Origin of the sequence: Pseudoxanthomonas sp. LjRoot125 (genome assembly GCF_964252705.1) — a bacterium.
GTDB lineage: Bacteria > Pseudomonadota > Gammaproteobacteria > Xanthomonadales > Xanthomonadaceae > Pseudoxanthomonas_A.
On the sequence record NZ_CAXUOY020000001.1, the window covers coordinates 566,496 to 621,378 of the forward strand.

Genomic DNA, 54,883 nt, shown 5'->3' on the forward strand with positions numbered 1-54,883 from the left:
GATGACGCCGTCGAAGAAAGCCTGCGCCAGGCCAGGCAGCGCCTTGACCGGCAGTTCTTCGGTGCCGAGTTCGATCAACAGCGGTTGCTTGCTCATATCACGTCCTTACGCGTCGCCAGCAGATCGGGGCGACCGGTTGTATCGAGTCGGGAGGTTGCGCATGCCGCTTCGCGTTCAGCCACAGCAGCACCATGCCCGCGACGGGCGGCAGGATCAATCCGAAAAGGAACCACAGCAGCGCGCTGCGTTGGGTCGTCTGCGCCCAGTACGCGGTGAAGATCGCGAAGAGGAAGGGCGCGAACGTCACCGTCACCACGGTATCGGGCGACATGGCTCAGGTCTCGCCGGACGCGCGCTTCAATCCCGGGAAGCCCAGCTTCTCGCGCTGCGCGTGGTACGCCTCGGCCACCGCTTGCGCCAGCTTGCGCACGCGCAGGATGTAGCGCTGGCGCTCGGTGACGGAGATGGCGCGGCGCGCATCCAGCAGGTTGAAACTGTGGCTGGCCTTGGTGACCTGCTCGTATGCGGGCAGCGGCAGGCCGGCCTCCACGAGCTTTAGGGCTTCCTTCTCGCAGGCGTCGAAGCGGTGGAACAGCTCGGCGACGTCGGCATGCTCGAAGTTGTACGTGCTCTGCTCGACTTCGTTCTGGTGGTACACGTCGCCGTAGGTCACCACGCCCTGCGGGCCGGTGGTCCAGACCAGGTCGTAGACGTTGTCGACGTTCTGCAGGTACATGCAGAGGCGTTCCAGGCCATAGGTGATCTCGCCCAGCACCGGGCGGCATTCCAGGCCACCGGCCTGCTGGAAGTAGGTGAACTGGGTGACTTCCATGCCGTTGAGCCACACCTCCCAGCCCAGGCCCCAGGCGCCGAGCGTCGGCGATTCCCAGTTGTCCTCGACGAAGCGCAGGTCGTGCACGCGCGGATCGATGCCCAGCGCCTTCAGCGAGCCCAGGTAGAGCTCCTGCAGGTTGTCGGGGTTGGGCTTCATCACCACCTGGTACTGGTAGTAACGCTGCAGGCGGTTGGGGTTCTCGCCGTAGCGGCCATCGGTGGGGCGGCGGCTGGGCTGCACGTAGGCGGCGTTCCACGGCTCCGGGCCGAGCGCGCGCAGGAAGGTGGCCGGATGGAACGTACCGGCGCCCACTTCCAGGTCCAGCGGCTGGATCAGGACGCAGCCCTGTTCGGCCCAATACTGGTTCAGCGTCTGGATCAGGCCCTGGAAGGTTACCGGTGAAATTGTGTGTCCGGCCATGGCGTTATCGTGCACTGCGGAAAAGCGGGCTAGTATACGGGCAAGCCCTTGTCCTGCCGCTGCTTTGCCGTCGTGGATGCCCCCGTGAAAGCCCCTTTCCTCATCGTCGAAACCGGCCAGCCGGTGCGCTCGATGCGGCGCTATGGCGGCTTCCCGCACTGGATCCGCGTGGCAGCCGGACTGGAAGCCCACGAAACCGTGGTGGCGAACGTCGAGCGCGGTGATGCGCTGCCCGGGCGGGAAGGGTTCGCTGGCGTGATCGTCAGCGGCTCCGCCGCGATGGTCACCGACCGTGCGGACTGGAGCGAGCGCAGCGCCGAATGGCTGCGCGACGCGGCCCATGAAGGCCTGCCGCTGCTGGGCATTTGCTACGGCCACCAGCTGCTGGCGCATGCGCTCGGCGGCGAAGTGGCGTACAACCCGGCCGGGCGCGAATCCGGCACCGTCCACATCGACCTGCACCCGCAGGCGCAGGACGATCCGCTGTTCGGCGCGCTGCCGCTGAAGTTCACCGCCCACGCCACCCACGTGCAGACCGTGGCCCGTCCGCCGGAGGGCGCCACCGTGCTGGCGCGCTCGGCCCAGGACGACTGCCATGCGTTCCGCTGGCGCGATCGCGCCTGGGGCGTCCAGTTCCACCCCGAATTCGCCACCCACCACATGCGCGGCTACGTGCATGCCCGGGCCGAGCACCTGCGCAGCGAGGGCCGCTGCCCCGGCACCATCGCCCGCGGCGTGACGGCAGCGCCGCAAGCCCGCAAACTATTGCGGCGGTTCGTCCGCCATGCGCGCGGACTGCACGCGCGCTGATCCATCGCCGCACCCCCTCCAGAGAACCCTGATGTCGACGATCAACAAGGTGCCGGCCAGTGCCGGCGCAGAATGGCTGCTGGCGGGCTTCGCCCTGCTGAGGCGTGCGCCGGTGCCGCTCTTCGCGATCAGCGTCGTCGGATTGCTCGTCGTCGCGCTTTCGCTGCTGATCGCGGTCGTCGTCGTCGGTCTCATGTCGGCGCTGCCCTTTCCGCTGTCGTTGATCCCGCTGTTGATCTACGCCGCGTTGACCCTCGGGGTGCCCTGCCTGATTTTTGCCGGCGTGGTGTGGGCGGCACGCGAAGTGTCAGAAGGCCGCGATGCGAGCGTGCATCACCTGCAGGTAGGGATTCGTCATGTCGCGCCGTTGTTGTTGACGTCGGTCATTCCGCTGGCGGGCACGATCCTCTCGGCCATCCTGCTGATCGCACTGATCGGAACCGAGGGCGTGCAGCAGGCCAACGACGTCATGCTGAAACTGCAGGCCTTGATGGCGGATGGCGGGCAACCGGATCCCGCACAGGTCAATGCCCTGGTCGCTTCCTTGCCTGTCGTGCGATTTCTGTTCTGGATGCTGGTGACCATCGCATTGGCGCCGATCGTGGTTTGCCTGGTCATGGTGGCGGTGTCGGAGGTGATCTTTTCCGACCGCAGTGGATTCTCGGCGCTCAGGCTCAGCCTGGCGGCGAACGCCAAGAACTTCGGGGCACTGATCGTATTCTCACTGCTGCTCGCAGTGTTGTTGTTCGCACTGAGCCTGGTCCTGCAGATCATCGGCGTGATCGTGCAGTTCGTGCTGGGGCCGGTGATCGCGGTGCTGTTCACCAATCTGGCGTTGATGGGCGTGCTGATGCCGCTGCTGGCCGGCGCGGCTTACACCGCCTGGCGACAGATGCTGGGCAACGGATCAGCTAGCACACCGGGCGTTTCAATCCCCACGGTGTCGCACATCGAAGTGTAGTCAGCGTCGAGGATCGTCTCGAGCACCAGGCGGGCAACGCTGGCTCATCGCATGGGTGCGCTGCGGCGCGTTCAACGTGGTGCAGGCTCAGGGTTCGACGGGGCGCGGCTTCAACCACCCCGCGGCCAAGATGCCCACTTCGTACAGCAGGCACATCGGGATGGCGAGCATCAGCTGCGACACCACGTCTGGCGGCGTGATCAGGGCAGCGATGACGAACACGCCGACGATGGCGTAGCCGCGACCTTCGCGGAGCTGCTGCGGCGTGACCCAGCCCAGCAGCACCATGATCACCAGCGCCACCGGCAGCTCGAAGCTCACGCCGAAGGCCAGGAAAATCACCATGACGAAGTCCAGATACTTCGCCGGGTCCGGCGCCAGCGTCACGATGTCCGGCGTGAACACGGTCAGTGCGTGGAAGACGCTCGGCAGCACCAGGAAGTAAGCGAACGCACAGCCGGCGTAGAACAGCAGGATCGCCGAGACCAGCAACGGCATCGCCAACCGCTTCTCATGCTTGTACAAGCCGGGCGCGACAAAGCTCCACGCCTGGAACAGCAGCCAGGGCGAGGACAGGAACAGCGCCAGGAAGAACGCCAGCTTGATCGGTGCGAAGAAGCCCGAGGTGGGGTCGCTGGCGATCATCTGCGTCGCCTGGCCTGCGGGCAGCTGTGAGATCAGCGGGCGGGCGAGATGGTCGTACAACTGGCGCACGAACGGCAGCAGCGCCAGCAGGATGAGGCCGGTGCCCGCGAGCCCGCGGACCAGCCGCGTGCGCAGCTCCAGCAAGTGTTCCATCAGGCTGCTTTCGGCCTCCTGGCCCGACGATTCGCGGTTCATCGCGCTTCCTTCGGCGGGAACAGGTCGGCCGTGGTACCGACATCCGGCGCCGGTGCATCGTCGGCGGGCACGTCTTCATGCACGTCGGTGGTCGAGGCGAGGCGACCTTCCTCTTCGATCATCGGATCGGGATCGGCCGGCGGCTTGGCGAGCGCGGGGGGCGTGATCGCGGATTCGACGTCGTCACGCAGCGCCTTCGCATCGTCGCGCGCCGCCTGGCGCACTTCCTCGAACTGGCGTTCGGTCTCGCGCGCACCGTCGCGGATGCGCTGCTCGGTATCGCGCAGGGCGTCCTGGGCGTCCTTGAGGTTGCGCTTGAGCTCTTCGGACGCGAGCTCGCGCTCCAGTTCGTCCTTGACCGAGTACCACTGCGCGCGCGCGCGGCGGACCCACAGCCCGGCGAACCGTGCCGCCTTGGGCAGGCGTTCGGGGCCGAGCACGATCAACGCGACGACCGCGATGACCAGCAGTTCACTGAAACCGATGTCGAACATGGTCGCGGCGGAGATTCCGCCGGATCAGCTGGCGTCGCGGTCGCGCTCTTTGGAGGCGCTGGTTTCGTCGCTGCGGGACTGGTCGCCCAGCTGGCCGGCCGGCTTGTCGTCGCGCATGCCTTCCTTGAAGCCCTTCACGGCCTCGCCCAGGTCCTTGCCGGCGCTACGCAGGCGCTTGGTGCCGAAGACCAGCAGCACGACCACCAGCACGATGATCCAATGCCAGATGCTCAAACCGCCCATGGTGTGCTCGCAGAAAAGTAGGGACGCTCAGGATAGCGCAGCCCGGGGGTGCGGATGTTGATCCACACCCCATGACTTCCGTCAGGGCGTGCCGTCCAGCGGCTCGGTGCGGACTTCGCCTTCCTGAACCGGCTGGAAGCCCTGTGTCTGCGTCGGTGCCGGCGCTTCGACCACGACCGGCGCGACCGCGGGGGCCGGCGTCGCGGCGCGTGCCACGGAACCGCTGGTGCCGCGGTTGCTGCGGGCGAGCTCGGTGACTTCTTCGAGCTCATCGCGGAAACCGACCACCGCATCGGACGGCTGCCCGGCGCGGCTCTCGAAGATGGCGCGCGGCGTGGCGGCGCTGCCGTAGACGGCGGTGTTGGCTTCGTCGTCGATCTGCAGCACGGCGCCGTCGAGGGCCACGCCGGCGAACAGGCCGCGCGCGCGCGACCACGACCAGATCTCGGCCTTCAGCTGGCCATCGGTCGAGGCGGAGGCATTGCGGCCGACCGGGCCGGCGGCCACGCCGGCATCGGCGCCGAGGGTGAACTTGCCGTTGACGATGGAGTCCAGTGAACGGTCGTTGCGGAACACCAGCACCACGTCCGACGACTGCACGCCGGCCTGGAAACCGATGCTGCCACCGGTGAGCTTGATGAAGACCGGCTGCGACCAGCTGCCGTCCGGGTTCTTCACCGACATCAGGCCGTGGCCGCGACGGCCGCCGATGACCAAACCGGCTTTCAGGGTGTCCGGGATGACGACGATCGCCTTGCCTTCGTCCAGCAGCTTGTCGGGAATCCCGTTCTCGGGAATGCGCTGGATTTCGTTGAGCACGCGGACCGCATTGGTCGCGCGCTCGTCTTCCTTCGGCCCGGCGATGGCCTGGCCTGCGAACAGGGCGGCGGCCAGCGCGAGGGCGGTGGGCGGCAGCAAGCGGCGGGAGGTGCGGTTCATGGCGGACTCCGGAGAAGGACTCGCAGCAGAATGCTGCAACTGATTGAAAGTAGGCGTGAGCGCATGAATCTGTGCTGACGCGTGCGGGCGCTCTGACACAATAGCGCCCATGACCGACATGCCTTCCACCGCCCTGCTCGTCGTCAACCTCGGCACGCCCGAAGCGCCTACCGCGCCGGCCGTTCGCCGCTACCTGGGGGAATTCCTCAGCGACCGCCGCGTCGTGCAGATCCCGCGTATCGCGTGGCTGCCGCTGCTGTACGGCCTGATCCTGCCGTTGCGCGGTCCCAAGGCCGCGGCCAAGTACGCCAGCATCTGGTTGCCGGAGGGCTCGCCGTTGGCGGTCTACACGCGTCGCCTGAGCGACGTGCTGCAGGCGAGATTGCCGCGCTGGCGGGTGATGGACGCCATGCGTTACGGCGCGCCGTCGCTGGCGGCCCGCCTGCGTGCGCTGCGAGAAGAAGGCGTGCAGCGTGTCGTGGTGCTGCCGCTGTATCCGCAGTACTCCACGACGACCACCGAGTCGGTGCGCGACGTGGTGGTACGCGAGGCCGCCGGGCTCCAGGTGCACTTCATCGAGGACTATGCGGTCGATCCCGGCTGGTTGGGCGCCGTCGTCGCTTCGGTCCGCACCTGGCGCGCCACCCATGGCGCGGGCGAGCACCTGCTGTTCTCGTACCACGGCTTGCCGCAACGCCTGGCGCGTGCGGGCGATCCGTATCCGCAGCAATGCGAAGCGAGCACGCGCGCCATCGTCCAGGCGCTGGGCCTGCGCGACGACGAATGGACGCTGACCTACCAATCGCGCTTCGGCAAGGAGCGCTGGCTGGAGCCGGCCACCGATCTCACCCTGCGCGCACTGGCCGCCCGCGGGGTGCGCAAGGTGGATGTCGTGTGCCCGGGCTTCGCCGTCGATTGCCTTGAGACGCTGGAGGAGGTGGGCATCGGGTTGGCGGAAGAGTTCGCGCATGCCGGAGGCGAACTGCGCTACCTGCCTTGCCTCAACGACGGCGCGGGCCACGCGGATGCACTCGCGGCACTTGCACGCCAGGCGACAGGCGACGTCGCCGCATGACGCTGCGCGACTTCGAGCTGCAGATCCCACTGGGCCGCATTACCGGCTTGCGCAACGACGGCGATGGTGCGCGGGTGATCGCGCTGCATGGCTGGCTGGACAATGCGGCGAGCTTCGTCCCGCTGGCGCCACACCTGTCCGGCACGCACTTGGTCGCGCCCGACCTGCCGGGGCATGGCGGAAGCTCGCATCTCGCGCCGGGGGCCGAGTACACCAGCGGCGTGGCGGTGAACGCGGTGCTGGATATCGCCGATGCGCTGGGCTGGCAGACGTTCTCGCTGCTGGGGCATTCGATGGGTGCCGGCATCGCGAGCCTGGTGGCGGCCTCGGTGCCGGAGCGCGTGCAGCGATTGGTCGTGATCGAAGCGCTGGGTGGGTTGGCCGAGACCGTCGAGCGCACTGCCGACCGCTGGCGCGAAGCCATCGCGGCAGCGCGCGCGCTGCCGGGCAAGAAGCTACGGGTATTCTCGGACCTCACGACGCCGGTGCGCGCGCGCATGCAGGCGAACCAGTTGAGCGAACCGGCGGCGCGCCTGCTGGTCGAGCGGGGCGTGCGGGAGGTGGAAGGCGGGTACGTCTGGAGCAGCGATCAGCGGCTGACGCTGCCCACGCCGCAACGGCTGAGCGAGCCGCAACTTGCGCGCCTGGTCGCCGGCATCGCTTGTCCCACGACGGTGGTCTATGCGGATCCGCCGCAGGCCTACTTCCCTGAGCCCTTGCGGACCCAGCGCGCGCAGTTACTGCCGGACGGCCGGCTTCATGTCATCGCCGGTACGCACCACCTGCACATGGAAGACCCCATGGCGGTGGCCGACGTGATCGGCGATTTCCTGCGCGGCTGATCAACCCAGCTTCGCGCGCCGCAGGTCCAAGGCCAGGCGGATATCGCTCTTGCGGATGGGGGCCTGGTTGCGCCACCAGGCGTTGGTGACGACGTCCAGCTCCGGGTCTTCGCTGGAGAGCCGGCGTAGCAGTGCAATGTCCTCGGCCGTGGCGGGCAGCTCGTCCGGCAAGTAGAACGCATCAAGCGGTGAGCGTGCAGGTGTCCGTGTCACCCGGGCCAGCAGCGCCACCAGTGCGATCGCGAGCAGGCCATAGCCGGCCAACAGCATGGTTTGCGACGACAGTGCGCTACCGCGCCACGCCAGTGCGCCGCCGCAAGTGCTGAGGACGAGGAAAAGCCACGCCGCACGATCCATGCGGCGCATCTTGCCGGCTTCGCGCCGCCGCTCGCGTGCGCGGCGTGCCGCTTCTTCCACGGTGACGCCCTTGCGGCTCATCAGCGCGCGTCGCGCATGGATCGTCGCGCTGGTCTCGGACGCCGGCAGGGCATACAGCGAGAAGCGCGAAAGGGCAGGCAGCTCGTCGCTGCGGCCTGCATCGAGGTCCGCATCGAGAGCGGGCGGGGTGCGCGAAGCGGTGAGGGACATGAAGGTGACCGGACGAAGGAGTTGGCGCCGGGAGCGTGGCTCCATTCCCTGTGAGCCACCGGGCTCCCGGCCCCTTTTCATTCGCGAGGTGCATGCCGCGCAGGACATGGCGACCCGACGCGCCGATCAGTCGCTGGACAGCAGTCGATGCAAGCGGGATTTGAGGCGGCGTCCTTCCGCATGGAAATACGCGCGCTCATCGCGCCATGCCGGGAAACGGGATTCGACTTCCCGCCAGAAGGCAGGCGAGTGGTTGGCCTGCAGCAGATGGCAGAGTTCATGGACCAGGACGTACTCGAACGCCGACGCACGACCCAGCACCAAGGCCACATCCAGTGTCAGCGTCCCGTCAGGTGCGAGCGAACCCCATTGCGAAGACATCACCTTCAAGCGGATCTGGCGGGGCGCGCGTGGCAGGCCAGCCAGGTAGGCCGGCAGCCATCGGCCGATGTCCGCGCGCGCTTCGGCTTCGTAGAACGCGCGCAAGGTCCGTCGGAGGGTGGCATCGCTGGTGCGCGAGGATAGATCGATGTGGATCCCGTCATCCTGCTTCGTGATGCGAGTGAAGCGACCTTCGTGCCAGTGCAGCGGGAGATCCTCATCGCGCAACGGCAGGAAGGCGGTGACGCCGGGCGTCAGCGCGACGTCGTCTTGGTCCGGCGCGTATCGCGAGAGCTGATCGCTCAGCCAGTCCCGATGCTGCTGCAGGAAGCGATCGCCCGATACCAGGCTGGCACGCCACGGCAACGTAAGCCGCGCGCCGCGTTCGTCGACACTCAGCTTCAGGCGCTTGGCGCGCGGATCGCGGACACGCTGCACGTCCAGCGTGCGGCCATCTCCAAGCTCCAGCGTGACGACATCTCGCTCGACGCTGCGGGGCGTATGGGCGATCAGGCGGCGGAGCAGGGATGACATGCGGGCATCATAGCCGCGCTGTCGCGCGGCCGGAACTCACTCCGCCTTGCTGAGCTTCAGTGCGTGCTCGAGCACCAGGAACAGCCGCTTCAGCTCGCCCGCCATCAGCGCGAAGCGCGCATCGAGCTCGGCGCGCAGGTCGTCGTGCTCGGTGTTCTCCAGCTGGTCGACCGCGCCGTCGAGGAACTTCAGCTTGCGCACGATCAGGTCCTCGCCGAGGACGAACGACACGTGGTCGTCCAGCACCAGCGCGAGCTTGGTGACCTGCTTACCCGCTTCCAGGTGCTTGGCGATCTCGTCGCTCTGGAGTTCTTGGTTCTGGCACTTCACCACCGCGCCGCCTTCCATCGCGTCCTTGAGCTCGCATTCCTCGCCCAGCGACAGGCCTTCCGGCAGCGGTTCGCCGGCGATCCAGCCGGTCAGCACGCTGCGCGGGGCGACTTCCGCGTTGAGCGGCAGGGCGGGGAAGCTGCCCAGCGCGCGACGCACTTCGGAGACCACGTTCTCGCCGGTCTTGCGCGAAGACGCGTCGACGGCGATGAAGCCATGCTCCAGGTCGATCAGCGCGTCGGTGCGCGAGGGCTTCACGAACGCGCGCGGCAGCAGTTCATGCAGCAGGTCGTCCTTGAGGCGCTTGCGAGTCTTGCCGCCCGGCTTGCGCCCCTCTTTCTCTTCGATTTCCAGCAGTTTCTTCTGCAGCAGGTCGTTGACCACCGCCCCGGGCAGGATCTTGTCCTCGCCACCGACGCTCAACCATATCGCGTCGTTGATGCGGTGGGACAGCGCTTCTTCGCCACGGCCGAACGGGGAAATGAAGCCGCGCGAAGACAGCTCGAGCGGGCCGACGGGCTTGAGCGCGGCTTCGGGGAGCAGTTCGTCGAGCTGGGAGAAATCGAGGGAGGTCGGGAAGCGGAACAGCGTGAGATTGCGGAAGAACATCGACTATCCAGGATGAAGAAAGGTCACTCCACCCGCAGGCGTGCGGGTGGATCGGAACGGGTGGGGTTACAGCGGCGCTTCGCCGTCGGCGTTCGGTTCGCCGGCCAGCCAGGCATGCGCATCCGGCAGGGCGGCGCCATCGCGATGGCCCAGCGACAGGAAATCGAACAGCTTCGGATCGGAGAGCTGCGAAGGGCGGATATCGCCCAGCGCGCGCGCGATGGTCTCGATGCGGCCGGGCGTCTCGCGCTCCCAGGCGTCCATCATCTTCTTGACCTGCTTGCGCTGCAGGTTCTCCTGGCTGCCGCACAGGTTGCAGGGGATGATCGGGAACGCCTTGGCCTCGGCGTACGCGGCGATGTCGTCCTCACGGACGTAAGCCAACGGACGGATCACCACGTGCTTGCCGTTGTCCGACAGCAGCTTGGGTGGCATGCCCGACAGCTTGGCGTGGAAGAACATGTTGAGGAAGAACGTCGCCACCAGATCGTCGCGGTGGTGGCCCAGTGCGATCTTGGTGAAGCCGTTTTCCTCGGCGTAGCTGTACAGCGAGCCGCGGCGCAGGCGCGAGCACAGCGAGCACATCGTCTTGCCTTCCGGAATCACACGGCTGACGACCGAATAGGTGTCCTGCTCGATGATGTGGAAGGGCACGCCGACGCGTTCCAGGTACTCCGGCAGTACGTGCTCCGGGAACCCGGGCTGTTTCTGGTCCAGGTTCACCGCCACGAGTTCGAAGCGCACCGGCGCCTTCTTCTGGAGCTGCAGCAGGATGTCCAGCATCGTGTAGCTGTCCTTGCCGCCGGACAGGCACACCATCACCTTGTCGCCGTCCTCGATCATGCCGAAGTCGGCGATCGCCTGGCCGACCTGGCGGCGCAGGCGCTTGGCCAACTTGCCCTGCTCGTGCACGGCGCGGCGCGGATCGGCGGCCGGACGGCGCAGGACGGGGTCGGGAAGGGGCAGGACGGTGCTCATGGCGCCATTGTACCGGGGCGCGGTGACGGCCTCGGCGTGGGCGGTGTACGCTCGCCGGGTGGACGCCAGCAACCCCTCCGACATTGCCCAGAAGATCGCCGAACTCCGCGTGGAGCATCGGGACCTCGACGACGCCATCGCACGCCTCGTCGACGATACGGAGTCCGACGAGGTGGCCATCAAGCGGTTGAAGAAGCGCAAGCTCTGGCTCAAGGACTGCATCGCGCGGCTCGAGAGCGCGCTGATCCCGGACGAGCCCGCCTGACCCTGCGAGCGGCCCCATGGCTGGCCGAATCTGACGTGGCGCGTCACCCGAAGACGGTCCGATGCCCACCTCTCCGGCGCCCCCCTCGCGCCAAGTGACTGAAAACCCGGACGCGACCGCCGGTGCGCGGGCGCCGAGGCGCGCTGCCGAATAGTTGGCCCGATGCTTGCTTCAGTCATGGATGTGGGGGTTTTCCCTACGACCACGACCGTATGCCGTCCTGCCGGCGCCACGGTTCCCAACGACGAGCCATGCGCGCCCCACGCGCCGTGGCGAGGGAGCGGCATGGAGCAGGACAAACCTTTCAGTCACCGCATGGATCCGCGCCTGCGCGACACGCTGGCGGTGGCCGGCTCCGCGGAGGAGGCGACGGCGGGGCTGGGCCTGCGGGTGCGGCGTATTCCGCCGGGTGACCCATTGGGCGATGTCCCGCGCCTGCGCCGCGAGGTGTACTTCCACGAACAGGGCCAGGCCGGCGACCGCAGCAAGCGCGTCACCGATGGACTCGACGTGTGCGGTACGACGTTGTCGGTGGAGAAGGGCGCCCATGCCATCGCCACGTTGCGGCTGCACGACTTCTCGCCGCTCGCCGTGCAGGTGGAGTACGGCAGCCTGTTCCAGATCGACGCGTTCGCACGCACCTGGCCGCTGGCGCAGGTCGCCGTGGGCACGCGCTTCGCCGTGCAGGCCGACCAGCGCAGCAAGGCCGTGGTGGACCGTTTGATGGAGGACGCTTACCGGTGGGCGCAGGATGCGCGCATCCAGTTCTGCCTGCTGGCCTGCGAGCCGTTCCTGCACGATGTGTTCGAGCACTATGGCTTCCGCGAATACCTGCCGCCGGCGATCCTGCCGGGCGGTGTGGACCTGCTGCGCATGGTGCTGGTGCTGGACGACGAACCGCACCTGTCCGAGTGCGGTTCGCCGCTGCATCGCCTGGTCCGGGACCCCGCTCGCGCGCTCCCCGCGAAGGCGTGGCTCACGCGCCACTTCAACCTCGGCTACTGACGTCCGTCAGTCCTGCGTCGGCGCCGGTTCGGCCGGGCGCGCGGCTTCGGGGCTGACCTTCTCGATGGTGTGGCGCAATTCGCGGCCGAGGATCGCCTTGGCGTCGCGCGCCCAGGCATCCAGGCGCTCGTCGAACAGCAGCTTGCTGTTCTCGTCCGGCCACACCAGCTTCAGTTCGCGCAGTTTCTGGATGAAGCTGCGGAACAGGCTCTTGTCGAAGAATTCGGGCGCCGCCGGTGCGTACAGCAGGCTGAGGCGTTGCGCCGCCTGCTGGCACAGGCTTTCGAGTTCGGCCGCGCCCAGCGTGCCCGGGCCGTTCTTCACCAGCACCGAAATGGCGATGTAATAGCGCTCGAAGGCCTGCTGCAGCGAATGTCCGATCGCGCGCAGGCGGAACACCTCGTCGGTCTGGCCGGCGCTGCGGGCGAGGATGCCGCCATCGTCCTCGTTGACCTGCTGCAACAGCCCCTCACGGATGAACACTTCGATCGTGCGCTCCATGCGCTCGGCGAATTCGTCCTCGGTCCACGGCAGGAACAACTCCTCCTGCAGGAACGGGTACAGCGTGCGGCCCAGGCGCAGCAGGCCGGTGCGGCTCATGCGACGGTTGTTCTGGAAGCAGCACGCGATCCACGACGATGCCGTGAACAGGTGCAGCACGTTGTTGCGGTAGTAGCTGAGCAGCACGGCGGTATCGCCATCCACGCTCAACACGTCGCCCAGCGGGTGCTTGATCCGCTGCAGCATGTTGATCTCTTCGGCGTGCGCGATGATGCGCTCCGGCGAGTGCGGCGTGACGGTCACGCGGTCCGAGTAGGGCAGTTCGGCCAGCAACGTCTTCGACAGTTCGATCTGCGCGATCAGATCGGTCTCGCCCATCGCATGCTTCGGCGTGGACAGCAGCGCCAGCGCGAGCAGGTTGATGGGGTTCACGTCTGCGGCGCGGTTGATGTTGACGTGGATCTGCTGGGCCAGGGCGTCGACGGTGTCGGACAGCCAGGCCGGCTTCTCTTCTTCTCCGACCGGTTGCCCGTCCCACTCCGGCGCGTGCGTGGCGAGCGCATCGTTGAGCAGGATCGGCTCGCCGAAGTTCACCACCACCTGGCCGTAGTTCTGCCGCAGCACCTTGGGGATGCCCCACAGCACGGCCCAGATGGATTCCTTTTCCTTCGGCCTGCCGCTCAGCTCATCCAGGTAGCTGGTGCCTTCCAGCAGCTTCTCGTAGCCGATGTAGACCGGCTGGAACAGCACCGGCTTGCGCGGCTGGCGCAGGAACGCGCGCACCGTCATCGAGATCATCCCGCCCTTGGGCGCCAGCAGGCGGCCGGTGCGCGAGCGTCCGCCTTCGATGAAGTACTCCAGCGAATAGCCGCCGGAGACCAGCTGCGCGACGTACTCGGTGAATACCGCCGAATACAGCGGGTTGCCGCGGAAGCTCCGGCGCATGAAGAACGCGCCGCCCTTGCGCAGCAGCGTGCCCACCACCGGCAGGTTGAGGTTGATGCCGGCCGCGATGTGCGGCGGCACGATGCCGCGTTCGTACAGCAGGTACGACAGCAGCAGGTAGTCCATGTGGCTGCGGTGGCAGGGCACGTAGACCACTTCATGGCCCGGCGCGGCCTGCTTGAACTTGTCCAGGTGGTGGACCAGCACGCCGTCGTAGATCTGGTTCCACACGTGGCTCAGCAGGAAGCTGGCCGAGCGCACGACCGGATTGGAATAGTCGGCGGCGATTTCCCAGGCGTACGCGTGCGCCTTCTTCCACGCGTCCTCGGGCTTGGACTTGTCGCGCTTGGCCTGTTCGGCGATGGCTTCCTTCACCGGGTCGGCGGCGAGTACCTGGTCCACCAGCAGGCGGCGGGTGGACAGGTCGGGACCGATGATGGCTTCGCGGATGCGGTGGAAGTGCGTGCGCAGGACGCGCGACAGCTTGCGCACCGTGCGTTCGGGTTCCAGGCCTTCATCCACCGTGCCCCGCAGCGACACCGGCGGCGCGAAACGCACGATGGTGCCGCGGCCGTTGAGCAGGATCGCCAGCAGGCGGCGGAAGCGGCCGACGATGGCCCAGTTCTCCGAGAACAGCACCGAGAACCAGCCGCTCTGCTTGTCCGGTGCGCGGCCGACGAAGATCGAGACCGGCACCAGCTGCACGTCCAGTCCCGGATTGGCGCGATGCGCTTGCAGGAGCTTGGCGAGCGAGCCCGAATGGGTCTTGGCGCTGACCTGGTCGGGGATCAACGTACTGGCGTTGCGGCGCGACAGCGCCACGTAGGCGCGCTTGCGACCCAGCGGATTGCCGGGGACCGGCAGCGGCAGCAGCGGCGAGGGCAGGCCGGCGTCGCGGCAGGCCCGGTCGAGGATCAGGGCGTTGGAAAGACCGTAGTCCTCCAGCACGTAGCAGATCGGGCGCGTGTCCAGCAGTTCGCCGGGCGTCGCCGGTTCGATCGACAGCGCCAGCCAGGGATCGGCCAGGCGGCTCAACAGCCGCGCCCACAGCGGGCGCTTGGCCTGGCGCGTCGGCGCTGGCGGTGTCATCGGCGCGCCGGCTGTCAGCGACGCATCGCCATCGGCAGGGGCTCCGGAGGCGGGCGCGACATCGGCCGCCGGCTTCTTGTCCGGGGGCGTCGGCGCCGGGGCGTCCGGGAACGGCAGGGGATTCTGTTCAGGCATCGGCCGCATTATGGCGCACGCCCATGGGCGGCTGGAAAGCGGTTACAGGTGCCAACGGGCGCCGATCATCTGCCGGCGGTCCTCACCAGCACCTCGGACCACCCCCGCAAGTCCTTGATATCCAAGGGGCGGGGGTTCGACTCCCGCCGCGGATGCTCATCTTGTCGATGTCTTGCCGTTCTCGGTGGGCTCGGGCGGGGTCACGGGGGGGACGCCTCGGGGGCTGCATCGGCCTGGACGGCCGACAGTGCTTCTTCGGCATGCCGGAGGTAGTCGGTCAGGTACCAGTTCTTCCCCCGGCGCTCCAGGCTGACCACGGTGTCGATCTCGCGTTCGCCCAGCGGATAGTGGATGCGGACGGTGGCGGTGTCGCCCTGTTGCTGGACCAGGCCGGTGCGCAGGTCGGCAAAGGTGGTGTCCAGCGGCAGCCCGTAGCGGGCGAAGGTTGCCTTGGTCTCGATGAAGAGCGGTGTCAGCCGCCGCAGGCTGCCCTGCATGCCGGCTTTGGAGAGGGCCTCGTTTGACGCCAGGCCACTGCGCCGGGCCGCCGGGGCGAGCTTCGTCAGCGTCGCGCGGGCCAACGCGGGATCGCCCAACGGCGCCTGCTGCGCCCAGTCGCTGAGGGCGGCGATGACCTGCGCGTAGTGATCGCGCTCCTCCTGGGTGTAGTCGCCCTCGTTCTTCACGTACTGGACGCCGAACAGTCCCAGCGTGCGCGCGGCTTCGCGCAGGTCGCGGTCCTGGCGTGCGAACTGACGGTCGAAGCTGCGTTGCAGGGTGCGTTCGGCATCCTTTGCAGACAGCGCGGCCAGCATCGGCACCAGCTTGTCCTCCAGCGGAAGTTCGCTGAGCGGCCAGCGCACTTCGCCCTGGCGCCAGGCCGTCTCCAGCCGGGCATGCAGGTCCGGCGGCACGGCATCGCGGGCGAAAGCGACCAGGTCGTTGCGCTGCAGGTGCGAGGCGAGTTGGCGCACGGCGGCCGCGGGCTCGCTGGCGGCGCCGGCGAGCTCTTCGGGTTCGCGCTTCTTGCAGCCGGCCAGCAGGACGAGCGACAGCCCGAGGGCTGCCAGCACGCGCAGGACGGACGCGGACGGCTTCGGCTTCATGCAGTGACTCCCCAGTCGCCCCGCATCTTCGCGGGCGGCGCCGGGAGCGGCAAGCATGGCCGTCGCAAGTCGGCGGTCGTCGGGCAATAAAAAAGGGGACCCGGTGTCTTGCGACGCCGCGGGTCCCCTGAAATCCGGCCGAAACCGGAGGACGAAGTGTTGTGGCACATCTCCGGCCCGAAGGCCGGATGCGCACAGCCTACCTGCGCCCGAATGCTAAGGCAATACCTGAAATAACTTTGTATAAGTCATTGATTTTACTTGATCGCGCCTGCGATCTCGGCCTGGATCGCCTCGGCCGCCGCCTTGGGATCGGCCGCCTTGCTGATCGGCCGGCCCACCACGATGGCGTCGGCACCCAGCGCGAAGGCCTCGGCCACGCCCACCGTGCGCTTCTGGTCGTCGCCCACCGGGCCGCCCGGGCGGATGCCGGGACAGACGATGGAGAAGCCCGTGCCCGTGGCGGCGCGGATCATGCCTGCCTCCTGGCCGGAACAGATCACGCCGTCGATGCCGGCCGTCTGTGCGGCAAGCGCACGTTGGACGACGATGTCGGCCGGTTCGGCGCCGTTGATGCCCATGGCGCGCAGGTCGTTGCCATCCATCGAGGTCAGCACGGTCACCGCGAGCAGGCGCAGGTCGCCTTCGCGCGCGGTGGCGGCCGCTTCCATCATCCCCGCGTGCCAGCCGTGGATGGTCGCGTAGGTCACCGGCCAGCGGGACAGTCCGCGGATCACCCCCGCCACGGTGGCGGGAATGTCGAAGAACTTCAGGTCGACGAACACCCGCTTGTCGCGGCGGGCGAGCTCGTCCAGCACGGTGAAATAGTCGCCGCTGGCGAGCAGCTCCATGCCGATCTTGTAGAACTGCACGGCGTCGCCCAGTCGGTCGACCCACGCCAGCGCGTCGGCACCGGACGGCGCATCCAGCGCGAAGATCAGGCGCTCGCGCGCTGTCAGGGCGACCGGGCCCCGGCTCACGGCGCGTAGTCCAGCGCGTCGCGCTTGGCCTGGGTGCGTGCGGCGGCCGGCTGGTCCCAGGCGTTGTTGAACAGCGCCGGTTCCCACGAACCGTAGGTCGGATTGGGCAGCATCCACCAGCGCTCGCCGAACCAGTCGTCGTATTCGTCGAACAGCGCCTGGCGTCCGTCACGGGTGTTGGCTTCCACCTGGACGAAGTCGCCGATCTGGTCGCCGAACTGCATCAGCACGCGGTACTGCTGCCCTGCCAGGCGGCGGCGGCAGTTCTTCTCGGAGCCGTTCTGCTCGCAGCCTTCCAGCACCGTACCCAGGCCGAGGAACACGCTCTCGTCCGCCACCGGCAGGCCGGCCTCGCGCAGGTTGGCCAGCGTCGCCTCCTTCAGATGCACGGCGCGGTTGGAGATGTAGAGGATGGTGACGCCCTTCGCGGCGGCGGCCTTGGCGAAATCCACCACGCCCGGCAGCGGCTTGGCCTTCTTCTCGGCCACCCACTGGTCCCAGCTGATTTCGTCGTATTCCTTGCCATCGCGGATCAGGCGCGCCTGGTAGGGCGAGTTGTCCAGCACGGTTTCGTCGACATCCATCACCACCGCGGGCTTCAGGCCCGTGGCGGCATTGCCGCGTTCGGCGGGGACCAGCGCGTCCCAGTTCTTTTCCTTCAGCGCCACGTCGAGGTGGTCGGCGGCGGCACGGAAGGTCTGGGTGGTGATCGCGCGGTACTCGACCGACGTCTGCACCCACGCCACGGCATTGAGGTTGTCGTGCGTGCCGGTCGGCTTGGCGGCGGTCGACGTCGCGGGCGCTGCGGGTGTGGCGGCATCGGCCGGCGCGGCGGCGGGCTCGGTGCGCTTGCACGCGGACAGGGTCAGCAACGAAGCCGCCAGGCCGGCGGCGAGCAGGGAAACGCGCATGGGAGATCCGGTGTTCAAAGTGCAGGAATTCTAGCCGACCGGTGTTACACGCGTCGTTCGGCGGCGTGGCGTGCGCGGGTTATCCTGCCGGCCCCTGCCAGATGCCACCGCTCCCATGGACGACACGACCATCGTGCTGAACGCCGCCGAGGCCCGCCTGCTGGGCTGCCTGATCGAGAAGGAAGCCACCACGCCGGACACCTATCCGCTGACGATCAACGCCGCGCAGTCCGCCGCCAACCAGAAGACGGCGCGCGAGCCGGTGATGGCGCTGGATCCGGGCGCGGTGAACCACGCGCTGCGCCAGTTGGAGCAGAAGGGACTGGCGAAGCAGGTGTTCTCGTCGCGCGCGGAGCGTTACGAGCACCGCACGGCCGCGTTCTTCGGCATTCCGCAACAGCAGGTCGCGCTGCTCGGCCTGCTCGCATTGCGCGGCCCGCAGACCGTGCATGAGCTGCTGGCGCGCTGCGAACGCCTGTGCCGCTTCAATGATGCAGAGGATGTGCGCCATCACCTGGACCGGCTGATCCAGCGCGAAGCGCCCCTCGTTGTGCAGATCCCGCGGGGTCCCGGCCAGCGCGAAGACCGTTACGCGCACTTGCTGGGCGGGCCGGTGGACGTGGCCGCGATCGCCGCGCGTGTGCCGTCTTCATCGGTCGGCGATGCCGCCGATCCCGAGCTGGAAGCACGCGTCGCTGCGCTCGAAGCCGAGGTGGCGGATCTGCGCGCACAGGTGGAGCAACTGCTGGCGGATCGCGCAGGCTGACACTCAGTCCGCGTCGAGCGGCATCGCCAACAGATCGGTGACGCCCACATCCACGCCTGCCTGCGACAGCAGCGTGGTGACCTGCCCGCGATGATGGGTCTGGTGGTTGAACAGATGCGTCACCACCCCGAGCACATCGCGCGTGAAGTGCGCGCCCCGCGTGCTGGTGTAGGTGAGCGATGCCGCGAGCTGCAAGGGTGTCAGCGTGGCGATCCACTGCAGGATCAACGCATCCAGCCACGCGCGGCGCTCGCGCAACAATGGCAGCGTCGCGTAAGGCACGGCGTCCAGTGTGGTCGGCATCGGCGTGTCGTCCAGTGCCGCCAGCACGGCGGGCGCATCCGGTGCGGCAGCGAAGCGTTTGAGCCAGATCGTGTCGGTGACGACCAGGTGGTTCAGCGTCCCCAGGATCGAGCCGAAGAACGCGCCGCGGTCGGCCACGAGCGCGTCATGCCCCAGCGTCGCCGCGGCGTCGTACACGCGGCGGTTCATCCACTGGTTGTAGGACGCCAGCATTGCCAGCCGGGGATCAGCGGTCATGTCGATGCGTCCTCGGCATGTGCTCAGCGCTTCTCTTCCATCAGTCCCACGAGATTGCCGTCCGGATCGCGCAGGAAACCGGTCCACAGGGCATGGTCCGGCATGCGTGCGGCGAGCTGGGGCGCGCGTTCCTCGGTGGCGCCACGCGCGACGAGCGCGGCCTGCGTGGCCTCGATGTCCTGCACGCTGAAGTAGAGGATCGAGTTGGCGCCCACCGCGCCTGCGCCCTGCGGCGTGGTCAGCATCACGCGGATGCCGCCGGCGTCCAGGAATGCCAGCGTCGGCGCGGGTTGGAACAGGAAGGCCAGGCCAAGGGCATCACGGTAGAAGGTCAGCGCCGCGTCGACGTCGCTTACGGTGATGGCGATCTGACGGATGGTGGAGAGCGTCGTGGTCATCGCGGAACCTCTGGGGTCAGTTCGGTCTACGGCTGCTGCGCAGCAGGAGCAGGCTGCCGATCAGGGCGCCGACCAGCGATGCCGCCAGCCCCAGCGCCGATGCGATCAGCAGTTCGCGAGGCCACGACATCGGCGTGCCGGCGGTGTCGCCGACAAACATCCGCAGCAGCACCGCCGCAGGTGCGGCTGCGGCGATCAGCAGCCAGAGCGAAACGAAGCGCCCGGTGCCGAAGGCCCGCAGCATCATCGCGACCACGGCGATCGCGGCAAGCCCGGGTCCATAGAACGCGCCGGGCAGGGCCGTCATCGCGGAGGGCGCCTGCCAGTACGGGAAGCCCACGCCGACCAGGGCGATCAGGAAACCCACCAGCCACCAGATCCGGCTGTTGCGCGTCATCGTCTGTGCTCCCGTGGATGCCGGCCAAGCGTACCGCGTCGCGCGCGGCGTGGGCACGGCTTCAGTCGAACATCGCCTGGATGGCGGCCAGCCCGGCGCTGGCGCGCTCTTTCTTGCGTTCGGCATCGGCGACCGGATCGGCGCCGTCGCGTTGCAGTTCGTCGGCGGGCAGTTCGTCGATGAAGCGGCTGGGTTGAAGCCGCAGGCGCTCGCCGAAGCGACGCGTCTCGCGATTGTGGCTCAGCCAGAGCTGCAGCTTGGCGCGGGTGATGCCCACGTACATCAGGCGACGCTCTTCCTGCAGGTTGCCTTCCTCGACGCTCGTCTCGTGCGGCAACGTGCCATCTTCGCAGCCGACGATGAACACGTAGGGAAATTCCAGGCCCTTGGCGGCATGCAGGCTCATCAGGCGTACCTGGTTGCCGCCGTCGTCCTTGTCGTTGCGCGACAACAACGCGAGCTGCGCGGCGAGATCACCGGCCGAACTACCGCGCGGTCCGCCTTCGAACCAGTCCGCCAGCTCGTCCAGGTTGGCGCGGCGGCGCTGGAACGAGGCTTCGTCCTTGCATTGGGAGCGCAGGTCAGCCAACAGGCCGGAGCGCTCGCTAAGCCGGCGGACGAGATCGGCCGGCGGCAATTCCTCCGCATGCCGGCGCAGGTCGCGCAGGATGTCGACGAAGGCGCTCAATCCATTGGCGGCGCGTGGCGAGAGCGCCTTCAGCGCGCCCATCGATTCGGCGGCGCGCGACAGCGGCAGGTGTGCGTGTTGCGCCATTTCGGCGAGCTTGGCCAGCGAGGTGGCGCCGACCTCGCGCTTGGGCGACTGCACTGCGCGCAGGAACGCCGCATCGTCGTCGGGATTCACCAACAAGCGTAGCCAGGACAGCGCGTCCTTCACTTCCTGGCGCTCCAGGAACGCGGTACCACCGGTCAGGTGGTAGGGGATGCGCAGCAGCTGCAGCGCCTTCTCCAGCGCGCGCGACTGGTGGTTGCCGCGGAACAGGATGCAGAAGTCGCTCCACGCCGCGCTCTTCGATGCGTGCACGAACGAAATCTCGGCGGCGACTTTCTCCGCCTCGTGCTCGTTGTCGCGGCATTCCCATACACGGATGCGCTCGCCGTCGGCCTGGTCGCTCCAGAGCTTCTTGGGGTGCTCGTGCGGATTGTTGGCGATCAGTGCATTGGCTGCGCGCAGTACGCGATTGCTGCAGCGGTAGTTCTGCTCCAGCTTGACGATCTGCAGCGCCGGGTAATCCTTCGCCATCTGCAGCAGATTGTCCGGGTTGGCGCCGCGCCAGGCGTAGATGCTCTGGTCGTCGTCGCCCACGCAGGTGAAATCGCCGCGCTCGCCCGCGATCGCCTTCAACAGGCGGTACTGCGCGTCGTTGGTGTCCTGGCATTCGTCGACCAGCAGGTAGCCGATGCGCTCGCGCCACGCTGCCGTGATTTCCGGGTTGCTCTCGAGCACCTGCACCGGCAGGCGGATGAGGTCGTCGAAGTCCACGGCGTTGAACGTGGTCAACCGGTCCTGGTAGCGCTGGTACAGCAGCGCGGCTTCCTTCTCGCGGTTGGTGCGCGCTTCGGCCAGGGCCTCTTCGGGCGAAAGGCCGGCGTTCTTCGCGCGCGAGATCAGGTTCTTCGCCATCTCGACATCGTCGGGCTTGGCGCCGTACATCAGGTCCTTGACCTGCGCGCTGGCGTCGTCGGCGTCGAAGATGGAGAACCCGCGCTTCAGACCCACGGCAGCATGTTCGATCTGCAGGAACTTCAGGCCCAGCGCGTGGAAGGTGCAGATCGTCAGGCCTTCGGCCGCATCGCCCTTGATCCGCTTGGCCACGCGTTCGCGCATTTCCTTGGCGGACTTGTTGGTGAAGGTGATCGCTGCGATCCGCCGTGCCGGGAAGTGGTTGCCGGCGATCAGGTGCGCGATCTTCTCCACGATCACGCGCGTCTTGCCGCTGCCGGCGCCCGCGAGCACCAGCAAAGGGCCCTTGCTGTGAAGGACGGCGGCGCGTTGGGGGGGGTTGAGACCGTGCATGGGACGTGCGAGTGCGTAGGCCATCAGTTTACAGACAACGGCGCGCGGCTTCTCCTAGCATGGCGTTCATTCCCGCCGCCGAATGCAGGCCCGCGCCATGAATGCCTTCCGATGCCTCGTGCTCGCGGTCACCCTGGGCCTGGCGGCCGTGCCGGCGGTCGCGCAGGAGGCGAGGATCGATCCGGCGGTGCTGACCGAAGGCTTCCTCGCCGCCCATCCGGACCTGCGTTGGCGCGCCGAGGGTGTCAGATCGTACGAGAAGAAGGACTACGCGGTTGCGCTGGCCGAATTCAGGCGGGCCGCGTACTACGGCGACAAGCCGGCGCAGGCGATGATCGCCGAGATGTACTGGAACGGCATCGGGGTCGCGACGGACAGGTCGCTGGCCTATGCCTGGATGGACATCGCGGCGGAACGGCTGTACCACGACTTCCTGGTGCGGCGTGAGGGCATCTGGAGCGCACTCGACGCGGCCGAGCAGCAGGATGCGCTTTCGCGGGGCCAGGCGCTCATGGCCGAGTACGGCGACGATGCCGCCAAGCCCAGGTTGGAGAAGATCCTTCGTCGCGAGCAGCGCCGGGGAACGGGAAGTCGGGTTGGTTTCGTCGGCAATCTCACCATCGTCCCGTTCACGGGTCCGCTGGCGGGCACGGGGATGACGTTGACCGGCGAGGAGTACTACGCGCCCCAGTACTGGCAACCCGAAAAGTACTGGCAGCTGCAGGATACGATCTGGAAAGCGCCGCTCAAGGGGCGGGTCAAGGTGGGTGAGCTCGAGAACGTGCCGGCGGAACCGGCCGACCCGCCGGATGGCAAGGACAAGTGACGCCGCGCGGTAGAATCCGCGCATGGCCAAGCTCTATTTCTACTACTCGGCGATGAATGCCGGGAAGACCACCACGCTGCTGCAATCGGCACACAACTACCGTGAGCGCGGGATGCGGGTGGCGATCCTCACCCCGCGGCTGGACGACCGCGCCGGCGCCGGCGTGGTGGCTTCGCGCATCGGCTTGCGCGCCGATGCGGTGGCATTCGAGCGCGACGACGATCTCGAGCGCTGGATCCGCGACGACATCACGGCCCACGGCAAGCTGGACTGCGTGCTGGTGGACGAGGCGCAGTTCCTCAGCCGCGCGCAGGTCTGGCAGTTGAGCGAGGTGGTGGATGCGTTGCGCATCCCGGTACTGTGCTACGGCCTGCGCACCGACTTCCGCGGTGAATTGTTCGAAGGCAGCCAGTACCTGCTGGCCTGGGCCGATGAAATGAGCGAGATCAAGACCATCTGCCACACGGGCAAGAAGGCGATCATGACGGTACGCGTCAATGAGCAGGGCCTGGCCGTGCAGGATGGTCCGCAGGTCGAGATAGGCGGCAACGAGCGCTATGTGTCGGTGAGCCGTGCCGAGTTCAAGAAGATCGCACGTGGCGAGGGTCGCATCGAGCCCCTGCAGCCGGGGCTGCCGCTGGCGTGAGCCGCGTCAGCGGCAGGCGACACGCAGGTCCGCGATTTCTCGCGGGATGATGCCGCCGTCGGGCAGCGCGGTACGCAGTTCGCCGGCCAGGGCATCGAGCTCGCGCCGTGCGCGTTCCTTTTCGCCTATCTTGCAGCGCGCTTCGGCCAGGTAGGCGCGCGACAGCCAGCGCAGCTTCGGGGCCTCGCTACCGCTGCCGTCGTGGCGCGCGAGCGCTTCGAGCGGCGCGATCGCGTCCTGCGGGCGCCCCAGCCGGGTCAGGTGGCGGGCCATCGAGAGTTCCGCGAACCACGTGCGCGGATGCTCCGGGCCGAAGCCCACACGCGTCAGTCGCACTGCGCGATCGAAACGTTCGGTGGCGCCGACCAGGTCGCCCTTGGAGGCGAGCACCTCGCCGATCATGCGATCCGTCTCGCCGATCAGGGCATGGCTGGCGCCGATCGTGGAGACCCGCATCTCGCGTGATTCCTCGAGCGCGGCCAGCGCGTCGTCGTAAAGTCCCGCGCTGTGCAGCACCATGCCGTAGTTGAACAGGCCGCCCGGCAGGATCTGGAAGCTCTCGTTCGCCCGCCAGATGCCCACCGCCCGCGCCACGTCGCGCACTGCGGTGTCGTAGTCGCCGCGCTCCCACGCGATGATGCCCATCGAGTTCCAGCTGGAGGCGGCATCGCGATGGTTGGGGCCCAGCGACTCCAGGGTCATCGCATGCAGGCGGCGCAGTTCGGCGTCGGCTTCCTCGAGCTGGCCCAGATCGACCTGGACAGCGGCGATATGCCGGCGCAACGCCTGCGTCAGCGGATGGCGCGGCCCGTGGATGTCTTCCGCCAATTCGCGCGCGCGCTGGAACGAGGCCAGCGCCGCGTCGGTCTCGCCGCGGTTGCGGTACAGCAGGGCCAGGCTGCGCTGGATCTCCACCGCCAGCGGATGGCGCGCATGGCCATGCGCCTGCAGGTGCGCCAGCGCCGCACGGTAGCCGCGCACGCCCGCATCGGCATTGCCCAGTTCGACGTCCAGCTGGGCCAGGTCGCGCAGGTTCTCGGCCACGCCGGCCTCGTCCTTCAGGTTGCGGCGGATCGTCAGCGAGCGGTCGAACATCTGTCGCGCCAGCTGCTTCTCGCCGGCATCGGCACGGCAGCGCCCGTTCTGCGACTGGAACTCCGCCACGGCCAGCGGCAGGCGCGACTGCAACGTGGTCAGGCGCGCTTCCATCGTCGCCATCGCCTGCACGCATTGGCGCGATCGACCCAGCAGGCGCAAGACCCGGCCGTGCTGGGTCGCCGCCTGCAGGCGCAAGCTGTCCGGCGCGTCGTCGGCGATGGCGAGCACGCGTGACTGTTTCTCCAGCAGGGCCAGCGATTCGTGGTAGTCGCCCAGGCCCAGGCGCAGGCGGGCGATCACGCCCAGCAGTTCGGCCTGCGCCAGCGGCTGGTTGGCGAGCTCGCGCTCGCCGCGGCGCTCGCCGGCTGCCAGCAGTTCCCGCGCGTCGAACGTGTTGCCCTGCTGCGAGGCGCCCGCGTTGTCGAACAAGCCGATGACGAAGTCCTGCATGGCCTGCGCGCGCGCGGCTTCGCGCATCGCCTGGCGGCCCTGCCACAGGCTCATGCCCAGCGCGGCGACCAGCACGGTGGCAGCCAGCCCGCCACCCGCGAGGGCCCAGCGGTGCCGCACCAGGTACTTCTGCAGGTGGTAGCCCACGCTCTGCGGGCGCGCCTGGATCGGGCGACCCTCCATGTGGCGGCGCAGGTCCTGCGAGAGCGCTTCCACCGACGGATAGCGGTGCTCGGGCAGCTTCTGCAGTGCCTTCAGCGCGATGTTGTCGAGATCGCCTACCAGCTTGCGCGCGTTGCGGCGCGCGTCCGGGCACCGGCTGCGGCTGCCGTCGGTGGTGCGCAGCGTGGCGACCGAGGGCTTGAGTGGTTCCACCGCCAGGATGGCCTGTTCCCATTCGGCGTCGGTCTGCCGGCGCAGGCGATACGGCTTGGTATCGGCGATCAGTTCGTACAGCACGACGCCCAGCGAATAGACGTCGGTCATCGTCGTGACCAGTTCGCCGCGCACCTGTTCCGGCGCGGCGTAGTGCAGCGTGAACGCGCGTACTTCGGTGCGCGGGTGCACGGGCGCGGGCTCGGGATCGTCGAGCAGCTTGGCGATGCCGAAGTCCAGCAGGCGCACGTCGCCGCCCGGCGTCACCAGGATGTTGGACGGTTTCAGGTCGCGGTGGACGATCAGGTTCGCGTGCGCATGGCTGACTGCTTCGCAGATCTGCAGGAACAGCGTGAGTCGCTCTTCCAGGCCGATGTTGTTGGCCTGGCAGTAGTCGGTGATCGATACGCCCTCGACGTACTCCAGTGCGAGATACGGCTGGCCCTCGCTGCCGATGCCGGCGTCGAGCAGGCGCGCGATGTTGGGATGCTCCAGCCGCGCGAGGATTTCGCGCTCGCGGGTAAAGCGCAGGCGCAGGTTGGGGTCGGCCAAGCCGGGACGCAGCAACTTCAGGGCGACGCGGCGCTGGTACAGGCCATCTGCGCGCGAGGCCAGCCAGACCATGCCCATGCCGCCTTCGCCGAGCAACGATTCCAGCTGATAGGGGCCGATGCGGATGCCGGGCTTCAGCTGCCCGGGCTTGTCGACCAGTGGCTGGTCGATGAAATCGTCGCCTTCCTCTTCCAGGGCGAGCAGCTTCTCGAGTTCGCGCGCGGTCTCGGGATCGTCCGCGCGCAGGATCTCCAACTGCTGCGCGCGTGCCTCCGGGTCAAGCTCCAGCAGGACGTCCAGCAGCGGTGACAGGCGTTGCCAGCGTTCGACGTCCATCGGGCGGTGTGCAGCGCGGGCTCAGCTGTCCTGCATGGCCGACAGCAGGAACATGCGTGCCTTCTGCCAGTCGCGACGGATGCTGCGTTCGGAGCGTTGCAACAGCTCGGCGATTTCCAGTTCCGACAGGCCGGCGAAATACCGCATTTCCACCACCTGGGCCAGGCGCTCGTCCGCAGCGGCGAGCTTTTCCAGCGCATCGTTCAGCGCCAGCATGTCCTCGTCGAGGCGCAGGTTGCCTTCCACTTCTTCCGGGATATCGGCCACGCGCTTGAGGTCGCCGCCGCGCTTGCGTGCCAGGCGGCTGCGCGCGTAGTCGACCACCACGCTGCGCATCGATGAGGCGGCATAGGCGAAGAAGTGCGCGCGGTCCTCGAACTTGGCCGTGCCGGTCGAGCCGAGCAACTTCAGGTAGGACTCGTGCACCAGCGCGGTGGCATCGAGGGTGTAGCCGTGCTGGCCCGACAACTGCCGGCGGGCCATGGTGTGCAATTCCTGGTACAGCGTGGCCAGCACGCGGTCCAGCGCGGCGCGATCGCCGCTGCGGGCCGAGTCCAGCCAGAGCGTAATGTCGGGTGCGTCCGCCATCCGTGTTCCCCACGAAGCCAAGGGCGCGAATATAACGTTATTCGACGAAGGTCGGACATCCACCCAACGGCACGGGCGGACGGCTCAGCGCTGGCAATGGCCGCACCAGACCGTGGTCCGCTGGCCGATGTTGGCCTGCTTCATCGGTCGGCCGCAGCGGGGACAGGGTTCGCCGGCCCGGCCGTAGGCGGAGAGCTCCTGTTCGAAGTAGCCGGGTGCACCATCCGGGCTCAGGAAATCCCGCAACGTGGTGCCGCCGCGGGTGATCGCGTAGGCCAGGATCTCCTTCACGGCCCCGGCCAGCGCCACGTAACGCTCGCGCGACACCTTGCCGGCCGCGCGCAGCGGCGAGATGCCTGCACGGAACAGGCTCTCCGCGGCGTAGATGTTGCCCACGCCCACCACGACCGCCTGGTCCATCAGGAAGGTCTTCACCGGGGCCTTCCGCCCGCGGCTCAGGTCGAACAGGTAATCGCCGTCGAAGGCGTCTGAAAGCGGTTCCGGCCCCAGTCCTTGCAGCAACGGGTGGACTTCGCCCGGGGGTTGCCACAGCAGCGAGCCGAAGCGGCGGGGGTCGTTGAAGCGCAAGACGCGGCCTGCGTTGCCGTGCTCGTCGTCCAGGGCGATGTCGACATGGTCGTGCGCCGTCACCGGGGTGGTGGCCGGCAGCACGCGCAGGCTGCCGGACATGCCCAGGTGCAGCAGCGCGCTCCCGGCTTCGGTATCCATCAGCAGGTACTTCGCACGCCGGCGCACGGCCTGGATGCGCTGGCCGGGCAGGTCGCGCGCGACCTCGGGCGGGATCGGCCAGCGCAGGTCGGGCCGGCGCAGCGTCACCACCTGGATGCGTCGGCCTTCCACGTGCGGCGCCAGCCCGCGGCGGGTGGTCTCGACTTCGGGTAGTTCAGGCATGGCCGGGCACGGCTCCGTAGTACTCGCCTTCCTGGCGCACCTGCACCGGACCACCGAAGGCATGGCTCAGCTGCGCCTCGGTCAGCGTGCCCGCACGGTCGCCGTCCGCACAGACCGCGCCATCGCGCAGCAACAGCACGCGGTCTATCTCCGGAATGATCTCTTCGATGTGGTGCGTGACCAGCACCAGGGTGATGCCGCGCTGCGCGAGGCTGCGCATCAGGCCCAGGAAATGCCGCCGCGCCACCAGGTCCAGCCCCGCGGTGGGTTCGTCCAGCAACAGCGCTTCGGGTTCGTGCACCAGCGCGCGTGCGATCAGCACCCGCCGCATCTCGCCGGTGGACAGCTCGGCCACCTGGCGGTCCGCCAACGGCGTTGCGCGCACCTGTTCCAGGGCGTGGCGCGCCTTCGCGCGCATCTCGGCGTCCACTTGCCGGTGCGGCGGCACGACGAAGCTGGAGAAAAAGCCGGTGATCACCGCATCTTCCACGCGCAGGTACGGCATCTGCTGGAGGTCGCGGGTCAGGTCGCTGGTCACCACGCCGAGACGATTGCGCAGCTCGTTCACGTTCCAGCGGCGCAGGCCGAACACCTTCACCGGCGCATCGCCCTCGCGGGCGAGCGGATACAGCTCGCGGCTGATCAGTTTGATGAAGGTGGATTTGCCGCACCCATTCGGCCCGAGGATGGCGGTGTGCTGGCCCAGCGGGATCCGCAGCGACAGGTCGTGCAGCACGCGGGTGGCGCCGCGCACCACGGTGGCGCGGTCCAGTTCGAACAGCGCGACGGGCGTCGTCGCGGCGGGAGAAGCGGTCAGGTTCATCAGGGGCGGTGCGGGGAGGTGCCGGTGCAGCGTACCTGAATCCATCCCGCGGCCGACATGCGCGACATCGCCCTACAATGCCGTCATGCGCTCCCGCCTTCTCCTGCTCGCCATCCTCTGCTCGCCCTGTGCTGCGCAGGCGCAGGTCACCGCCACCGGCGACTACCTCGCGCGGATGGACACCGACCGCGATGGTCGCGTCAGCCTGGCCGAGTACCAGGCCTGGATGAGCTACGCCTTCGAGGGCATGGATCGCAACCGCGATGGCGTGCTCTCGGTGGACGAATTGCCGGGCGGGCGCGGCAAGCCGATCACCCGCGAGGCGCATCTCGCCCAGTTGGCCGAGCGTTTCCGGCGCCAGGACGTGGACCGCGACGGCTTCCTCAGCGCGAAGGAACTCGCGGCACCTCCGCAGTGATCCGCCTCAGGTGTGGATCAGGCGGCCACCGGCGAACGCCCAGTTCTCCCAGGTCGTTTCCTTGAAGCAGACCATGACGTTCTCGGGATTCCGCCCCGCCGCCTGCAGGCGCTGCATCAGGTCGGCCAGCAGCGCCTTCTTCACCTTCACGCTGCGCCCGACCGACCACAGGATCTCGATCAGCACGAAGTCTTCGTCGCGTGCGCCGGCGACATCGGGGTAGGCCGGGTCGTAGCGGAAGTCTTCGTCGGACAGCTCCAGCACGCGCTGGAAACGGTCGGTCGCCGGCACGCCGGAGGCGACCAGCGCGGCATGCACCGCATCGAGCACGGACGATTTGAAGGCCGCGTCCTTCGGCTTGCGGACGGTCACGGTGACCAGGGGCATGGCGCAACTCCGGCGGGATGAAGATCCCAGCTTATCCCGCCGCGCGTCGCACAAAAGAAGACGCCGGCCACGGGGGCCGGCGTCGAGGTGGCCGGTCCTGGGAGGGACCGGCCCGGGGAGGAGCGTTTACTTCGTGATGTCGACGTCCTTCGTCTCGCGCAGGAACAGCGTGCCGATGATCAGCGTCATCACGGCGATGCCGATCGGGTACCACAGGCCGTAGTACAGGTTGCCCGTGGCCGCCACCAGTGCGAAGGAAATCGCCGGCAGGAAGCCACCGAACCAGCCATTGCCGATGTGGTACGGGAGCGACATCGAGGTGTAGCGGATCTGCGTCGGGAACAGCTCGACCAGGTAGGCGGCGATCGGGCCGTACACCATGGTCACGTAGATCACCAGGATCCAGAGCAGGAAGATCGTCATCGGCACATTGATGCGATCCGTCGGCGCCTTCTCCGTGTAACCGGCCGCACCCAGCGCCGTCTTCAGTTCACCACCGAACGCGGCGGTCTTGGCCTTCACGTCGTCGCCGGACAGGCCGGCGGCTTCGAACGACGCCACCGAGGCTTCGCCGACGCGGACCTGCGCCAACGTGCCCGGCGCGGCCGATTCCACGCTGTACGGCACGCCGGCACGGGCGAGGGCGGCGGTGGCCTGGTCGCACGAACTGGTGAACTTGCGCGTACCCGGGATCGGGTCGAACTGGAAGGAGCAGGTGTTCTTGTCCGCGACCACCACGGCCGGCGAGTTGCGGCTGGCTTCTTCCACGCCCGGATTGGCGAAGTGGGTGATGCCCTTGAAGATCGGGAAGTAGGTCACCGCGGCCAGCAGGCAGCCCGCCATGATGATCTTCTTGCGACCGATGCGATCGGACAGCCAGCCGAAGAACAGGAAGAACGGCGTGGCGAGGAACAGCGCGGCGGCGATCAGCAGGTAGGCGACGGTGGAATCCACCTTCAGGATGCTCTGCAGGTAGAACAGCGCGTAGAACTGGCCGGCGTACCAGACGACGGCCTGGCCGGCGGTGGCGCCGAACAGCACCAGCAGCATCAGCTTCAGGTTGCCGCCCTTCAGCGAATCGCGGAACGGTGTCTTCGAGCCCTTGCCTTCGGCCTTCATCTGCTGGAACAGCGGGGATTCGCTCAACTGCAGGCGGATCCACACCGAAATGCCGAGCAGGATGATCGACGCCAGGAACGGAATGCGCCAACCCCAGGCTTCGAACGCCTCGGTGCCCAGTGACAGGCGGCAAGCCAGGATCACCAGCAGCGACAGGAACAGGCCCAGCGTCGCGGTGGTCTGGATGAAGGCCGTGTACAGGCCGCGCTTGCCGTCCGGCGCATGCTCGGCCACGTAGGTCGCCGCGCCGCCGTACTCGCCGCCCATCGCCAGGCCCTGGGCCAGGCGCAGCACGATCAGGATGACGGGTGCCGCCATGCCGATCGATGCGTAGTTGGGCAGCACGCCGACCAGGAAGGTCGAGATGCCCATGATCAGGATGGTGACCAGGAACGTGTACTTGCGGCCGATGCGGTCGCCCAGGCTGCCGAAGAACGCCGCGCCGAACGGACGGACGAAGAAGCCCGCCGCGAACGCCAGCAGCGCGAAGATCATGCCGGTGGTCGGATTGACGCCGCTGAAGAACTGCTTGGCGATGATCGCCGCGAGCGAACCGTAGAGATAGAAGTCGTACCACTCGAACACGGTGCCGAGGCTGGAAGCGAAGATGACCTTCTTGTGGCCCTTCGTCAGCTCGCCCGACGACGAATGCTGCGCAGACGTGGAACTCATGTGCATTCCCCTCAGAATGTGTATTTGACGGACGTGTGCAGACGCTTCAGGTCGCCTTCGCGATCATCCTCGAGCGAACGCTGGCCGTAGATCAGTTCGGCGCCCAGGTCCAGCTTCGGGAACGGCGAATAGATGATGTTGGCGTGCATCGACTGCGTGCGCTCGGTGACGCCGAAGCCGGTGATGCCGGCGTCGTTGTCGAAGTGCGAGGCGGAGTACATCAGGTTGGTGCGCACCTTCGGGCTGAACACATGGCGCCAGGCGACGAAGCCGCCGTAACCGTCCAGCGCGTTGATGTCGCCGTTGGCTTCGGTCACCACGTCGCTGCCCACGCCGAAGGCGAGGTAACGGCCGATGCCCTGGCCGGCGTTCACCGCATAGCGGAGGTCATCGCTCTTGCCGAGGTTGAACTTGCCCGACACGCTGACCGAGCCACCGGTGTCGGTTTCGTCCAGCACCTTGAACTGGCGCACCATGCCGGCGACGGTGAAGTGGCCCCAGTCGCCCTTGGTCAGCCAACGCGCGGTGACGTCCGGCGCGGCGTTGTCGCCGCTGTTGAAGCGCGTGCCGCCAAGATACGGCGTGACGGTGGTCTGCGGGTTCTCGATCGAGAACGACCACGGGCCCTTGGTGTAGCGCAACTGGGCCTGGCGGACGAAGATCGTGCCATCGGTCGGGCCGACGAAGTCGACCGCATCCGGCAGCGCGGCGGCATCCATGAAGTTGGACCAGGTCTGGCCGGCCAGCCAGTTGTTCCAGCTGACGTACGCATGGCGCAGGGTGACGGCGTACGTGTTGGTCGCGGTCTCGTTGCCGGCCAGCGCGTTGCTGCCGCCGCCGAAGAAATCCATCTCGACGAAGCCCTTCAGCTTGTCGCCGCCCTCGGTCACATGGTCAGCACTCAGCCAGAAGCGCGAGAACTGCGCGTGGTAGTCGGCATAAGCGTCGCCGCCGTCGGCGGTCGGGCCACCGACCGGGATGGTGCTGGGCACGTAGAACAGGCGGCCCGACGAGCCATCGGCGATGCGGCCGTCGCTGGTGTCGGTGACCATCGCGTCCATCTTGATGAAACCGCCGTAGGAGAACGTGCTCCCCGGATTGGACGCGGTCAGGATGGTGGTGTTCTGGATCGGTTGCTTGCCGGCGGGCAAGGCGGCCGGTGCCGTGGCCTGCTTGGCCTGCACCTGGGTCACCTGCTCCTGCGTGGTGGTGATCTGCGTCTGCTGCTGTTGCTGCGCGGACAGCAGCAGCTGTACCTGGCGCTCCAGGTCGGCCACGCGTGCTTCCAGCGCCTTCTCCTTGGCGGTCTGTGCGAACGCCATCCCCGGCGCGATCAAGGCGATGAAAAGCGCAGCGGCCAGTGGCCGTCGCGCCATGAGTGCGGAACGTTGGGTCATAACCCCTCCCGAAAGGTTGATGGCCGCGTTACGCGGCTGATGGAGACTTGCGCCTGCATGCCGGCAGCGCCTATTCGCCATTAGTCGTAACCGCACCGTGATGGACTCAAACCCTTGCCAGCAAAGGGGTGCGACGTTCGGCCGCAGTGCGTACAGCCCGTGCTTTAAGACCATCGTCTAAGCCGGATGCTGCGATGCCGCACGGTCGTATGCGTCAAACTCGCTGCGTCGGACATGCCACGCGACGCGCATCACCGCCTCGCCCGGCCGTCGTCCATGCCTCAGAATCGACGCATCACTTGAACGTCCCGGGAGGACCTCATGACTGACCTGTATCCGGTCAAGCCGGAATTCGCGGCCAAGGCCCGCATCACGCGCGAGCAGTACCAGCGCGATTACCAGGCCTCGATCGATGATCCGGACGCTTTCTGGGGCAAGGCCGCCGAACGCCTCGACTGGTTCAAGAAGCCGACCCAGATCAAGGACGTCAATTACGCGCTAGACGATTTCCGCATCCGCTGGTTCGCCGACGGCGAGCTCAACGCGAGCGTCAACTGCCTGGACCGTCAGCTGGCCGAACGCGGCGACAAGGTCGCGTTGTTGTTCGAACCCGATGGTCCGGATTCGCCGTCCTATGGCGTGACCTATCGCGAGTTGTACGAGCGCACCTGCAAGCTGGCCAACGCGCTGCGCGCACTCGGCGTACAGAAGGGCGACCGAGTCACCATCTACTTGCCGATGATCCCTGATGCGGCCGTCGCCATGCTGGCCTGCGCGCGCATAGGCGCCATCCACTCGGTGGTGTTCGGCGGCTTCGCGCCGAACTCGATCGCCGACCGCGTGTCCGACTGCGCCAGCAAGCTGATCATCACCGCCGACGAAGGCCTGCGCGGTGGCAAGAAGGTCCCGCTGAAGGCGAACGTGGATGCCGCGTTGAAGCTGCCGGGCACCCATTCCGTCGAGACCGTGCTCGTGGTTCGCCACACCGGCGGCGCGGTGGACATGCAGATGCCGCGCGACCGCTGGTTCGATGCCGTCGTCGATGCGCAGCCGGCCGAGTGCGAGCCCGAGCGCATGAACGCCGAGGACCCGCTCTTCATCCTCTACACCTCCGGCTCCACCGGCAAGCCGAAAGGCGTGCTGCACACCACCGGCGGCTACCTGCTGTACGCCAGTTACACGCACGAAGCCGTGTTCGACCTGCGCGAAGACGACATCTACTGGTGCACCGCCGACGTGGGCTGGGTCACCGGCCACAGCTACATCGTCTACGGCCCGCTGGCCAACGGCGCCACCGCGGTGATGTTCGAGGGCGTGCCCAACTACCCCAGCGTGTCGCGCTTCTGGGAGGTCATCGACAAGCACAAGGTCACCATCTTCTACACCGCGCCCACCGCGATCCGCGCGCTGATGCGCGAGGGCGAAGCGCCGGTGAAGAAGACCTCGCGCGCGTCGCTGCGCCTGCTCGGCAGCGTCGGTGAGCCGATCAATCCGGAAGCCTGGCGCTGGTACTACGACGTGGTCGGCGATGCTCGCTGCCCCATCGTCGACACGTGGTGGCAGACCGAGACCGGCGGCATCCTCATCACCCCGCTGGCCGGCGCGGTCGACCTCAAGCCCGGATCGGCCACGCTGCCGTTCTTCGGCGTGCGGCCGGCGCTGGTCGACGCCAACGGCGAGCAACTCGACGGCGCCACCGAAGGCAACCTGGTGCTGCTGGATTCCTGGCCGGGCCAGATGCGCACCGTGTACGGCGACCACCAGCGCTTCATCGACACCTACTTCCGCACGTATCCGGGCACCTACTTCACCGGCGACGGCTGCCGTCGCGACGCCGATGGGTACTACTGGATCACCGGCCGCGTCGATGACGTCATCAACGTCTCCGGCCACCGTATCGGTACCGCCGAAGTGGAAAGCGCGCTGGTCGCGCACCCGAAGGTGGCCGAAGCGGCCGTGGTCGGCTTCCCGCACGACATCAAGGGCCAGGGCATCTACGCCTACGTCACCCTGAAGGCCGGCGAAGCGCAGAGCGACGAGCTGCTGAAGGAGCTGGTGGCCTGGGTGCGCAAGGAGATCGGCCCGATCGCCACGCCGGATCACCTGCAGTGGGCGCCGGGCCTGCCGAAGACGCGTTCGGGCAAGATCATGCGCCGTATCCTGCGCAAGATCGCCGAGAACGCGCCGGAGCAGCTCGGCGACACCTCGACGCTGGCCGACCCGTCGGTGGTCGAGTCGCTCGTCGCCGAACGCAAGGTGAAGTAACCCGGCTGCTGGGGAGGGCGGACGGGCTGCACGGGGCGGGACGCGCCGCCCTGTGCAGGCAACGCATCAAGGATTACCCTTTCCCATCACGATGGATCGCACTGCCATGCCCACCCTGTTGATCGCCGACGACCACCCGCTGTTCCGTGAGGCGCTGCGCGGCGCCGTGCAACGGGTGATGCCCGGCGTGAAACTGCACGAGGCCGACAGCGTCGATGCGCTGTACGTGCTGGTCGATGCACACCCGGATGCCGACCTGCTGCTGATGGACCTCAACATGCCCGGTGCGCATGGCTTCAATGCGCTGGTACACCTGCGCGCGCTGCATCCGCAGCTGCCGGTGGTGATCGTGTCGGCGCGCGAAGAGCCGGCGGTCATGCGTCGCGCGCTCGATCACGGTGCGTTGGGCTTCATTCCGAAGTCGGCCGATTCGGACACCATCGGCCAGGCCATCGGTGCCGTGCTGGATGGCGAACGCTGGGTGCCCGATGAAGCGCTCAGCGCTCCGGCGACTTCCCGCGACGAACAGGAAACCGCGCAGCGCTTGCGCGACCTGACGCCGCAGCAGTTCAAGGTGCTGCAGATGCTCGGTGCCGGTCGCCTCAACAAGCAGATCGCCTACGACCTGGGCGTGTCCGAAGCCACCATCAAGGCGCACGTCACTGCCATCCTGCGCAAGCTCCACGTCACCAACCGGACCCAGGCGGTGCTTGCCGCCGGTCGCCTCGCGGTGGATCCGGACGGCCTGGTGCTGCCGCCGGAAGAAGGCGAGTAAGTCCGGTAAGGTTGGGACCGCACTGCAGCCGTCGCGTCAGCGCCCTTCCACACGGATGCCGACGAGCCGCAGCAGCGGACCGGTGAGCAGGGCCCCTAACAGCGCGCACGGCGTCCCCCAGAAAAGGACCGCCACATAGATCATCGACGCGCCGCCGCCGGCATAGGGGCGGACGCAGTCGGTGTAGTACGCGAAGCCGAGCCACGGGCACAAGAGCAGGCAGGCGCCGACCGCACGCAGCGGATTGGCGGTGACTAGCGAAACCAGTGCGGGCAGCAGCGGGATGAGCAGGAAGAACCCCACGGCGCGCAGATACGCCACCCACGCGTGGTCATAGCAGACGACGCTGTTGAACGCCTGCTGCAACAGGATGCCGACGATGGCAACAGCACCGAGGATGCGCGCGGTCTTGCGGGAGACGTTCATGGGGGCGGCAGATGCGAGCGGACCCGCTTCACGGTCTCGACAAGCTGGTCGACCGGAACGCGAACCCGTGCCATCCGCGCCGCATCGTCGCTCCGGTCGTGCGTGGTGCCCCTTTCACGGCCCGCGCCGTCGAAGGTGGCGAGTTGCGGCGGCCCGATGCCCCAGTCACTTCCTTTCTGTCGAGGCACGACATGGAAATGGAAGTGTGGCGTCTCTTGTCCGCTGTAAACGCCATTGTTCTGGAACGTCAGTATTCCCAACGGTTGATACGCACTGACGAGTGCCTCCGCGACCCGCTTGGCCGAGGCCATGATGGCCGAACACTCGGCGTCGGAAAGATCGAGCAGCGTCGTCACATGCCGGCGCGTGATGACGCAGCACTGGCCGGTTTCGAACTGCCACGGATTGATGACGGTCAGCGTATGCTCGCTTTCATCGATGATCTTCCATTGTTCATCGCGTGCCGCCACGCACAGGTCGCAGGGATCCTTCTTGGGAAGCTCGATCATGTGTTCCTTCCTTCAGGCGCGTTCGCCATATCCTGCAATGTTCCGCGAGCTCGCCGACCGACTGGCACGGAGCCGCCTTGCCCTGACTACTCAGCGGGTCCGCGGGGAGCGCCGTCAGGCCCTGCAACTTTGGAGGTGTGGTGAGCGCGAATATTGAACAGGTGTACGGCAGCGAAGACCAGGACGCTGCCCGCCAGGATACCGAGAGCGTAGCAGGCGAAGCGTTGCCAGAAGTCAGCGCGCCCAGGTTGATCGCCAACCACCAGGGCGCCTACCAGGAAGACGGACATCAGCGTGCAGATCAGGATGTTCGGCATTGCGAGGGCGATCCAGACCGCCTCTCTCTTCGCATTCCATGAGTACGTGAAGAGCTTGCGGATGGATTGGAAAGCGAATCCGGAGCCAAGCGAAAGGCCGCAAAGGTAGCCGCCGCCGAACAGGACGAATATTTCGATCAAGTTCATGGGACATCAATTCCCCAACCAAGCCAACTCGCGAAGCGGGTCCGGAATGAGCTGTCAGACCTCAGCGTGCTGGCAGCAAGAGTGGCTGCAATCGCGCCAACAACGGACGCGGCGAGGGCACCGCCCGCATAGGTGAGGCCGGCCAAGACGGCGATCGTTGCGATCACGGCAATGCAGAAGCTGGCGAGTGCAATAAGCGCATTGGCCCGCGCAACGAGCAGTGCTGAAGCGTGGACCATCAGTGCAGGCAGAAAACCGCCAAGGCCGAATACCACGAGAGCGCTCCATAGCGCGACGGACCATCCGGACGGCATGGCTATCGCAGCCGTGGCGCCCATGGCAGGCACGGACAGGCAGCTGGTGACGACTCCGGAAAGGATGCCGGCCAGTGCGCTTCTGAGCTCATCTTTCACGATGCTTCTCCTGCGGTCCAACGCCAGAATCATGCCGACCCGCGAAGCGGGTTCGGCTTGAATGAGTAAAAAGGAGACTTCCCCTCCGACGGCACTGCCGTTCGGCCTCGAGGGCCATGATTGGGTTGCGACTCAATCAACGCAGAGGAGAAGTCTCCCGTGGCCACTATAACCATTGGCATTGACCTGGCAAAACTGGTGTTCTCGGCCTGCGAGCTGGATGCCGCTGGACACGTCCGGCAGCGACGCGACCTGCGACGCGACGCCCTAGGGTCATGGTTAGCGCAGTTGCCCGCGGGTACCGTCGTGGCCATGGAAGCCTGTAGCGGCGCGCACCATTGGGCGCGGTATTGCCTGAGCCTGGGGCTCGTCCCCAAGCTGATCGCTGCACAGTTCGTGACCCCGTTTCGCAAGAGCCGAACAGCCAAGAACGACCGGAACGACGCCGAAGCCATAGCGACCGCCGCCCGGCAAGGCAACATGCGCTTCGTGCCAGTGAAATCCATCGACCAGCAGGCGCGGCTGGCGGTGCATCGGGTGCGGGAAGGCTACAAGGTCGAGGCCTTGGCCACCAGCAATAGACTGCGTGGCCTGCTGGCCGAGTTCGGTGTGGTCGTGGCCCGACAGGATCAGGCGCTGCGGCACGCCGTGGGTGATCTGGCGATCCGCGATCAACTACCGGGTGCGCTACTGCACCTGATCGACGACCTCGCACTGCATTGGAAGACAGTGATTGAGCGCATTGTGGCGTGCGATGCAGCCATCGCGTCGACGGCTTCGAAAGACATCCGGTGCGTTCGTGCGCGCCAGGTCATCGGTGTTGGTGCGCTGACCGCCGACGCCCTGGTGGCGACGGTGGGCGATGCGCGCGAGTTCAAGAACGGTCGCCAGATGGCGGCGTGGTTGGGACTGGCGCCGACACAGCATTCCAGCGGTGGAAAATCGCGACTGGGTACGATCAGCTGTCGAGGCGATAGCTATCTTCGAACCTTGTTGATCCAGGGCGCCCGCAGCAGCCTGCAGCGCGCCAAGGCGGTCGCCATCGAGAAGGCCACGCCAGAACAGCTGTGGATCCGCGATCTGGTCGCGCGATTGCCGTTTGGCAAAGTGCTGGTCGCCATCGCCAACAAACACGCACGCCAGCTGTGGGCGATGCTGGCACGCGAGGAGGACTACGACGCACACGCGTGGCTGAAGCACCCGATGGTGCAGCGACCGCGAAGCACACGGCCGTTCCAAACGGCCTGATTCACAACAGCTTTCACCGCCCGAGCGAGCACGGTAGACAACGGGTCAGACCCACCTGGAGAGAGCCTGACTAACTGTTCGGCGCCACCGCATGCCAAAGCTGATCCCTGGGGCATGGGCGAAACCGATGAATGAAAGAGGCCTCCGGGCGCGGTTTTTACCCTGGTCCGGGCGAGTACCAAAACGCCCAACAAGACCGATTACGGAAATGCAGTCTGGCAACCGTTGAATCCGAATCGCACTGGCAGCACCGCAGCATCAAACGACAACCTGAGAACAGCAACGGCCTTCAAGCTACAGGCAAGAGCGTCATGTACCCGGGCTTGACGGGAAGCTCCTTACGGAACTGTTAGGCAGCATGAACCGCTGCCTCCGAGATGTCGGTCTGGATATCGGCAGGCACGTTGACCCAGCGGGTGCTGGAACCCAACACAAGCGTTACCCCTTGCGCAGATGCGACCGATTGGATTATTTGAAACCAACGGCCGTAGCTCCATTCTCGCGGAATCGGGGAGCCGAGTGTCCGGGTGGCTGAGTCCCATGACACCTCCATTGCCTCGCGGTACGCGAACGGGAACTCGTGGGTTGCTGGCGCAACAAGCAAGCGCCCCTCTTGATCGATCTCAACAACGGCAACCTGATCTATGTCCATGCTGCCTAACGCCTGAATTAAGCCGACCCGCGAAGCGGGTTCGGCTTGAATGAATTGTTAGGCGTGCGGCTAGTCACCCTGGAACCACACATAGGTATGAGACTTGGACGCCCCCTCTACTAGCGAAAGTACCGTCTGAAGATGGCTTTGCCAACGGGGATTGCCAATGGCTGGAAGCAGGCTGCGAATCTCCGATGCCAGCACCGGAATCTGGAGTTGGTTGAAGCAGGCATCCCCCGCTGGATCTATGAACCGCACGCAAGCGCTGCCGGTTTGCCGAAACAGGAGGCTGCTCATTTGAGCAAGTGCATCCGAGTCCTCAACGGTCGCGAGGATATCGCCGCGCTCATCCTTCCAGTAGACGTTTATCCCCATCGCACACCTAACGCCTAGTAGACCCCAAAAGCGGGGAATAACGCAGAGTATTCAGCCGCATGCTCTGGCTCGTCAACGGAGGATATTCCGCACTATCAACCGGTTGGCCGTGATGTCCCCTCTGAAAGAGCATGGTCTGGCCACGGTATATCCGCCAATGACGCGGTGCTAACGGTTTATCACCCCGCTGCCGGGGCGGTATCGGCGTCCTGGTCGGGAGCGGGGTGAGGGGGTGCAACGTGATGGGCTGCCAGGAACGCACGAAGTGACGCCGGCTTCACCGGTTTGGTCAGCAACCGATAGCCGCGCTCGCGGGCTTCGCGCTTCAGCTCGTCGCGGCCGTCGGCGGTGAGCAGGGCGCCGGCGATGGGGCCCGGGCTGGCGGCGCGCAGGGCGTCGAGCGTGGCCAGGCCATCGAGGCGATCGTGCAGGTGGTAGTCGACCAGCATCACGGCGGGATGTTCGGCGATCTTCTCCAGCGCTTCGTCCACGGTGGTGGCCGAGATCACCTCCACTTGCCAGCGGCCCAGCAGCGCACGCATGCCATCGATGATCTCGCGGTCGTTGTCCACGCAAAGCACGCGAAGGCCCGCCAGCGAATCACTTGCCAGGGCCGCGCGGCGTGAAGACGTGCGGCGCTCGCTGACCTGGGTGCCGCGGGGCACGACGATCGAGAACATGCTGCCGCGGTCCACCTTGCTGCGCGCATCCAGCTCGTGCTGCAGCAGGCGCGAGATGCGCTGGCAGATCGACAGGCCCAGGCCGAGGCCGCGTTCACCCCAGTCGAACGGCTGCTGGTAGCGGTGGAACTCGTCGTAAATCTGGCGCATGTGGTTGTCGGGAATGCCCGGCCCGGTATCCCACACCTGTAGCACGACCTGTTCGCCGCGTGCGCGCATGCCGATCACGATGCGACCTTCGCGTGTATAGCGCAGCGCGTTGGCCAGGAAGTTCTGCAGCACCCGGCGCAGCAGGCGGCGGTCGCTACGCACCGGGATGGCGCGCGCGTGAACGCGCAACTTCAAGCCACGGCCGGCGGCGACGGGTGCGTACTGCGCGGCCAGTTCGCGCAGGAGCTCGCCCGCATCGAAATCGGTGATCTGCGTCTGCAGGCCGCCGGCGTCCAGGCGCGAGACGTCCAGCAGGCCGTCGAGCAATTCTTCCGCCGCGCGCAGCGACGCATCCACGCGTTCGGCGAGGTGTTGTCGCTCCTGTGCCTGTGCATCGGCGCCTTGCTCGCTGTCGCGCAAGGCGCTGACGAAAAGTCGTGCCGCGTTGAGCGGCTGCAGCACGTCATGGCTGATCGCGGCCAGGAAACGCGTGCGTGACTGCTGCGCGTGTTCGGCGGCCTGGCTGCGTTCGGCGACGCGCTGCTCCAGCGTCTCGTTGGTTTCAAGCAGCAGCGATTCGGCGAGCTTGAAATCGGTGATGTCGTTGTAGCTGGTCACGTAGCCGCCACCGGGCAGCGGCTGGCCGCGCATCTCGATCACCTGGCCGTCGGCACGTACGCGTTCGAAGATGTGGGGAGAACCCGCGCGCATGTAGCGGATGCGCTTGTTGATCTGCGCATCGATGTCGCCTTCGCCCAACTCGCCGCGCTCGGCGTTGTAGCGGATCAGGTCCGCCACCGGCCGGCCCACGTACAGCATGCCCTCCGGATAACCGAACATCTGCTGGTAACGCCGGTTCCATGCGACCAGGCGCATCTCCGGGTCCACCACGCTGACGCCGGCGCTGATGTTCTCCAGCGTGGTGGAGAGGATCTCGCGGTTGAAGCGCAGTTCCTGCCCGGCCTGGTCGAGCACCGCCACCACTTCGCCTAACTCCATGCCCGAGCCACGCAGCACGCTGGTCAGCACGATGCGGGCCGAAGCGGCACCGATGGCTGCGGCAAGCAGGCGCTCGGTGAACTGCACCCAGGCGCGGTCGGCGGGTGCGTTCGGTTGCAGCTCGCGCTCCAGCAATTGCGCCTGTTCGGCAAAGGCGCGACGGGCATGGCGTTCGCCGACGACGCGTTCGGCCAGCGTGCGAAGGTCGCCCACGCGCACACTGCCGGGCCATTCACCCGCGACCAGCGCAGGACGCTGCGCGTACGGATCGAGGAAAGGCGCGGCGCGCAGGCGTTCATCGACGCCGGGGCGCGAGCGCGCGGACACGATCATCATCGCGCCGGTGTTGACCAGCAGCGACCAGAACGTGCCGTGTGTCAGCGTGTCCCAGCCGCTCAGGCCGAATAGCTGCTGTGGCCGCAGCCACGTGATGCCGAACGGCCCGCTGTGCAGCCAGTGCATGTCGAACCAGCCGGCCTGCGTCATCGTCGGCAGCAGCAGCGTGTAGATCCATGTGGCGAAGCCGAGCACCATGCCGACCTCCACGCCGCGCCGGCTGGCGCCGCGCCAGTACAGGCCGCCGATCAGGCCCGGCGCGAATTGCGCGACGGCCGCGAAGGCCATCAGGCCGTAGGAGGCCAGGGTGCTGTCGTTGCTGCTGCTGCGGTAGTAGGTGTAGGCCGTCAGTGCCAGCAACAGGATCGCCACGCGGCGGATCCACAACACACGCGAGGCGACGTCGGCTTCCGCATGGTGCTCGGCCCAGCCGCGGCGCAGCAGCACCGGCATGATCAGATCGTTGCTGACCATCGTGGCCAGCGCGATGCTCGCCACGATGACCATGCCGGTCGCCGCCGAGAAGCCGCCCACGTAGGCGACGATGGCGAGCGCTGTGCGGCCTTCGGCGAGCGGTAGCGCCAGCACATAGCTGTCGTCGGCCACGCTGCTGCCACCGAACAACGCCACGCCGGCGGCCGCCACCGGCACCACCATCAGCGAAAACAGCGCCAGGTAGCCACCGAACAGCCAGCGCGCCTTGCGGATATCGCCCACGTCGCTGCATTCCACCACCGCGACGTGGAACTGGCGCGGCAGGCAGACGATGGCGAGGAAGCCGAGCAAGGTCTGCGCAATGAAGCCCACCGGTGGCGCGTTCTCGAACAGCGTGCGTGCCGAGTCCGTCACCCGGATCTCATTGCCATCCAGCCACAGGTAGGCGAATACACCGACGGCGATCATCGCCACCAGCTTGACCACCGACTCCAGCGAGATCGCCAGCATCATGCCGTGATGGTGTTCGGTGGCATCGACCTGGCGGGTGCCGAACAGCGCGGCGAACAGCGCCATCAGCAAGGCGACGTACAGCGCCGGATCGGTGAAGAAGCCGTGCGCGCTGTCGCCGCCTTCACCGCTGAGCACACTCAGGCTCATCGCCACGGCCTTGTACTGCAGGGCGAGGTAAGGCACCACGCCGATCAGCGCAATCACCGTGACCAAGGCGGCCAGTCGCCGCGAGCGGCCATAACGCGAGGAAATGAAGTCGGCGATCGAGACGGTATTCTCGCTGCGCGCGATCAGCGCCAGCCGCTCGATGATGCGCCAGCCGAACAGCAGCAACAGGACCGGGCCGAGGTAGATCGGCAGATAGCCCAGGCCGTTGCGGACCGCGCTGCCGACTGCGCCGTAGAACGTCCACGACGAGCAGTACACGGCGAGCGCCAGGCTGTAGACCACCGGGCGCAGCCACGGGCGGTCGGGGTACATCGGGCGGCGGTCGCCCCACCACGCCACGCCGAACAGCAGCGCGGCGTAGCCGATCGACACCAACAGCAGGATCCAGCTGGAAACCAACGCCCTCTCCCCCGGCGCTCACGCCGTCGCCGAGTGTACTGCGTGGCGTGCGCTCAGGTGGCGTCCGGTCCGAGCAGCCCGCGCACCGCGGTTTCGGCCTGGCCGCGCAATTCGGGGATGGCGATGCTCTCCCACACGCAGCCGATGCGCAGGCTGCCGAGGATGAACACCCGTGGCTGCGATGCGCCCTGTGCATCGACCATCCGGCCGTCGCGCGCGGCCTTCAGGCCGATGCCATGCGGTCCGGCTTGCGCATGGCCCTTGCCGAGCAGGTCGTGTAGCAACGGGCTGCGCATGGTCTGCGCGCGCATTTCCACGCCGGTGGCGTTGACCACATAGTCGACGTCGAACTCGTCGATACGGCCGTCGCGTGCGTGCGTACTGACGCGCAAACGAGGTCCTTCGGCCATCACCGTATCCAGCCGACCGCGATGAAGGCGCAGCTGGCCGCGTTCGACCAGCGCCTGCAGACGGGCATGCACCTCGGGCGCGATGCGGTGGCGATGCACGTCCCACTGGCGCACCACGTGGCGCAGGAAACGGCGCTGGTCTGGCACCGAAAGCGATTGCCACAACGCCTGGACGTGCGGGCGGATGCGCTCCATTGCCGATTGCCAGGGCAAACCGTCGGCCACCGCCTGCTTGGCCGCGTTGCGCAGGAAGCGCATGCGCGCGCGCAGATCCATCGCCTGCAGCGGTGCGGGGTCGTAGGTGGCGGCCGGTCCGTGGCAATGCGGCAGCGGCAGCAGGGCGTGCCGCGAGAGCACATGGATCGCGCCCCCGTGGCCGTTGTCGGCCAGGCTGAGCACCGTATCGACCATGCTCAGGCCGGAGCCGACGATGCACAGGTCGGCGTCGGTCGGGATCGCCTTGATCGCATCGAAATCCCATGCGGCCAACGAACGGCCTGCAGGCAACTGCGGCGCGCCCCGCGCCGGCAGCGGCTTGGGCGTATTGCCTACCGCCAGCACGACGCCCTTCGCACGCAAGGCGCCGTGCGTTTCGAGGCGCAGCGTCGCGTCATCGACCTCGGGGTCGAGTTCGGTGACGCGGTCGTGCACCACGTGCAGCGCCGCCGGGCTTGCCGCGATGGCTTCGCCCAACCGGACGCGCAGGTAGTCGCCGTAGCGCCGACGCTCGATGAATGCATGCGCCAGCGTGTCGCGATCAGGGCCGCCGGGCGGCGTGGTGGCCACGACGTAGTCGAGGAAGTCCGCGGGCCGGTCGTCGAACGCGCTCATCCGTGCCGCCGGCACGTTCAACACGTGCTCGCCATGCGTCGTCGCATAGGCCACGCCCTGCGCGAGCGTGCCGCGAGGCTCGATCATCACGATGCGCAGTGGCGTCGTGGCCTGGCGCAAGGCCTGCATCGCGACCAGCACGCCGCCGGCGCCGCCGCCGATGATCGCAAGGTCGCAGGGCGGCAGCGGGGCGGTCGGGGTGTCTTCGCTCATGCGCCCATTGTAGCGAATGGCCCGCGTCGTCCCGGTCCGGATGGCTACATCAGCGAGTCCGCCAGTCGCGCGATGCCTTCGCGGCTGCGCTGCCAGCCTGGCCGCCGCTGCCATGCATCGGCCTCCACGACATCGGCGTGCGCCAGGTAGTCGGCTTCGATGGCACGGATGCGGGCCACCACACCGGCGTCGTAGCAGACCAGCCCGATCTCCGCATTCAGCGCGAACGAACGGATGTCCAGGTTGATCGAGCCGACCAGGGCGATGTCGTCGTCCACGGTCAGGTGCTTGGCGTGCAGAAAGTGCGGGCGATACAGCGCGATCTTCACCCCGCAGGCGAGCAGCTCCGCATAGTAGGACTGCTGCGCCCATGCTGTCAGCGGCTGGTTGTTGGTGGCCGACAGCACCAGCTGCACGTCCACGCCCGACAGCGCTGCGATGCGCAGCGCGCTGAGCGTGGCATCGTCCGGTACGAAATAGGGCGTGGTCAGCACCACCTTGTGGCGTGCCAGGTGGATCAGCGCGTTGACGGTGTCGCGCGCGTTCTCGAACGGATACGCAGGCCCGCTGGGCAGCAGTTGCGCGGGAACATCCTGCGGCTGCACCGACAGGTCCGGCTGCACCTCCAACCGCTCGCCGGTCTCGATGTACCAGTCGCTGGCGAACACGCCTTCAAGATGCGACACCACCGGCCCCTGCACGCGCGCGACGAGTTCGCGATTCGGGTGGCCGGGGACGAACGTCGCATCCGCGAGGTTCTGCGACCCGACGTAGCCGATGCCGTTGTCGATCACCGCGATCTTGCGGTGGTTGCGCAGGTCCATGCGGCCGCTGCGCCGCCAGCGCAGGCCACCGGGGAGCATGTCGTGCACGATGACACCCGCGGTGCGCAGTCGCGAGCGATACGCGCGGAGACCGCGCTTGGCGCCGACGGCATCCAGCAGCACGCGACAGGTGATGCCGCGCGCGGCGGCGGCGCACAGGGCGGAGGTCACCGCTTCGCCGACGGTGTCGTCGAACATCAGGTAGTACAGCAGATGGACCTGCTGCTTCGCGGCGCCGATGTCGTCGAGCAGCGCGCGCAGCGACGCCTCGTAGTCGTCCAGCAGCGCCACCGCATTGCCATGGGTCGGCATGAATGCGCCCTGGCGCTCGATCAGCGGCGCCATTTCGGCCGCGACACCGTCGTGCGGCGTCCAGCGCAGCGCGCTGAGCGGGCGCTGTTCTTCGCGGATGACGTCGGTCGCGCGCGCTTGGCGGGCGACGCGTTCGCGCGATAGCCAGGGGTGTCCCAGCAGCAGGTACAACGGCAGGCCGAGCAGCGGCACGAACCCGACCAGCAGCAGCCAGCTGCGCGCGGCGGCCGGGGTGGTCCGGCTGGGGATCCACCACAGCGCCGCCAGCCGGATCAGCCAGTCGATGATCAGCAGGGCGGTGCCGAAGGACCACTCCATGCGGCGCTACCGTCGGAAGGGGATGTGCCGATTCTGCGCAGGCACGCGAGCAAAAGAAAACCCGCCTTGCGGCGGGTCTTCGGGAAGCGTGGGCCGGGCTTTCGCCCCAGGCTCACTTGATCTTGCCTTCCTTGTAGATCACGTGCTTGCGCACGACCGGGTCGTACTTCTTGATTTCCATCTTGCCCGGGGTGTTCTTCTTGTTCTTGTCCGTCGTGTAGAAGTGGCCGGTGTTGGCCGAGGAGATCAGACGGATCTTGTCGCGCTTGGATGCCATGTGTAGTTACTCCTCAGACCTTTTCGCCGCGGGCGCGCAGCTCGGCCAGAACGGAGTCGATGCCGTTCTTGTCGATGGTGCGCAGGGCGTGCGCGGACACTTTCAGCTTGACCCAGCGGTTTTCGCTGGCGACCCAGAAGCGGCGCTCGTGCAGGTTGGGCAGGAAACGACGACGGGTCTTGTTGTTGGCGTGCGAGACGTTGTTACCGGTCTGCACACGCTTGCCGGTGACTTGGCATACGCGGGACATACGCACCTCGATAGGTAATTGTGTCGCCCATAGCCCGGGAGACGGCGGCCCGGCGGACGGCCTGCAGGGCAGGTCGGACACCACGCGATACGGTCGAAAATCGCTGCAGACACAAGCCGGAATCGCATTTCCGGCCGCAGATCCGGCAGTACCGGACGCAGCGAGCCGCGCATTATGCCGAAGTTTCCCTTGTGCCGCAACCATTTAGAGCGGGCGGCACCGTTGGCCGAAGCCCGCCTGCCAAGCGTAGGTCGGGCCTCGGCCCGACATCGCGGCGTCTCGGCGGCTGGAAGGCCGGATGGCGAGGTGGGCCGGGGCCCACCCTACGGGTTATGGTGCGGCGGCGGCCGGTTTGACGGGCCCCGCCTTGCTGGCGGCGATGAAGGCCCGGATCTGGCTCTCGAGCACCGGCAGGGTTACCGAACCCTGCTTCAGCACGGCGTCGTGGAAGGCCTTGATGTCGAATTTCGGGCCCAGCTCCCGCTCCGCCTCGCCGCGCAGGCGGACGATGGCGATCTCGCCCAGCTTGTAGCTCAGCGCCTGGGCCGGCCAGGAGATGTAGCGGTCCACCTCGGTGGTGACCTCGTGCTCGGACAGGGCGGTGTGGTCGCGCAGGTAGGCCAGGGCCTGGTCGCGGCTCCAGCCCTTGTGGTGCACGCCGGTGTCGATCACCAGGCGGGTGGCGCGCCACATCTCGTAGGTCAGGCGGCCGAAGTCCTCATAGGGCGTCTCGTAGATGCCCATCTCCTTGCCCAGCTTCTCGGTGTACAGCGCCCAGCCCTCGCCGTAGGCGGAGATGTAGTTGTCGCGGCGGAAGGCGGGCTGCTCGCCCTGCTCCTGCGCCAGCGCGGCCTGCAGCGAGTGGCCGGGCGAGGATTCGTGCAGGGTCAGCGCCGGCAGGTTGTACAGCGGGCGCGACGGCAGGTTGTAGGTGTTGAGCCAGTACGTGCCCAGTCCGCCGCGGCCGGCGGTCCAGAACGGCGCGATGTCGGCGGGGACCTCGACGATGGTGAAGCGCCCGCGTGGCAGCGTGCCGATGACCTTGCCGACCTCGCCATCGACGCGCTTGGAGATCCACGCCGCGCGGTCGAGCAGTTGCTGCGGCGTCTTCGCATAGAACTGCGGATCGGTGCGCAGGAAGGTCAGGAATTCGGCAAACGTTCCCTTGAAGCCGGTCTGCTGGATCACTTCCTGCATCTCGGCCTGGATGCGCGCGACTTCCTTCAGGCCGATCGCGTGGATCTGTTCGGCGGTCAGGTCCAGTGTGGTGTATTCGCGAATCTGCTGCGCGTAGAAATCCTTGCCGCCCGGCATCGCTTCCGCCGCCAGCGTGGTGCGTGCTTTCGGGACGTATTCGGTACGGAAGAACGCCAGCAGCGTGCCGAACGCGGGCACGACCTGTTCGCTGATCGCCGCGCGCACTTCCTTGCGCAACGCTTCCTGCTCGGCCGCAGGAATGCTGGCCGGCATCTTCTTGTAAGGCGCGTAGAAGGTGGACTGTTCGGGGTCGCGTTGTTCGGCGACCGCGGCGATCGACACGTCGCGCCCATCCAGCACTGCGCGCGGCACGGTGAAGCCGCGCGCGAGGCCGGCACGCATGTTGGCGATGTGCTGGTCGAAGTAGCGCGGCACATCGCGTAGCCGCGCGGCATAGGCGCGGTAGTCGTCGGCGGTCTTCATCTGCCGGCGCGCCATGAAGGACAGGTTCGACCAGAACGACGAATCGGAATTGAACGGCATCTCGTACGCACGCAGGCGCACTTCGGCTGCCAGGTTCTCCACCTGCGGGCGGTAGATCGCCAGGTTGATGCGGTTCTCGGCCGACAGCTGCGCGGCGTCGATGCCATCGAGGTCCTTCAGGACCTGCTCCCATACCTTGAGGCGCGCCTGGTGTGCGGCAGCACCGACATCGGGCAGGCGGGTGTTGTCGCCGCTGGTGTCGGTGTCTTCGTCGGCCTGGCCGGTCTGTTCCTGCCGCCACTTCCATTCCTTCTCATAGAGCGCCTGGAAGCGCTGGTCGGCATCGGAAGGGGCGAAGGCGAGCGCCTGCAGGGGCGCGAAGGCCAGCAGGAGGGCGGCGGTGCGGAGGTTCAAGGCGGGCATCCGGCTGAAGCAGAAACCGGATGGTAAAGCAGTGGTGCGCCCAGCGCTTTCCTATGAAAGCCTGCGATCAGGCGCGGGCGCGCAACCGCTCCAGCACGCCGTCCAGCGTGTCCAGATCGGTGTACTGGATGACCAGCTTGCCCTTGCCGCCACGCCCATGGGCGATGGTGACGCGGGTGCCCAGGCTCTCGGAGAGTTCGGTTTCCAGCGAGGCGATGTCGGGCTGCGGCGCCGCCTTGGCGGGCTTGGCCTTCTTGCCGTTGACCGGCACCTTGCCCGCGGCGAACTGCTGCGCGCGGTGTTCGACCTCGCGCACCGACCAGCCCTGTTCGGCGGCATCGGAGGCGAGCTTGCTGGCCAGGTCTGGCGAGAGCGTCAGCAGGGCGCGGGCGTGGCCCATTTCCAAGCGACGGGCTTCGAGCAGGGCGCGAATGGCCGGCGGCAGTTCCAGCAGGCGCAGCAGGTTGGAGACCGCGGCGCGCGAACGGCCCACCGCTTCGGCGGCCTCGGCGTGGGTCAGCGAGAATTCGTTGATCAGGCGCTGCAGCGACTGCGCCTCTTCCAGCGGATTGAGGTCTTCGCGCTGGATGTTCTCGATCAGCGCCATCGCGATGACGGTGCGGTCGTCGAGTTCGCGCACCACCACCGGCACTTCGGCCAGCCCGGCTTCCTGCGACGCGCGCCAGCGGCGTTCGCCGGCGACGATCTCGAACTTGCCCGCCGACAGCTCGCGCACGACGATCGGCTGGATGACGCCCTGCGCCTTGATCGATTCGGCCAGCTCGCTGAGCTTGGACGGATCCATCGCCATGCGCGGCTGGTACTTGCCCGGTTGCAGCTGCTGCACGGGCAGCGTGCGCAATGCTTCGCCCGGCTGCGCTTCCGGCGGTGGCGTCTCGGCGGCTTTCGGGCCGAGCAGGGCTTCCAGTCCGCGACCCAGGCCGCGCTTCTTCGGGGCGCTCATCACGCGTGCTCCATGTGCTGCTGTTGCTTCTTGCGGTCGGCCTGGCGGCGCAGGATCTCGCCGGCCAGGCCCAGGTAGGCCACGCCACCGCGCGAGGTGCGGTCGTAGCCGACGATGCTCTGGCCGTGGCTCGGCGCTTCGGCCACGCGCACGTTGCGGGGCACGATGGTGCGGAACACCTTGTCGCCGAAATGCGTGGTCAGCTCGCCGGACACGGCGTTGGCCAGGTTGTTGCGGATGTCGAACATCGTGCGCAGCACGCCTTCGATCTCCAGGCCCGGGTTCAGGCGCGTGCGCAGCGCGTCGATCGTCTCCATCAGCGCGGACAGACCTTCCAACGCGTAGTACTCGCACTGCATCGGCACCAGCACCGAGTCGGCGGCGGTCAGCGCATTGAGCGTGAGCAGCGACAAGGCGGGCGGGCAGTCGACGATGATGAAGTCGTAATCGCCGCGCAGGCTTTCCAGCGCACTCTTCAGGCGCTGCTCGCGGCCATCCGAGTCCATCAGTTGGATCTCGGCGGCCGTCAGGTCGATGTTGCCCGGCATCAGGTCGAAACCTTCTGCCGTGGTGACCACGGCGGCCTTCGCCTCCACCTCGCCCAACAGCACGTCGCAGGTCGAGGCTTCGACCTCGCGCTTGTCCACGCCGCTGCCCATCGTCGCGTTGCCCTGCGCATCCAGATCGACCAGCAGCACCCGTTGCGGCGCGCGTGCGAGCGCGGCGGCCAGGTTCACGGCGGTGGTCGTCTTGCCGACTCCGCCTTTCTGGTTGGCAATGGCAATGATGCGGGCCATGCGAGGGCGCCTTATCGATTACGGGGTGAGTAGGGGATTATGGGGGGTCGGGAGCGGGCGTGCGAAATCATCTCAACGGGCATACCGGCCGCAGCCGGTCATCCGCCTGCATCCCCGCGTCGCGGTGACGTGAGGCGCTCAGTCATATCAAGGGGTTACATGGCGAGCACCGACGCGGTGCGCGGTTCAGTCGCGGCGGACGACGACCATGTGGCGTTCGCCGACCAGGCCGGGGACGGTCAGGGGCTCGATGGTCGCCACGGACCAGCCGGTCGGTAGGGCCGCGATCTCGTCGTCGGGGCGCAGGCCCTTCATCGCCAGCAGCGCCCCACCGGGTTTCAGCAGATGGCCACCGACCTCGATGATGCCCGCCAGCACGTCCAACGCGCGCGCGGTGAGCGCATCGTAGGTCTGAGGTTCGTCGAGTGCTTCGGCACGCGATTCGGCCACGCGTGCGTTGTCGAGTTTCAGTGTGCGCACGGCTTCGCGCAGGAAGCGCGCCTTCTTGCCGTTGCTCTCCACCAGCGTCACGCGCAGTCCGGGCTTGGCGATGGCGAGCGGGATGCCCGGCAGGCCGGGACCGGTGCCAAGGTCGGCGAGCGCACCACCGTTCGCCGCCAGCGCGTCCACGAACGGATGCATCGCCAGTGAATCCAGCAGGTGACGGGTGACCATTTCGCGCGGGTCGCGGATCGCCGTGAGGTTGTAGGTCTTGTTCCAGCGGTCGAGCAGGGCCAGGTAGGCCAGCAGGCGCGGCGCCAGCGCATCGGCGTCGAGGCCGAGCGCGACAAGGCCGCGGTGCAAGGTGTTGCGCAGGTCGGCGGGAAAGGCGGTGTCGTTCATCGTCGCATTATCGCAGGCCTTCGCGCCGGCCCCGCGGATGCCACGCGAGCGCGGCGCGGTAGTCCGGCCGCGGTGCCCATTCGTGCAGGTGCCAGTCGTCGGCCCGTCCCAGGCTGGGGTCGCAGGCGGCAAGGCGCGGTCCATCCCCGCCCAGCACGACATGGAAACGGTGCAGCCCGAAGGAAATGCCCTGGCCATGCGCCTTCAGCACGGCCTCCTTGGTGCACCACAGGCGGACGAAGGCGAGCAGGCGCGCGTCGTCGTCGTCGAAGCCGCGGAGCCAGGTGGTCTCTTCGGGATGGTAGAAGCGCTCTGCCAGGTCCATCGCACGTGGTCGCGGGCGCAGGCGTTCGATATCGACGCCCAACTCGATGTCTTCGCCCAGCGCCAGCAGCAGCGCCTCGCCACTGTGGCTCCAGCCCGTTTCCAGATGGTGCAGCGGTGCGATGAAGTGCGGCCTTCCCTGCGCGTCGCGGGTGATCGGCAACGTTTCGGGAGCGAGGCCGAGCGTGCGCGCCAGTGATTCGCGTGCCTGTGGTTCGCCACGTTGCCGCGGCGCATGCGGCAACAGCCACATCGCGATACCGTCGTGGCGCCAATCGGCGGGTGCTTCGCGCCAGTTCATGCGTGCGCACGCCGCGCGTGGTGCGACACAGCGTGCAATCCCGGCGCAACAGCGGTATCCAGCAGCGGCAAGGACGCGTCCCCCATGTGAGTTAACGGTGGTTTCACGCCGGACCGTAAAGATGCAAGCGTGCCCCGCAGCGTGGGGTTCTGTCCATCAAGGGAGGAAGCGGCATGAATTTTCTGATCTATCTGATTGTCGGCGGCGTCGCCGGTTGGCTGGCCAGTATCGTGATGAAGCGTGATGGCTCGCAGGGGATCATCCTGAACATCGTCGTCGGCATCATCGGGGGCTTCCTCGGCGGCTGGTTGCTGCCGACGCTGGGCCTGGGTCTTGGCGGCGGCTGGGTCGGCTTCCTGATCACCGCCTTCATCGGCGCCGTGGTCCTGCTGCTGATCGTCAACCTGCTCAGCCGGGGTCGCGCCCGATAGCGGTTCCGCTGCGGCCGCGTGCGCGTTCGAGACGCACCCAAGGCCCGTGGCAAGAAGAAGGCCCGGCATCCGCCGGGCCTTCTTCATTTCCGTCGTTCAACCGCCCAGCCGTACCCACGCCGGTGCGTGGTCGCTCGGGCGCTCCCAGGTACGCGGCTCGCGGTCGATGCCGGATTCCACCGCATGCCCGCGCAGCGCGTCGGAGACCAGGGTCAGGTCGATACGCAGGCCGAGGTTGCGGCGCAGCCCACCCATCCGGTAGTCCCACCAGCTGTAGACGTTGGCCTCTTCGCTGTGCAGGCGGAAGGCATCGTGCAGGCCCAGCGCGTACAGCCGCTGCAGCGCATCGCGCTCGGCGGTGGAGGTGAGGATGTGGCCGTCGTTCCAGACTTTCGGATCGAACACGTCGCGGTCGTCCGGCGCGATGTTGAAGTCGCCCATCACCACCAGCTTCGGATGCGCCTGCAGTTCGGCGGCCAGCCAGTCGTGCACCGCATCCAGCCAGCGCAACTTGTAGGCGTACTTGTCGGTGCCCACGTCCTGGCCGTTGACCACATACAGGTTGACGATGCGCACGTCGCCGACGGTCGCGGCGATCACGCGTTTCTGTTCGTCGTCGAAACCGGGAATGCCCACCTGCACGTCGCCGACGGCTTCGCGCGACAGCAGCGCTACGCCGTTGTAGGTCTTCTGCCCGGCGAACACGCTGCGGTAGCCCAGCTCGGCGAGCGCGGTGTCGGGGAAGCGGTGGTCTTCCAGTTTGGTTTCCTGCAACCCGACGATGTCGGGCGCGAACGCGCCCAGCCATTGGGTGAGGTGCGGCAGGCGCACGTTGAGCGAATTGACGTTCCAGCTGGCGATCTTCATGGCGGCGATTCTATGCCAGACCAGGCGATCAGGCGCCCGGGGCTTCGTCGGCGACGACGGCCCCGTGCGCTTCGCCCTCGCCATCGCGCATCAGGCGTGCGGCCATCCAGGCGGCCAGCAACATCATCGCCATGCCGAACAGGGCGATCGCGCGCATCGCGCCGGTGAACGCGGTGCGTGCGGTATCGACGACGGCTGCGCCGGCCGATCCGCCCAGTTCGCTGCCGACGGCAACGGCGCCACCGAGCGTGGACAGTGCACGGGTCGCGTCGGTATCGACTAGCGAGGCGGGGAGGGCGGGATCCAGCCATAGCCGGTAGGCGAGCATGCCGGCACTGCCCAGCAGGGCGATGCCCAGCGCGCCACTCAGTTCGGCACTGGTCTCGGCCAGCGCCGACGCGGCGCCCGCGCGTTCCGGCGGCGCGGTGGTGATGATCAGTTCGTTGCCGACGGTGAACACCGGCGCCATGCCCAGGCTCATCGCCAGCATGCCGGCGATCAGGATCCACAACCCGTACGGCGGAACCACCAAGGCCGTGATGCCGAAGCCGACCGCTGCGAGCAGCAGGCCGCGCACCATCACCCGGCGCGCCCCCCAGTGGCGTGCGAGCCGTGGCGCCAGCAGCGAGCCCACGGTGAAGCACAGCGACCACGGCACGGTCGCGACGCCGGCCTGCAGCGGCGTCAGCCCGAGCACCAGCTGCAGGTACTGGGTCATGAAGATGTACACGCCCATCATCGACAGGCCGGCGAGCGCATACGCCACGATGGCCGCCGAGAACGCGGGCCGCCGGAACAGCGTCACGTCGAGGAACGGATACGCCAGATGCTTCTGCCGACGGACGAACAGCACGCCGAGGGCGAGGCCGACCAGCAACACGGCGAATCCGCGCGGATCGATGCCGAACTCCGCGATGCGCTTCAGCCCGTAGACGACGGCCAGCACCGAGAACAGCGACTGCACCATGCTGAGCGGATCGAGCTCGCCGGCGTCCGGGTCGCGGTACTCGGGCAGCAGCTTCGGCCCCAGCAGCAACAGCAGCACCATCACCGGCACCGCGGCGAGGAACGCCGCGCCCCACCACCACCATTGCAGCAACAGGCCGCCGACCAGCGGACCGATCGCACCGCCGACCGAGAACGCCGCGATCCACACGCCGATGGCGAACTGGCGCTCGTGTTCGTCATGGAACATGTTGCGGATCAGCGACATCGTCGAGGGCGCCAGCGTGGCGCCCGCCACGCCGAGCAACGCGCGCATCGCGATCAGCATCTCCGCGCTGCGCGAGAACGCGGCGATCACCGAGGCCGCCGCGAACGCCGCCGCGCCGATCAGCAGCAGCTTGCGCCGGCCGATCCGGTCGCCCAGCGTGCCCATCGTGATCAGGAAGCCGGCGACCAGGAAGCCGTACACGTCGACGATCCACAGCAGCTGGCTGGCGGTGGGGTCCAGCTCG

General features: G+C 67.4%; 57 protein-coding genes (2 of these 57 only partly in view). 14 read left to right on the forward strand and 43 right to left on the reverse strand.

Annotated elements, in window-relative coordinates; genetic code table 11:
• The 3 genes in view from glyS to glyQ are tightly spaced (at most 3 nt apart) and all read right to left on the reverse strand, a layout consistent with a single transcriptional unit that may run on beyond the window.
• A protein-coding gene (gene glyS, locus ACSION_RS02430) for a glycine--tRNA ligase subunit beta (RefSeq protein WP_435304684.1) crosses the window boundary here: on the reverse strand, positions 1-96 show its beginning. It extends 1,998 nt beyond the left edge of the window; 96 of the gene's 2,094 nt are visible here — the first part of the coding sequence; the start codon lies at positions 94-96; the stop codon falls past the left edge of the window.
• A 1-nt stretch (position 97) separates the two neighbouring features.
• Positions 98-331: a hypothetical protein gene (locus tag ACSION_RS02435; RefSeq protein WP_435304685.1), complete on the reverse strand. Its 234-nt coding sequence runs from the start codon at positions 329-331 to the stop codon at positions 98-100.
• Positions 332-334: 3 nt separating this feature from the next.
• Positions 335-1,255, reverse strand: coding sequence for a glycine--tRNA ligase subunit alpha (gene glyQ, locus ACSION_RS02440; RefSeq protein WP_435304686.1), 921 nt, complete (start codon positions 1,253-1,255; stop codon positions 335-337).
• 84 nt (positions 1,256-1,339) lie between these two features.
• Between glyQ and ACSION_RS02445 the strand changes: the two genes are divergently transcribed.
• Both ACSION_RS02445 and ACSION_RS02450 read left to right on the forward strand, forming a co-directional pair.
• A complete protein-coding gene (locus ACSION_RS02445) occupies positions 1,340-2,065 on the forward strand; it encodes a glutamine amidotransferase (protein ID WP_435304687.1) in 726 nt (241 codons plus the stop codon).
• Between the two features lie 31 nt (positions 2,066-2,096).
• On the forward strand, positions 2,097-3,026 hold the full coding sequence (locus tag ACSION_RS02450) for a BPSS1780 family membrane protein (protein WP_435304688.1): 930 nt from the start codon (positions 2,097-2,099) through the stop codon (positions 3,024-3,026).
• A gap of 87 nt (positions 3,027-3,113) precedes the next feature.
• On the opposite strand, the gene tatC is transcribed toward ACSION_RS02450, so the two are convergent.
• The 4 genes from tatC to ACSION_RS02470 form a co-directional block, all read right to left on the reverse strand.
• Positions 3,114-3,866 carry a twin-arginine translocase subunit TatC gene (gene tatC / locus ACSION_RS02455; protein WP_435304689.1) on the reverse strand — a complete coding sequence of 251 codons (753 nt, stop codon included), beginning with the start codon at positions 3,864-3,866 and terminating at the stop codon, positions 3,114-3,116.
• Positions 3,863-4,360 carry a Sec-independent protein translocase protein TatB gene (gene tatB, locus ACSION_RS02460; protein WP_435304690.1) on the reverse strand — a complete coding sequence of 166 codons (498 nt, stop codon included), beginning with the start codon at positions 4,358-4,360 and terminating at the stop codon, positions 3,863-3,865. Before tatB ends, tatC begins: the two co-directional genes overlap by 4 nt.
• A gap of 24 nt (positions 4,361-4,384) precedes the next feature.
• Positions 4,385-4,603, reverse strand: coding sequence for a Sec-independent protein translocase subunit TatA (gene tatA / locus ACSION_RS02465; RefSeq protein ID WP_056881531.1), 219 nt, complete (start codon positions 4,601-4,603; stop codon positions 4,385-4,387).
• Between the two features lie 81 nt (positions 4,604-4,684).
• On the reverse strand, positions 4,685-5,542 hold the full coding sequence (locus tag ACSION_RS02470; protein ID WP_435304691.1) for a lipid-binding SYLF domain-containing protein: 858 nt from the start codon (positions 5,540-5,542) through the stop codon (positions 4,685-4,687).
• A 100-nt stretch (positions 5,543-5,642) separates the two neighbouring features.
• On the opposite strand from ACSION_RS02470, the gene hemH reads away from it, so the two are divergent.
• Positions 5,643-6,617 carry a ferrochelatase gene (gene hemH / locus ACSION_RS02475; RefSeq protein WP_435306644.1) on the forward strand — a complete coding sequence of 325 codons (975 nt, stop codon included), beginning with the start codon at positions 5,643-5,645 and terminating at the stop codon, positions 6,615-6,617.
• Complete coding sequence (locus ACSION_RS02480) at positions 6,614-7,459, forward strand: alpha/beta fold hydrolase (RefSeq protein ID WP_435304692.1); 846 nt, start codon at positions 6,614-6,616, stop codon at positions 7,457-7,459. Before hemH ends, ACSION_RS02480 begins: the two co-directional genes overlap by 4 nt.
• Here the strand turns inward: ACSION_RS02480 and ACSION_RS02485 are convergent, their stop codons facing one another.
• The 4 genes from ACSION_RS02485 to ttcA all read right to left on the reverse strand — a co-directional run bounded on the left by ACSION_RS02485 (position 7,460) and on the right by ttcA (position 10,879).
• Positions 7,460-8,047: a hypothetical protein gene (locus ACSION_RS02485; protein WP_435304693.1), complete on the reverse strand. Its 588-nt coding sequence runs from the start codon at positions 8,045-8,047 to the stop codon at positions 7,460-7,462.
• A 126-nt stretch (positions 8,048-8,173) separates the two neighbouring features.
• A complete protein-coding gene (locus ACSION_RS02490; RefSeq protein ID WP_435304694.1) occupies positions 8,174-8,962 on the reverse strand; it encodes a M48 family metallopeptidase in 789 nt (262 codons plus the stop codon).
• Positions 8,963-8,998: 36 nt separating this feature from the next.
• Positions 8,999-9,901, reverse strand: a complete 903-nt coding sequence (locus ACSION_RS02495; RefSeq protein ID WP_435304695.1) for a recombination-associated protein RdgC — start codon at positions 9,899-9,901, stop codon at positions 8,999-9,001.
• Positions 9,902-9,967: 66 nt separating this feature from the next.
• Positions 9,968-10,879 carry a tRNA 2-thiocytidine(32) synthetase TtcA gene (ttcA, locus tag ACSION_RS02500; RefSeq protein WP_093489265.1) on the reverse strand — a complete coding sequence of 304 codons (912 nt, stop codon included), beginning with the start codon at positions 10,877-10,879 and terminating at the stop codon, positions 9,968-9,970.
• 58 nt (positions 10,880-10,937) lie between these two features.
• On the opposite strand from ttcA, the gene ACSION_RS02505 reads away from it, so the two are divergent.
• A complete protein-coding gene (locus tag ACSION_RS02505; RefSeq protein WP_435306645.1) occupies positions 10,938-11,144 on the forward strand; it encodes a YdcH family protein in 207 nt (68 codons plus the stop codon).
• Positions 11,145-11,429: 285 nt separating this feature from the next.
• On the forward strand, positions 11,430-12,149 hold the full coding sequence (locus ACSION_RS02510) for an N-acyl amino acid synthase FeeM domain-containing protein (RefSeq protein ID WP_435304696.1): 720 nt from the start codon (positions 11,430-11,432) through the stop codon (positions 12,147-12,149).
• A 6-nt stretch (positions 12,150-12,155) separates the two neighbouring features.
• Here the strand turns inward: ACSION_RS02510 and plsB are convergent, their stop codons facing one another.
• The 4 genes from plsB to ACSION_RS02530 all read right to left on the reverse strand — a co-directional run bounded on the left by plsB (position 12,156) and on the right by ACSION_RS02530 (position 17,816).
• Positions 12,156-14,828, reverse strand: a complete 2,673-nt coding sequence (gene plsB, locus ACSION_RS02515; protein WP_435304697.1) for a glycerol-3-phosphate 1-O-acyltransferase PlsB — start codon at positions 14,826-14,828, stop codon at positions 12,156-12,158.
• Positions 14,829-15,019: 191 nt separating this feature from the next.
• The gene (locus tag ACSION_RS02520; protein ID WP_435304698.1) at positions 15,020-15,925 is read right to left on the reverse strand and encodes a hypothetical protein; all 906 of its coding nucleotides are present in this window, start codon (positions 15,923-15,925) and stop codon (positions 15,020-15,022) included.
• A 257-nt stretch (positions 15,926-16,182) separates the two neighbouring features.
• Entirely contained in the window at positions 16,183-16,905 is a 723-nt protein-coding gene (gene pyrF, locus ACSION_RS02525; RefSeq protein WP_435304699.1) for an orotidine-5'-phosphate decarboxylase, read from the reverse strand.
• On the reverse strand, positions 16,902-17,816 hold the full coding sequence (locus ACSION_RS02530; protein WP_435304700.1) for a 5'-nucleotidase, lipoprotein e(P4) family: 915 nt from the start codon (positions 17,814-17,816) through the stop codon (positions 16,902-16,904). Before ACSION_RS02530 ends, pyrF begins: the two co-directional genes overlap by 4 nt.
• A gap of 115 nt (positions 17,817-17,931) precedes the next feature.
• Here ACSION_RS02530 and ACSION_RS02535 point away from each other — a divergent pair, with 115 nt between their 5' ends.
• Positions 17,932-18,582: a YceH family protein gene (locus ACSION_RS02535; RefSeq protein WP_435304701.1), complete on the forward strand. Its 651-nt coding sequence runs from the start codon at positions 17,932-17,934 to the stop codon at positions 18,580-18,582.
• A 3-nt stretch (positions 18,583-18,585) separates the two neighbouring features.
• Here the strand turns inward: ACSION_RS02535 and ACSION_RS02540 are convergent, their stop codons facing one another.
• From ACSION_RS02540 to ACSION_RS02555, 4 genes are all read right to left on the reverse strand, one after another.
• Positions 18,586-19,122 (reverse strand): DinB family protein, encoded by a 537-nt coding sequence (locus tag ACSION_RS02540; RefSeq protein ID WP_435304702.1) that lies wholly within the window; start codon positions 19,120-19,122, stop codon positions 18,586-18,588.
• A 23-nt stretch (positions 19,123-19,145) separates the two neighbouring features.
• Positions 19,146-19,520, reverse strand: a complete 375-nt coding sequence (locus ACSION_RS02545; protein WP_435304703.1) for a VOC family protein — start codon at positions 19,518-19,520, stop codon at positions 19,146-19,148.
• Between the two features lie 16 nt (positions 19,521-19,536).
• On the reverse strand, positions 19,537-19,917 hold the full coding sequence (locus tag ACSION_RS02550; RefSeq protein ID WP_435304704.1) for a hypothetical protein: 381 nt from the start codon (positions 19,915-19,917) through the stop codon (positions 19,537-19,539).
• 61 nt (positions 19,918-19,978) lie between these two features.
• Positions 19,979-21,955 (reverse strand): UvrD-helicase domain-containing protein, encoded by a 1,977-nt coding sequence (locus tag ACSION_RS02555; protein WP_435304705.1) that lies wholly within the window; start codon positions 21,953-21,955, stop codon positions 19,979-19,981.
• Between the two features lie 82 nt (positions 21,956-22,037).
• Here ACSION_RS02555 and ACSION_RS02560 point away from each other — a divergent pair, with 82 nt between their 5' ends.
• Positions 22,038-22,781 (forward strand): sel1 repeat family protein, encoded by a 744-nt coding sequence (locus ACSION_RS02560; RefSeq protein WP_435304706.1) that lies wholly within the window; start codon positions 22,038-22,040, stop codon positions 22,779-22,781.
• Between the two features lie 22 nt (positions 22,782-22,803).
• Positions 22,804-23,427 (forward strand): thymidine kinase, encoded by a 624-nt coding sequence (locus ACSION_RS02565; protein ID WP_435304707.1) that lies wholly within the window; start codon positions 22,804-22,806, stop codon positions 23,425-23,427.
• 6 nt (positions 23,428-23,433) lie between these two features.
• On the opposite strand, the gene ACSION_RS02570 is transcribed toward ACSION_RS02565, so the two are convergent.
• From ACSION_RS02570 to ACSION_RS02585, 4 genes are all read right to left on the reverse strand, one after another.
• Positions 23,434-26,238, reverse strand: a complete 2,805-nt coding sequence (locus ACSION_RS02570; protein ID WP_435304708.1) for a protein kinase domain-containing protein — start codon at positions 26,236-26,238, stop codon at positions 23,434-23,436.
• 21 nt (positions 26,239-26,259) lie between these two features.
• On the reverse strand, positions 26,260-26,826 hold the full coding sequence (locus ACSION_RS02575; RefSeq protein ID WP_093489295.1) for an ECF-type sigma factor: 567 nt from the start codon (positions 26,824-26,826) through the stop codon (positions 26,260-26,262).
• Positions 26,827-26,910: 84 nt separating this feature from the next.
• Positions 26,911-27,738: a bifunctional DNA-formamidopyrimidine glycosylase/DNA-(apurinic or apyrimidinic site) lyase gene (gene mutM / locus ACSION_RS02580; protein ID WP_435304709.1), complete on the reverse strand. Its 828-nt coding sequence runs from the start codon at positions 27,736-27,738 to the stop codon at positions 26,911-26,913.
• The gene (locus tag ACSION_RS02585) at positions 27,731-28,561 is read right to left on the reverse strand and encodes an ABC transporter ATP-binding protein (protein ID WP_435304710.1); all 831 of its coding nucleotides are present in this window, start codon (positions 28,559-28,561) and stop codon (positions 27,731-27,733) included. The genes mutM and ACSION_RS02585 overlap by 8 nt, the downstream gene beginning before the upstream one ends.
• An 85-nt stretch (positions 28,562-28,646) precedes the next feature.
• Between ACSION_RS02585 and ACSION_RS02590 the strand changes: the two genes are divergently transcribed.
• A complete protein-coding gene (locus tag ACSION_RS02590) occupies positions 28,647-28,979 on the forward strand; it encodes an EF-hand domain-containing protein (RefSeq protein WP_435304711.1) in 333 nt (110 codons plus the stop codon).
• 6 nt (positions 28,980-28,985) lie between these two features.
• Here ACSION_RS02590 and ACSION_RS02595 read toward each other — a convergent pair whose 3' ends face one another.
• The 3 genes from ACSION_RS02595 to ACSION_RS02605 form a co-directional block, all read right to left on the reverse strand.
• On the reverse strand, positions 28,986-29,366 hold the full coding sequence (locus ACSION_RS02595; RefSeq protein ID WP_435304712.1) for a tautomerase family protein: 381 nt from the start codon (positions 29,364-29,366) through the stop codon (positions 28,986-28,988).
• 126 nt (positions 29,367-29,492) lie between these two features.
• Positions 29,493-31,157, reverse strand: a complete 1,665-nt coding sequence (locus ACSION_RS02600) for an MFS transporter (RefSeq protein WP_435304713.1) — start codon at positions 31,155-31,157, stop codon at positions 29,493-29,495.
• 11 nt (positions 31,158-31,168) lie between these two features.
• On the reverse strand, positions 31,169-32,554 hold the full coding sequence (locus ACSION_RS02605; RefSeq protein ID WP_435304714.1) for a DcaP family trimeric outer membrane transporter: 1,386 nt from the start codon (positions 32,552-32,554) through the stop codon (positions 31,169-31,171).
• A 321-nt stretch (positions 32,555-32,875) separates the two neighbouring features.
• On the opposite strand from ACSION_RS02605, the gene acs reads away from it, so the two are divergent.
• Complete coding sequence (gene acs, locus ACSION_RS02610) at positions 32,876-34,819, forward strand: acetate--CoA ligase (protein ID WP_093489309.1); 1,944 nt, start codon at positions 32,876-32,878, stop codon at positions 34,817-34,819.
• A 106-nt stretch (positions 34,820-34,925) separates the two neighbouring features.
• A complete protein-coding gene (locus ACSION_RS02615; protein WP_435304715.1) occupies positions 34,926-35,594 on the forward strand; it encodes a response regulator transcription factor in 669 nt (222 codons plus the stop codon).
• A 36-nt stretch (positions 35,595-35,630) separates the two neighbouring features.
• Here the strand turns inward: ACSION_RS02615 and ACSION_RS02620 are convergent, their stop codons facing one another.
• From ACSION_RS02620 to ACSION_RS02635, 4 genes are all read right to left on the reverse strand, one after another.
• Positions 35,631-36,020 (reverse strand): Na+:solute symporter, encoded by a 390-nt coding sequence (locus ACSION_RS02620; protein WP_435304716.1) that lies wholly within the window; start codon positions 36,018-36,020, stop codon positions 35,631-35,633.
• On the reverse strand, positions 36,017-36,529 hold the full coding sequence (locus ACSION_RS02625) for an HIT family protein (RefSeq protein WP_435304717.1): 513 nt from the start codon (positions 36,527-36,529) through the stop codon (positions 36,017-36,019). The genes ACSION_RS02620 and ACSION_RS02625 overlap by 4 nt, the downstream gene beginning before the upstream one ends.
• Before the next feature lie 86 nt (positions 36,530-36,615).
• Entirely contained in the window at positions 36,616-36,993 is a 378-nt protein-coding gene (locus tag ACSION_RS02630) for a hypothetical protein (protein ID WP_435304718.1), read from the reverse strand.
• The gene (locus ACSION_RS02635) at positions 36,990-37,406 is read right to left on the reverse strand and encodes a hypothetical protein (protein WP_435304719.1); all 417 of its coding nucleotides are present in this window, start codon (positions 37,404-37,406) and stop codon (positions 36,990-36,992) included. Before ACSION_RS02635 ends, ACSION_RS02630 begins: the two co-directional genes overlap by 4 nt.
• 159 nt (positions 37,407-37,565) lie before the next feature.
• Between ACSION_RS02635 and ACSION_RS02640 the strand changes: the two genes are divergently transcribed.
• Positions 37,566-38,654, forward strand: a complete 1,089-nt coding sequence (locus ACSION_RS02640; protein WP_213605433.1) for an IS110 family transposase — start codon at positions 37,566-37,568, stop codon at positions 38,652-38,654.
• 349 nt (positions 38,655-39,003) lie between these two features.
• On the opposite strand, the gene ACSION_RS02645 is transcribed toward ACSION_RS02640, so the two are convergent.
• The 11 genes from ACSION_RS02645 to ACSION_RS02695 all read right to left on the reverse strand — a co-directional run bounded on the left by ACSION_RS02645 (position 39,004) and on the right by ACSION_RS02695 (position 52,128).
• Positions 39,004-39,306, reverse strand: coding sequence for a hypothetical protein (locus ACSION_RS02645; RefSeq protein WP_435304720.1), 303 nt, complete (start codon positions 39,304-39,306; stop codon positions 39,004-39,006).
• A gap of 554 nt (positions 39,307-39,860) precedes the next feature.
• Positions 39,861-43,361 (reverse strand): hybrid sensor histidine kinase/response regulator, encoded by a 3,501-nt coding sequence (locus tag ACSION_RS02650; protein WP_435304721.1) that lies wholly within the window; start codon positions 43,359-43,361, stop codon positions 39,861-39,863.
• 53 nt (positions 43,362-43,414) lie between these two features.
• The gene (locus ACSION_RS02655; protein WP_435304722.1) at positions 43,415-44,815 is read right to left on the reverse strand and encodes an FAD/NAD(P)-binding protein; all 1,401 of its coding nucleotides are present in this window, start codon (positions 44,813-44,815) and stop codon (positions 43,415-43,417) included.
• 44 nt (positions 44,816-44,859) lie between these two features.
• Positions 44,860-46,269 (reverse strand): cardiolipin synthase, encoded by a 1,410-nt coding sequence (gene cls / locus ACSION_RS02660; RefSeq protein ID WP_435304723.1) that lies wholly within the window; start codon positions 46,267-46,269, stop codon positions 44,860-44,862.
• A 112-nt stretch (positions 46,270-46,381) separates the two neighbouring features.
• Positions 46,382-46,546: a 50S ribosomal protein L33 gene (rpmG, locus tag ACSION_RS02665; protein ID WP_027070918.1), complete on the reverse strand. Its 165-nt coding sequence runs from the start codon at positions 46,544-46,546 to the stop codon at positions 46,382-46,384.
• 13 nt (positions 46,547-46,559) lie between these two features.
• Positions 46,560-46,796: a 50S ribosomal protein L28 gene (gene rpmB, locus ACSION_RS02670; RefSeq protein WP_093489741.1), complete on the reverse strand. Its 237-nt coding sequence runs from the start codon at positions 46,794-46,796 to the stop codon at positions 46,560-46,562.
• 330 nt (positions 46,797-47,126) lie between these two features.
• On the reverse strand, positions 47,127-48,899 hold the full coding sequence (locus ACSION_RS02675) for a DUF885 domain-containing protein (RefSeq protein ID WP_435304724.1): 1,773 nt from the start codon (positions 48,897-48,899) through the stop codon (positions 47,127-47,129).
• A 67-nt stretch (positions 48,900-48,966) separates the two neighbouring features.
• Positions 48,967-49,863 carry a ParB/RepB/Spo0J family partition protein gene (locus ACSION_RS02680; RefSeq protein ID WP_435304725.1) on the reverse strand — a complete coding sequence of 299 codons (897 nt, stop codon included), beginning with the start codon at positions 49,861-49,863 and terminating at the stop codon, positions 48,967-48,969.
• The gene (locus tag ACSION_RS02685) at positions 49,863-50,660 is read right to left on the reverse strand and encodes a ParA family protein (protein ID WP_435304726.1); all 798 of its coding nucleotides are present in this window, start codon (positions 50,658-50,660) and stop codon (positions 49,863-49,865) included. Before ACSION_RS02685 ends, ACSION_RS02680 begins: the two co-directional genes overlap by 1 nt.
• 186 nt (positions 50,661-50,846) lie before the next feature.
• The gene (rsmG, locus tag ACSION_RS02690) at positions 50,847-51,503 is read right to left on the reverse strand and encodes a 16S rRNA (guanine(527)-N(7))-methyltransferase RsmG (protein ID WP_435304727.1); all 657 of its coding nucleotides are present in this window, start codon (positions 51,501-51,503) and stop codon (positions 50,847-50,849) included.
• A gap of 7 nt (positions 51,504-51,510) precedes the next feature.
• Positions 51,511-52,128, reverse strand: coding sequence for a 4'-phosphopantetheinyl transferase family protein (locus ACSION_RS02695; RefSeq protein WP_435304728.1), 618 nt, complete (start codon positions 52,126-52,128; stop codon positions 51,511-51,513).
• A gap of 173 nt (positions 52,129-52,301) precedes the next feature.
• On the opposite strand from ACSION_RS02695, the gene ACSION_RS02700 reads away from it, so the two are divergent.
• Positions 52,302-52,559 carry a GlsB/YeaQ/YmgE family stress response membrane protein gene (locus tag ACSION_RS02700; RefSeq protein ID WP_056881586.1) on the forward strand — a complete coding sequence of 86 codons (258 nt, stop codon included), beginning with the start codon at positions 52,302-52,304 and terminating at the stop codon, positions 52,557-52,559.
• A gap of 96 nt (positions 52,560-52,655) precedes the next feature.
• On the opposite strand, the gene xth is transcribed toward ACSION_RS02700, so the two are convergent.
• Together xth and ACSION_RS02710 are read right to left on the reverse strand one after the other, a co-directional pair.
• Positions 52,656-53,426 (reverse strand): exodeoxyribonuclease III, encoded by a 771-nt coding sequence (gene xth / locus ACSION_RS02705; RefSeq protein ID WP_435304729.1) that lies wholly within the window; start codon positions 53,424-53,426, stop codon positions 52,656-52,658.
• Positions 53,427-53,454: 28 nt separating this feature from the next.
• Positions 53,455-54,883, reverse strand: the 3' portion of a protein-coding gene (locus ACSION_RS02710) for an MFS transporter (protein ID WP_435304730.1). The gene runs 131 nt beyond the window's last position; 1,429 of the gene's 1,560 nt are visible here — the last part of the coding sequence; the start codon falls outside the window, past its right edge; its stop codon occupies positions 53,455-53,457.

Coding starts and splice junctions, on each gene's coding strand:
- acs (WP_093489309.1), top strand. CDS start 32,876: ATGACTGACCTGTATCCGGTCAAGCCGGAATTCGCGGCCAAGGCCCGC.
- xth (WP_435304729.1), bottom strand. CDS start 53,426: ATGAAGATCGCCAGCTGGAACGTCAATTCGCTCAACGTGCGCCTGCCG.
- ACSION_RS02620 (WP_435304716.1), bottom strand. CDS start 36,020: ATGAACGTCTCCCGCAAGACCGCGCGCATCCTCGGTGCTGTTGCCATC.
- ACSION_RS02485 (WP_435304693.1), bottom strand. CDS start 8,047: ATGTCCCTCACCGCTTCGCGCACCCCGCCCGCTCTCGATGCGGACCTC.
- ACSION_RS02555 (WP_435304705.1), bottom strand. CDS start 21,955: ATGCACGGTCTCAACCCCCCCCAACGCGCCGCCGTCCTTCACAGCAAG.
- ACSION_RS02585 (WP_435304710.1), bottom strand. CDS start 28,561: ATGAACCTGACCGCTTCTCCCGCCGCGACGACGCCCGTCGCGCTGTTC.
- ACSION_RS02450 (WP_435304688.1), top strand. CDS start 2,097: ATGTCGACGATCAACAAGGTGCCGGCCAGTGCCGGCGCAGAATGGCTG.
- ttcA (WP_093489265.1), bottom strand. CDS start 10,879: ATGAGCACCGTCCTGCCCCTTCCCGACCCCGTCCTGCGCCGTCCGGCC.
- ACSION_RS02535 (WP_435304701.1), top strand. CDS start 17,932: ATGGACGACACGACCATCGTGCTGAACGCCGCCGAGGCCCGCCTGCTG.
- tatA (WP_056881531.1), bottom strand. CDS start 4,603: ATGGGCGGTTTGAGCATCTGGCATTGGATCATCGTGCTGGTGGTCGTG.
- cls (WP_435304723.1), bottom strand. CDS start 46,269: ATGGAGTGGTCCTTCGGCACCGCCCTGCTGATCATCGACTGGCTGATC.
- ACSION_RS02625 (WP_435304717.1), bottom strand. CDS start 36,529: ATGATCGAGCTTCCCAAGAAGGATCCCTGCGACCTGTGCGTGGCGGCA.
- rpmG (WP_027070918.1), bottom strand. CDS start 46,546: ATGGCATCCAAGCGCGACAAGATCCGTCTGATCTCCTCGGCCAACACC.
- ACSION_RS02615 (WP_435304715.1), top strand. CDS start 34,926: ATGCCCACCCTGTTGATCGCCGACGACCACCCGCTGTTCCGTGAGGCG.
- ACSION_RS02700 (WP_056881586.1), top strand. CDS start 52,302: ATGAATTTTCTGATCTATCTGATTGTCGGCGGCGTCGCCGGTTGGCTG.
- ACSION_RS02540 (WP_435304702.1), bottom strand. CDS start 19,122: ATGACCGCTGATCCCCGGCTGGCAATGCTGGCGTCCTACAACCAGTGG.
- ACSION_RS02600 (WP_435304713.1), bottom strand. CDS start 31,157: ATGAGTTCCACGTCTGCGCAGCATTCGTCGTCGGGCGAGCTGACGAAG.
- ACSION_RS02595 (WP_435304712.1), bottom strand. CDS start 29,366: ATGCCCCTGGTCACCGTGACCGTCCGCAAGCCGAAGGACGCGGCCTTC.
- ACSION_RS02680 (WP_435304725.1), bottom strand. CDS start 49,863: ATGAGCGCCCCGAAGAAGCGCGGCCTGGGTCGCGGACTGGAAGCCCTG.
- ACSION_RS02590 (WP_435304711.1), top strand. CDS start 28,647: ATGCGCTCCCGCCTTCTCCTGCTCGCCATCCTCTGCTCGCCCTGTGCT.
- ACSION_RS02630 (WP_435304718.1), bottom strand. CDS start 36,993: ATGAACTTGATCGAAATATTCGTCCTGTTCGGCGGCGGCTACCTTTGC.
- tatC (WP_435304689.1), bottom strand. CDS start 3,866: ATGAACCGCGAATCGTCGGGCCAGGAGGCCGAAAGCAGCCTGATGGAA.
- ACSION_RS02605 (WP_435304714.1), bottom strand. CDS start 32,554: ATGACCCAACGTTCCGCACTCATGGCGCGACGGCCACTGGCCGCTGCG.
- ACSION_RS02550 (WP_435304704.1), bottom strand. CDS start 19,917: ATGACGCGCAACAGCCGGATCTGGTGGCTGGTGGGTTTCCTGATCGCC.
- ACSION_RS02560 (WP_435304706.1), top strand. CDS start 22,038: ATGCAGGCCCGCGCCATGAATGCCTTCCGATGCCTCGTGCTCGCGGTC.
- ACSION_RS02545 (WP_435304703.1), bottom strand. CDS start 19,520: ATGACCACGACGCTCTCCACCATCCGTCAGATCGCCATCACCGTAAGC.
- ACSION_RS02695 (WP_435304728.1), bottom strand. CDS start 52,128: ATGAACTGGCGCGAAGCACCCGCCGATTGGCGCCACGACGGTATCGCG.
- ACSION_RS02565 (WP_435304707.1), top strand. CDS start 22,804: ATGGCCAAGCTCTATTTCTACTACTCGGCGATGAATGCCGGGAAGACC.
- ACSION_RS02495 (WP_435304695.1), bottom strand. CDS start 9,901: ATGTTCTTCCGCAATCTCACGCTGTTCCGCTTCCCGACCTCCCTCGAT.
- glyQ (WP_435304686.1), bottom strand. CDS start 1,255: ATGGCCGGACACACAATTTCACCGGTAACCTTCCAGGGCCTGATCCAG.
- plsB (WP_435304697.1), bottom strand. CDS start 14,828: ATGCGGCCGATGCCTGAACAGAATCCCCTGCCGTTCCCGGACGCCCCG.
- ACSION_RS02675 (WP_435304724.1), bottom strand. CDS start 48,899: ATGCCCGCCTTGAACCTCCGCACCGCCGCCCTCCTGCTGGCCTTCGCG.
- tatB (WP_435304690.1), bottom strand. CDS start 4,360: ATGTTCGACATCGGTTTCAGTGAACTGCTGGTCATCGCGGTCGTCGCG.
- ACSION_RS02645 (WP_435304720.1), bottom strand. CDS start 39,306: ATGGACATAGATCAGGTTGCCGTTGTTGAGATCGATCAAGAGGGGCGC.
- rpmB (WP_093489741.1), bottom strand. CDS start 46,796: ATGTCCCGCGTATGCCAAGTCACCGGCAAGCGTGTGCAGACCGGTAAC.
- ACSION_RS02575 (WP_093489295.1), bottom strand. CDS start 26,826: ATGGCGGACGCACCCGACATTACGCTCTGGCTGGACTCGGCCCGCAGC.
- mutM (WP_435304709.1), bottom strand. CDS start 27,738: ATGCCTGAACTACCCGAAGTCGAGACCACCCGCCGCGGGCTGGCGCCG.
- rsmG (WP_435304727.1), bottom strand. CDS start 51,503: ATGAACGACACCGCCTTTCCCGCCGACCTGCGCAACACCTTGCACCGC.
- ACSION_RS02435 (WP_435304685.1), bottom strand. CDS start 331: ATGTCGCCCGATACCGTGGTGACGGTGACGTTCGCGCCCTTCCTCTTC.
- ACSION_RS02655 (WP_435304722.1), bottom strand. CDS start 44,815: ATGAGCGAAGACACCCCGACCGCCCCGCTGCCGCCCTGCGACCTTGCG.
- ACSION_RS02570 (WP_435304708.1), bottom strand. CDS start 26,238: ATGGACGTCGAACGCTGGCAACGCCTGTCACCGCTGCTGGACGTCCTG.
- ACSION_RS02510 (WP_435304696.1), top strand. CDS start 11,430: ATGGAGCAGGACAAACCTTTCAGTCACCGCATGGATCCGCGCCTGCGC.
- ACSION_RS02530 (WP_435304700.1), bottom strand. CDS start 17,816: ATGCGCGTTTCCCTGCTCGCCGCCGGCCTGGCGGCTTCGTTGCTGACC.
- ACSION_RS02480 (WP_435304692.1), top strand. CDS start 6,614: ATGACGCTGCGCGACTTCGAGCTGCAGATCCCACTGGGCCGCATTACC.
- ACSION_RS02470 (WP_435304691.1), bottom strand. CDS start 5,542: ATGAACCGCACCTCCCGCCGCTTGCTGCCGCCCACCGCCCTCGCGCTG.
- ACSION_RS02490 (WP_435304694.1), bottom strand. CDS start 8,962: ATGTCATCCCTGCTCCGCCGCCTGATCGCCCATACGCCCCGCAGCGTC.
- ACSION_RS02685 (WP_435304726.1), bottom strand. CDS start 50,660: ATGGCCCGCATCATTGCCATTGCCAACCAGAAAGGCGGAGTCGGCAAG.
- ACSION_RS02520 (WP_435304698.1), bottom strand. CDS start 15,925: ATGAAGCCGAAGCCGTCCGCGTCCGTCCTGCGCGTGCTGGCAGCCCTC.